The organism is Pseudomonas sp. LBUM1672, from assembly GCF_059695655.1.
The window spans coordinates 973558-1027663 of sequence record NZ_CP166781.1; the positions used below are offsets into that span (position 1 = coordinate 973558).

The following is a 54106-nucleotide window of genomic DNA, read 5'->3' on the forward strand; positions in this document are numbered from 1 at the left end:
CGCAAGTCGTCGTTCCTTGAAGGCACCTTGGGTCAGAAGCTGTTCCCGGAATGGCTGACCATCGATGAGCGTCCGCACTTGATGCGTGCCATGGGCAGTTCGGCGTTCGACGGTGATGGCCTGGCGACCTACGCCAAACCGTTTGTCGAAAAGGGCGAGTTGGTGTCCTACATCCTCGGCACCTATTCCGGCCGCAAGCTGGGTATGCCGAGCACCGCCAACGCAGGGGGCGTGCACAACCTGTTCGTCACCCATGGTGATGAAGATCAGGCGGCCTTGCTGCGCCGCATGGGGCGCGGTTTGCTGGTCACCGAACTGATGGGCCAGGGCCTGAACATGGTCACCGGCGATTACTCCCGTGGCGCGGCGGGTTACTGGGTCGAGAACGGCGAAATCCAGTTCGCGGTCCAGGAAGTCACCATCGCCGGTAACATGCGCGACATGTTCAAGCAGATCGTTGCCGTGGGTAATGACCTGGAGCTGCGCAGCAACATTCGCACCGGTTCGGTGTTGATCGAGCGGATGACCGTCGCAGGCAGCTAACGCTGGCCGCTACACAAAAAGGCGCGCCACCCCATTGGGTGGCGCGCCTTTTTTTATGCCTTTGCACTGGCCCCTGTGGGAGCGGGCTTGCTCGCGAAGGCGGTGTATCAGTCAACAAAGATGCTGAATATGGTGGCCCCTTCGCGAGCAAGCCCGCTCCCACATGGAGTTTGTCGTGTGCTTTCGGGGTTGTGTTGGTTCTCATTATCATCTAATAATAAATCTCATTACCGAATGGGCCCGGATCATGAGTTCTGCCTTGCACGAGCAGCCTTACCTCGAAAGCTGGCGCTGGATGAGTCGCCAGATCCGTTGCGCGATGGACCCCGACGAACCGCGCCTGATCGAACATTACCTGGCTGAAGGCCGGTATCTGGCGTGTTGCACGGCAACCTCACCCTGGACCATCGCCGAAACCTCGTTTCGTTTGCTGCTCGACACCGCCGCCGATGTCGCGCTCCCTTGGCACTGGCGGACTTACTGCCTGGACCAGGCCTGGCGCCCATTGCGCGATCTGGAACGCCTCTCTCTGTGCAAATGCCGCCTCAAGCGCTGGCAAAGCTACACCTGGCAACTGGCGATCTGCGAGTTGCAGCCCTCGATTCCTCTCATAGAACTGGTGCAAGGATTTAGTGATGACCAAGACCCGTATTGAGCGCGACAGCATGGGCGAGCTTCAAGTCCCGGTGGACGCCCTCTATGGCGCGCAGACCCAGCGTGCGGTGGATAACTTCCCGATCAGCGGCAAGCCGATGCCGGTGCAGTTCATCCGCGCTCTGATCCTGGCCAAGGCTGCCGCCGCCCAGGCCAACGTCGAACTCAAGCAGATCAGCGAGTCCCAGGGCAAAGCCATCGTCGATGCATCACTGGGGTTGCTTCAGGGCGACTTCATGCAGCACTTTCCGGTGGATATCTTCCAGACCGGTTCCGGCACCAGTTCCAACATGAACGCCAACGAAGTGATCGCCACCTTGGCCAGCCGTCTGCTCGGTGAGCCAGTGAACCCTAACGATCACGTGAATTGCGGCCAAAGCAGCAACGACATCATCCCGACCACCCTCCATGTCAGCGCTGCACTCGCGTTGCATGAACAACTGCTGCCGGCGCTGGTGCGGCTGGTGCAGGTCATCGAGCGCAAGGCTGAAGAGGTTCATCACCACGTCAAAACCGGTCGCACGCACCTGATGGACGCGATGCCGGTGCGCATGAGCCAGGTCCTGAATGGCTGGGCGCAACAGCTCAAGGCCAACATCGGCCATTTGCAGGACTTGCTGCCGAGCCTGCAATCCCTGGCCCAGGGCGGCACGGCGGTAGGCACCGGGATCAATGCGCATCCGCAATTCGCCGCGCGTTTCAGCCAGCAGCTGAGTGAACTGACTCACGTTCAATTCACGCCGGGCAAGGATCTGTTTGCCCTGATCGGCTCCCAGGACACTGCGGTGGCGGTCTCCGGCCAACTCAAAGCGACAGCGGTTTCCTTGATGAAAATCGCCAACGACCTGCGCTGGATGAACTCCGGTCCGCTGGCGGGCCTCGGCGAAATCGAACTCGAAGCCTTGCAACCGGGTTCCTCGATCATGCCGGGCAAGGTCAACCCGGTGATCCCGGAGGCCACCGCGATGGTCGCCGCCCAAGTGATTGGCAATGACACGGTGATCACCATCGCCGGTCAGTCGGGCAATTTCGAATTGAACGTGATGCTGCCGATCATCGCCCAGAACCTGCTGAGCAGCATCGAATTGCTGGCCAACTCCAGCCATCTGTTGGGGGAGAAGGCCATCGCCACTTTCAAGGTCAACGAGGCGCGGATCAAAGAGGCGCTGTCGCGCAACCCGATTCTGGTGACCGCACTCAACCCGATCATCGGTTACCAAAAAGCCGCTGAAATCGCCAAGAAGGCCTATCAGCAGGGCCGTCCGGTGATTGATGTCGCCCTGGAACACACCGACCTGACACGCAGCCAACTGGAAGAATTGCTCAACCCAGAGAAGCTCACCGCAGGCGGCGTGTAATCACCGCTACCGCTTTGGAGGCTCACCATGGAGCACTGGAAACGCACGATCGAAAGGGCCAATCGCCATTTCATGCTGGGCGAACTCGTCGATGCCCGCGAGGCTTACTTGCAGGCTTTGGCCCTGGCCCAGGTGTTGTTCGAGCGCTGGGCGGATGCCGACGAAGCGGTGGCGGCCTGCGTGATTTCCCACCACAACCTGGCCGACTTGCACTTGCGTCTTAACCAGCCGGAGGAGAGCGCCGAATATTTGTGCTCGATCCATCAGCGGTTGTTGCAGACCCTGCAGGACCCGCGCCTGGCCCCGGCCCTGCGTGAAGCCGCGCTGCGCCAAAGCAGCAAAACCTATGTCGAGCTGCTGAATTTCATCAGCGAGCATGGCGAATACCCGCGCACGCACCGTTTGCTGCGCACCGATACCGCATCGTCTGCGCCTCTACATCATGGAGTCCATTGAAATGGCTTTTACCTTGCCTGCCCTGCCTTACGCCTACGATGCCCTGGAACCGCATATTGATGCGCAGACCATGGAGATCCACTACACCAAGCACCACCAGACCTACATCAATAATCTCAACGCCGCTGTCGAGGGCACCGAATTTGCCGAATGGTCGGTGGAAAAACTGGTCGCCAGCGTCCAGCAGCTGCCGGAAAAACTCCGTGCGGCGGTGATCAATCAGGGCGGCGGCCACGCCAACCATTCGCTGTTCTGGGAAGTGATGGCGCCTCACGGCGGCGGCAAACCCGACGGTGCGCTGGCCAAGGCGATTGATGAGCAACTGGGTGGCCTGGACCGTTTCAAGGAAGCGTTCACCAAAGCCGCGCTGACCCGCTTTGGCAGTGGCTGGGCCTGGCTGAGTGTCACACCGCAAAAGGCCCTGATTGTGGAAAGCAGCGGTAACCAGGACAGCCCGTTGATGAATGGCAATACGCCGATCCTCGGCCTGGATGTCTGGGAGCACGCCTATTACCTGCAATATCAGAACCGCCGTCCGGAATACATCAATGCGTTCTACAACGTCATCAATTGGCCTGAAGTCGCTGCGCGGTATCAGGCTGCGCTGGTTTAAGTCCTCTATCAAAACAATCCAAGGCTGACTATGGGCACTGAAACACTGGCGATCGGCAGCGGACGAATGTTTCGCTACGCGCTGGGATCGCTGTTGCTGCTGGCGGGCATGTCGTTGTTGGTCGCCCATGGACTGGCGTGGCTGGACCTCGAGCCAAGATTGCTGCGCGCACTGCAGGGCGGGGCGATTTGCGCCTTGGGCACTGCGTTGGGTGCAGTGCCGGTGCTGGTGATTCGGCGGATGCCGCAGTCGGTCAGCGATACGCTGCTCGGTTTCGGTGCCGGGGTGATGCTCGCGGCGACGGCGTTTTCGCTGATTGTCCCGGGGATCTCCGCCGCTGAAAGCCTGGGGCTGACACCCTGGGCGGCCAGCGGACTGATCAGCTTCGGCATCATGCTCGGCGCGTTCGGGCTGTTTCTGGTGGATCGAAAGGTCTCGGGCGCCTCACCGGAAATGCTCGTCGGAACCCTGGAACGGCCGGTCATCCCGCCGCGGATTTGGTTGTTTGTGTTTGCCATCATTGCCCACAACATTCCTGAAGGCATGGCGGTCGGGGTCTCGGCCGGTGGAGGAATGCCGGATGCCGACAGCCTGGCCATGGGCATCGCCTTGCAGGATGTACCGGAAGGGCTGGTGATCGCGCTGGTGCTGGCAGGCGCGGGGATGTCGCGGGTCAAGGCGTTCCTGATCGGTGCGGCATCAGGGTTGGTCGAGCCGGTCTTCGCGCTGTTGTGCGCCTGGCTGGTGAGCCTGGCCGAATTGCTGTTGCCATTGGGATTGGCGCTGGCGGCGGGGGCGATGTTGCTGGTGGTCACCCATGAAGTCATCCCCGAATCGCGGCGCAATGGTCACGACAAGCTGGCGAGCCTTGGGTTGTTGATCGGGTTTTGTTTGATGATGGTGATGGATACGGCGTTGGCCTGAAAAGGCATTGATGCCTGTGTGGCGAGGGGATTTATCCCCGTTGGGTCGCGAAGCGACCCCCAGCGTCGGTGCAGCAGACTAAGTTGCCTGCTTTACGACTGCTTCGCAGCCGAACGGGGATAAATCCCCTCGCCACAGGTGCCCGCTCAAAAAGGCGGGTTACTCGCCTTCGTCGAAGAAGTTGTTGATCAATGCGACCAGCGCATCCATCGCTTCCTGCTCTTGCTCGCCTTCCGTACTCAGATGGATTTTGGTGCCCTTGCCGGCGGCGAGCATCATCATGGCCATGATGCTTTTGCCATCGACCGTGGATTCTGGTGTGCGACCGACTCTGATCTTGCATTCCGGATACTGACCAGCAACGCCAACGAATTTAGCCGAAGCGCGGGCATGCAGGCCCAGCTTGTTGATGATTTCTATGTCCCGAGCAGGCATCGCGATGTGAATCCTTTAGCTGAGGTCGCGGTGGCGAACCTGGACGTTCTTCAGGGATTGTTGCAGGACCTGGCCCAGACGTTCGGTCAGGTAGACGGAGCGGTGATGCCCGCCGGTGCAGCCAATGGCAATGGTGACATAAGCCCGGTTGCTGGCGGCAAAGCGCGGCAACCACTTGAGCAGGTATGTGGAAATGTCCTGGAACATCTCTTCGACGTCCGGTTGTGCCGCCAGGTAGTCGGCCACCGGTTGATCAAGTCCGGACTGCTCACGCAATTCCGGTTTCCAGTAAGGGTTGGGCAGGCAGCGCACGTCGAACACCAGGTCGGCGTCGACCGGCATGCCACGCTTGAACCCGAAAGACTCCACCAGGAACGCAGTGCCGGCTTCCGGCTGGTTCAGCAGGCGCAACTTGATGGTATCGCGCAGCTGATAAAGGTTCAGGTTGGTGGTGTTGACCTTGAGGTCGGCCAAGTCGGCGATAGGGCCCAGCAACAGGGTCTCGTCTTGAATCGCCTCGGCCAGCGAGCGATTGGCGTTGCTCAGAGGATGGCGACGACGGGTTTCCGAGAAGCGTTTGAGCAACGTTTCTTCGTCAGCGTCCAGATACAGCACATCGCATTTGATATGCCGACTGCGGACTTCTTCCAACAGTTCCGGAAACCGTGACAGGTGACTCGGCAGGTTGCGCGCATCGATGGAGACGGCAACCAGCGGCTGTGCCAGTTCAGTATGAATCAGCGCGCGCTCGGCCAGTTCCGGCAGTAATCCGGCGGGAAGGTTGTCGATGCAGTAGTAGCCGTTGTCCTCGAGAACATCGAGGGCGGTACTTTTACCTGAGCCGGAACGGCCACTGACGATGATCAGGCGCATGATCAGTGACCGTTCTGCTCGTCCAGGACAACCTGATACAAGGCTGCGTTGCTCGGGGCACTGCGCAGTTTTTCGCGCACTTCCTTGCGATCGAGCATGCTGGCGATCTGGCGCAGAAGTTCCAGGTGGGCATCGGTAGCGGCTTGCGGGACCAGCAGAACGAACAGCAGGTCAACCGGGGCGCCGTCGATGGCGTCGAAATCGATGGGGGCGTCGAGGTGCATCAGTGCGCTGACAGGCGACGTACAACCTTTCAGACGACAGTGGGGAATGGCGATGCCGTTACCAAAACCGGTCGAACCGAGTTTTTCACGGGCAATCAGAGCCTCGAAGACATCTTGCATCTCCAGATCCGGGACTTCTTTATGGATAAGGTTGGCAATTTGCTCGAGGGCTTTCTTTTTGCTGCCGCCCGGCACGTTCACGAGGGAACGGCCGGGGGTCAGGATGCTTTCAAGTCGGATCATGGGTAGGGAGTGTTAACGACCGGTCGCGCCCTGGAGGAGGCTTTGGGTCTTTTCCTTATGCTTTTTGAGTTGTTTATCCAGCTTGTCGGTCAGCGCGTCGATCGCCGCATACATATCGGTATGCTCCGCGTTGGCGACCACTTCATTGCCGGGAATATGCAGCGTGGCTTCGATTTTCTGCTTGAGCTTTTCGACCGTCATCGTGACCTGCACGTTGGTGATCTTGTCGAAATGCCTCTCTAATCGTTGGAGTTTTTCGCCGATGTAGGTGCGAAGAGGTTCGGTCACTTCCAGTTGGTGTCCACTGATGTTGACTTGCATACAGCTTCTCCTTCGTTGCCAGTGCATAAAGCGGCAGGCAGAAATGCCTGCCACTGGAACGCTGTGGCGTGGCTCTACATCAACCGCTTGCGTTCGCTCGAAGGCGCGATCCCGAGGGATTCGCGGTACTTGGCGACGGTGCGGCGAGCCACCTGAATGCCTTGTGCCTCCAGTAAACCAGCGATCTTGCTGTCACTCAACGGCTTTTTCTGATTTTCCGCAGCAACCAGTTTTTTGATGATCGCGCGGATCGCTGTGGACGAGCATTCACCGCCTTCGGAGGTGCTGACGTGGCTCGAGAAAAAGTATTTCAGTTCATATATGCCCCGAGGGGTATGCATGAATTTCTGTGTGGTCACCCGGGAAATCGTCGATTCGTGCATGCCTACCGCTTCGGCGATGTCATGCAGGACCAGCGGTTTCATCGCTTCGTCGCCGTACTCCAGGAAGCCGCGCTGATGCTCGACGATCTGGGTGGCTACTTTCATAAGAGTTTCGTTGCGGCTTTGCAGGCTTTTGATGAACCAGCGGGCTTCTTGCAGCTGATTGCGCATGAAGGTGTTGTCGGCACTGGTGTCGGCGCGGCGTACAAAACCGGCGTATTGAGCGTTGACCCGCAACCGTGGCACCGATTCCTGGTTCAGCTCGACCAGCCAGCGCTCGTTGTCCTTGCGCACGATCACGTCAGGGACAACGTACTCGGCTTCACTCGACTCGATCTGCGAGCCCGGACGCGGGTTGAGGCTCTGCACCAGTTCGATCACCTGGCGCAGTTCATCTTCCTTGAGCTTCATGCGGCGCATCAGCTGGCTGTAGTCGCGGCTGCCGAGCAGGTCGATGTAGTCGGTGACCAGGCGCTTGGCTTCGGCCAGCCAAGGCGTCTTGGCGGGCAGCTGGCGCAGTTGCAGCAGCAGGCATTCACCCAGATTGCGGGCGCCGATGCCGGCCGGCTCGAATTGCTGGATGCGGTGCAGGACGGCTTCGATTTCGTCCAGTTCAATGTCCAGTTCCGGATCGAAGGCTTCGAGAATTTCCTCGAGGGTTTCGTCCAGGTAACCCTGATTGTTGATGCAGTCGATCAGGGTCACGGCGATCAGGCGATCGGTGTCGGACATCGGTGCCAGGTTCAGTTGCCACAACAAATGGCTTTGCAGGCTTTCGCCGGCCGATGTGCGGGTGGTGAAATCCCACTCGTCGTCATCGCTGCTGGGCAGGCTGCTGGCGCTGGTCTGGTAGACGTCTTCCCACGCGGTATCGACAGGCAGTTCGTTGGGAATGCGCTCGTTCCAGTCACCTTCCTCGAGGTTATCCACCGTCGGGGCGGTTTCCTGGTAGGAGGGTTCCGAAACATCGGCGTTGGGGAGCTGTTCGGCTTTGTCGGCCAATGGGTCGGCGTTATCGAAGTCGTCGCCTTCTTCCTGGCGTTCGAGCATCGGATTGGACTCCAGGGCCTCCTGGATTTCCTGTTGCAGGTCCAGGGTCGACAATTGGAGCAGGCGGATGGCCTGTTGCAGCTGCGGTGTCATCGTCAGCTGCTGGCCCATTCTCAAGACTAGCGATGGTTTCATGGCAGGGGCTTAACACCTTATTCGCCGGCGCACATGCGCCATCCACTACAGGGCGCCGGAGCGCCAAACATAAGCAAATTATATGCCCGAAACTGCAGCGTTTGCCTAGAGCGCTGTAACAATAAAAAAGTATTGATTTTTTATCGAGACGAGCGCTCGGACAACCAGCCAGACACGTCAGCGCTTACAGGCGGAACTCGTGGCCCAGATACACTTCCTTGACCAGTTCGTTGGCCAGGATGGTGGCGGAGTCACCTTCGGCGATCAGCTGGCCATCGTTTACGATGTAGGCAGTTTCGCAGATATCCAGGGTCTCACGGACGTTGTGGTCAGTGATCAGCACGCCAATGCCTTTGGCCTTGAGGTGGTAGATGATCTGTTTGATGTCGCCCACCGAGATCGGGTCCACACCGGCGAAAGGTTCATCGAGCAGGATGAATTTCGGGTTGGTGGCCAGTGCCCGGGCGATTTCCACGCGGCGGCGCTCACCACCGGACAGGCTCATGCCGAGGTTGTCGCGGATGTGGCTGATGTGGAATTCCTGCAGCAGGCTTTCCAGCTCCTTGCGACGATCGGCCTTGTCGAGTTCCTTGCGGGTCTCGAGGATGGCCATGATGTTGTCCGCAACCGAGAGTTTGCGGAAGATCGACGCTTCTTGCGGAAGATAGCCGATACCGGCCTTTGCACGACCGTGCATCGGCTGGTGGCTGACGTCCAGATCGTCGATCAGTACGCGACCCTGATCGGCCTGCACAAGGCCAACGATCATGTAGAAGCAGGTGGTCTTGCCGGCGCCGTTAGGGCCCAGCAGGCCGACGATCTGACCGCTGTCGATGGACAGGCTGACGTCACGCACGACCTGGCGGCTCTTGTAGCTCTTGGCCAGATGCTGAGCTTTCAGAGTTGCCATTACGGGGCCTTTTGCTCTTCGGTTTTCTTTTTCGGCTGGATCACCATGTCAATGCGCGGACGCGACTCGGTGACCTTGCTGCCCGTAGCACGCCCGGCGCTCGCAAGCTTTTTCTGGGTGTCGTAGACGATTTTCTCGCCTTGGGTGGTGTTGTTGTCCTTGTCGATGACTTTCGCTTTATCGATCAGCACGACGCGGTTTTGCGAGGCGTGGTACTGGATGGTCACCCCCCAGCCTTGCACAGGCTTGGTGTCGCCAGCCGTCTGCATCTGCTCAAAGTAGGCAAGGTTGCCCACCGATGTCACCACGTCAATGTCGCCAGTCGAGGTGCGAGTGATGGTCACGGTATTGCCGGTGACCTTCATCGAGCCCTGAGTAATGATCACGTCACCCTTATAGGTGGCAACGCCATTCTTGTCGTCCAGTTGGGCGTCGTCGGCCTGAATGCGGATAGGCTGCTCTTGATCGTTCGGCAGAGCCCAGGCGCTCACGCTTCCCAGTGCTGCGCCCAGACTGAGCAAAATAGGGAGAGTTTTAACGAGCCTCATACTGTCCTCTTACGTTCGATAGCAGGTGTATCCTGCTTTCTTTCAAGTACGCTTTCATTCCGTTGCCTGTCGATACACCGCCAGCGCCGTCGATTCTAACGGGTTGATCGGTCTGCGCATATTGCTCCTTGGGGAACACAGTCATACGGGTGGTGGTAATCAGGGTTTTGCGGTTTTTCTCGTCGAAACGCGTGATGCGGACCGAGTCGATCAGCTCGACCTGAGTGCCGTCCGGGTTGACTTCGCCGTGCTCACTCTGGACGTGCCAGGGAAACTCGGTACCACGAAACATGTTCAGGTCAGGGTTGGTCAGCAACGTCACCTCGCTCACTTTCAGGTGTTCGACCTTGTCGGACGTCATTTCATACTGCAATTTGCCGTCCGGCAGGTACTGCACGCTGTGGGCGTTCAGGGCGTAATAGTCGATCGCGCTTTCATCGACCTTGACCACGGGTTTGTCGAGGAAGCGTTCGGGGCTGATGTTCCAGTAGCCGACCGCGGCGAACAGCGCCGCGATGCAACCGAACAACAGGATGTTACGAATCTTTTTGCTCAGCATAGTGGGCTCACAGGTACGCGGCGTTGGCCGCATCGAGGCGGCCCTGGGCGCGCAGGATCAATTCACAGAATTCGCGTGCGGCACCCTCGCCACCACGGGCCAGGGTGATGCCGTGGGCGTGTTCGCGCACGAAGCTGGCGGCGTTTGCTACGGCCATGCCCAGGCCCACGCGACGAATCACCGGCAGGTCCGGCAAATCGTCGCCCAGATAGGCGACCTGTTCATAGCTTAGGTTGAGTTGAGCCAGAAGCTCGTCGAGCACCACCAGTTTGTCTTCGCGCCCCTGGTAAACGTGTGGAATGCCGAGGTTTTTCGCTCGACGTTCGACCACCGGGGTCTTGCGGCCGCTGATGATAGCGGTCTGCACGCCGGCTGCCATCAACATCTTGATGCCTTGGCCGTCGAGGGTGTTGAACGTCTTGAATTCACTGCCGTCTTCGAGGAAGTACAGGCGCCCGTCGGTCAGCACGCCATCGACATCGAATACCGCGAGTTTGATCTGTTTGCCGCGTTGCAGCAGGTCCGTGCTCATTACATTACTCCCGCACGCAGCAAGTCGTGCATGTTCAAGGCGCCGACCGGACGGTCTTCGCTGTCGACCACGACCAGTGCGTTGATCTTGTGGTCTTCCATGATTTTCAGGGCTTCGGCGGCGAGCATCTCGGCGCGAGCGGTCTTGCCGTGCGCAGTCATGACCTGATCAATGGTGGCGCTGTGGATGTCGATGCTGCGGTCCAGCGTACGGCGCAAGTCACCATCAGTGAAGATTCCTGCCAGTTTGCCATTGGCTTCGAGGATTACGGTCATGCCCAGGCCCTTGCGGGTCATTTCCATCAGCGCGTCCTTGAGCAGCGTGCCGCGCTGAACCTGTGGTAGCTCTTGGCCGGCGTGCATGACGTTTTCGACTTTCAGCAGCAGGCGTCGGCCCAGCGCGCCGCCCGGGTGGGAAAAGGCGAAGTCTTCAGCGGTAAAGCCGCGGGCTTCCAGCAGCGCAACGGCCAGGGCGTCGCCCATGACCAGCGCGGCGGTGGTCGAAGAGGTCGGCGCCAGGTTCAGCGGGCAGGCTTCGTGCTCGACGTGAACGTTGAGATTGACCTCGGCAGCCTTGGCCAGCGCCGAGTCCGGATTGCCGGTCACGCTGATCAATTTGATGCCCAGACGCTTGATCAGGGGCAGCAGGGTGACGATTTCATTGGTGGAACCGGAGTTCGACAGGGCCAGGATGATGTCGTCGCGCGTGATCATGCCCATGTCGCCGTGGCTGGCTTCGGCCGGGTGCACGAAAAACGCCGTGGTGCCGGTGCTGGCCAGGGTGGCGGCGATCTTGTTGCCGATGTGCCCCGATTTGCCCATGCCGACCACGACTACGCGGCCTTTGCTCTCCAGAATCATCTCGCAAGCGCGTACGAAATCTGCGTCGATATGGGGCAGCAAGCCTTGTACGGCTTCCAGTTCGAGGCGGATGGTGCGTTGTGCAGATTGAATCAGGTCGCTGGATTGGCTCATGTCAGAAATCGTATAGCCTGATGAAAAGGCGGCGATTATAGCGGTAATGATCAAAACCCTCACGCAAGTTCGTCACGCTTTGTCATTCCCTGTTACCGAATCCTCTCTGGGCGAGGCTTTTTGCCTGTCATGTTGCTGAACATGGGCCGGCTTGGGCCTTGGGCGCTTGGCCTTTGCAGTGATATAGTTCGCCGCCAGTTCGGCCTGCCCGGGGAGGTATGTGCTTTCGTCAGGAAGCCAGGCGTCCGAGTGTGAGGCTGCATCGCAAGGAGTTTAGATGAGTGCCGATAACGCCTACGCGGTCGAGCTGAAGGGACTGTCCTTCAAGCGCGGTGCGCGCAGCATTTTCAATAACGTCGATATCCGTATCCCACGCGGCAAGGTCACCGGCATCATGGGGCCTTCCGGGTGTGGCAAGACCACGCTGTTGCGTCTGATGGGCGCACAGCTGCGTCCTACCAAGGGCGAAGTCTGGGTCAATGGCCAGAACCTGCCGAAGCTGTCGCGCAGCGATCTGTTCGATGCGCGCAAGCACATGGGCGTGCTGTTCCAGAGCGGCGCGCTGTTTACCGACCTCGATGTGTTCGAGAACGTCGCCTTTCCGCTGCGCGTTCATACCGAGCTGCCGGAAGAAATGATCCGTGACATCGTCCTGCTCAAATTGCAGGCCGTGGGGCTGCGTGGCGCCATCGACCTGATGCCCGACGAGCTGTCCGGTGGCATGAAGCGCCGTGTCGCGCTGGCGCGGGCGATTGCCCTCGATCCGCAGATCCTCATGTACGACGAACCCTTTGTCGGCCAGGACCCTATCGCCATGGGCGTGTTGGTGCGCCTGATCCGCTTGCTCAACGATGCGCTGGGCATCACCAGCATCGTGGTTTCCCACGATCTGGCCGAGACCGCCAGCATTGCCGACTACATCTATGTGGTGGGCGAGGGGCAAGTCCTGGGGCAGGGCACTCCCGAAGAGCTGATGAACTCTCAGGAACCACGGATTCGTCAATTCATGACCGGCGAGCCCGACGGTCCGGTTGCATACCACTTTCCAGCGACGGATTACCGCGCAGATCTCCTGGGGAAGCGTTGATGCGCAAGATTTCACTATTAGAACGCGTGCGTCGATTCGGCCACGGCGGCATCGATGTGTTGTCGGTGTTCGGGCGTTCGGCGATTTTCCTGTTTCATGCCTTGCTCGGCCGCGGCGGTATCGGCGGCGGTTTTGGCCTGCTGATCAAGCAACTGCATTCCGTGGGCGTGATGTCCCTGGTGATCATTGTGGTCTCCGGGGTGTTCATCGGCATGGTGCTGGCGCTGCAAGGCTTCAACATTCTGTCCAGCTACGGTTCGGAGCAGGCGGTCGGGCAGATGGTTGCGCTGACGCTGTTGCGTGAACTCGGTCCTGTGGTCACGGCATTGCTGTTCGCCGGGCGCGCGGGTTCGGCGTTGACCGCCGAAATCGGCAACATGAAATCCACCGAACAGTTGTCCAGTCTGGAAATGATTGGTGTCGACCCACTCAAGTACATCATTGCCCCGCGCTTGTGGGCCGGCTTCATTTCCCTGCCGGTGCTGGCGATGATTTTCAGCGTGGTGGGTATCTGGGGCGGTTCGTGGGTGGCTGTCGACTGGCTGGGTGTCTATGAAGGTTCCTATTGGTCCAACATGCAGAACAGCGTGACGTTCACCGATGATGTGCTCAACGGCATCATCAAGAGCATCGTCTTCGCCTTTGTCGTGACCTGGATCGCCGTATTCCAAGGCTATGACTGCGAGCCCACTTCCGAGGGGATCAGTCGTGCCACTACCAAGACCGTGGTGTATGCCTCTTTGGCTGTGCTCGGCCTGGACTTTATTTTGACCGCCTTGATGTTTGGAGATTTCTGATGCAAAACCGCACCCTGGAAATCGGTGTCGGCCTTTTCTTGCTGGCTGGCATTCTGGCTTTGCTGTTGCTAGCGTTGCGGGTCAGTGGCCTGTCCCCGAGCGCCACCACCGATACTTATAAACTTTATGCGTATTTCGACAATATCGCCGGTTTGACGGTCAGAGCTAAAGTGACCATGGCCGGTGTGACCATCGGCAAGGTCACGGCGATCGATCTGGACCGCGACAGTTTCACCGGTCGGGTGACCATGCAACTGGAAAAGCGCGTAGATAACCTGCCGGCTGACTCCACTGCATCTATCCTGACGGCTGGCCTGTTGGGCGAGAAATACATCGGTATCAGCGTGGGCGGGGAAGAAGCCCTGCTCAAGGATGGTGGAACCATCCACGACACGCAGTCGTCGCTGGTGCTCGAGGACCTGATCGGTAAATTCCTGCTCAATACCGTTAGCAAAGACGCCAAATGAGGAGCTTTTGAATGATCTCTACCTTGCGACGTAGCCTGTTGATTTTACTCACGGCTTTGCCGTTGATGGCTCACGCCGTGGCAGCGCCCTCAGCGCACGATATCGTTAAAGACACCACCGATCGGCTGCTCGCCGATCTGTCGGCCAACAAAGAGAAGTACAAGCAGGACCCGCAAGACTTTTACACGGCGCTGAACACCATCGTCGGGCCGGTGGTGGATGCCGAGGGCATTTCCAAAAGCATCATGACGGTCAAATACTCGCGCAAAGCCACGCCGGCGCAGATGAAGACCTTTGAAGAGAACTTCAAAAGAGGCCTGTTCCAGTTCTATGGTAACGCCTTGCTCGAGTACAACAATCAGGGCATCACCGTCGATCCTGCCAAGGATGAGTCCGGAGACCGTACCAGCGTTGGCATGACGGTCAAAGGCACCAATGGCTCGATCTATCCCGTGTCGTACACACTCGAGAAGATCAACGGCGAGTGGAAACTGCGTAACGTGATCATCAACGGTATCAACATCGGCAAGCTGTTCCGCGATCAGTTCGCTGATGCGATGCAGCGCAATGGCAATGACCTGGACAAGACCATCAACGGTTGGGCCGGGGAAGTCGCCAAAGCCAAGGAAAAATCCGCGGACGCCACCGAGAAGTCTACGCAATGAGTGTGTCGGCCATTCGCATGAGCGAAACCGGCGAGCTGCGACTCAGTGGCATGCTGGATTACCGCACCGGCCCTGGTCTGCGCAAACAGGGGCAGGCGTTGATCAAATCCAGTACGGCTGCCGAAGTGGTGGTCGATTGTTCGGCTGTGTTGAAGTCCAGCAGCGTGGGCTTGTCCCTGCTGCTGTGCTTCATGCGCGATGCTGAGGCGGCCGGCAAGGCGCTGAGCATTCGCGGGATGCCAGAAGACATGCGTGAAATCGCTCAGGTCAGCGAATTGACCGAGCTGTTGGCGCATCCCTAACCAGCATCTATAAAGAAGCCCCCCGTCAGAGTCCTGCTTCGCGGGGTTCGCAGGCGCGGGGCTTTTTTGTATGATGTCCGACCCGCGCGCACAGGGCGCCGATTGAGGTTGAGCATGCAGGCCGTAGAAGTGAAGAGCTTCCTTGAAGGAAAGCTGCCCGGAACGTTGGTAGAAGTTGAGGGCGAAGGCTGCAATTTCCAGCTGAACGTGATTAGCGATGAACTGGCGGCGTTGAGCCCGGTGAAGCGTCAGCAGCAGATCTATGCCCATTTGAACCCATGGATCACCGATGGCAGCATCCATGCGGTCACTATGAAATTTTTCAGCAGCGCGGCCTGGGCCGAGCGCACCTGAGCCCAAGGGCGTCGAGATTCTTATGGATAAATTGATTATTACTGGCGGCGTTCGTCTTGACGGCGAAATCCGCATCTCCGGGGCAAAGAACTCTGCCCTGCCGATCCTGGCTGCAACCCTGCTGTGCGATGGCCCGGTAACCGTTGCCAACCTGCCGCACCTGCACGACATCACTACCATGATCGAGCTGTTCGGTCGCATGGGCATCGAGCCGGTGATCGACGAGAAGCTCAGCGTCGAAATCGACCCGCGCACCATCAAGACCCTGATCGCCCCGTACGAACTGGTGAAAACCATGCGTGCGTCGATCCTGGTGCTGGGCCCGATGGTAGCCCGTTTCGGTGAAGCCGAAGTTGCCCTGCCTGGCGGTTGCGCCATCGGCTCGCGTCCGGTTGACCTGCACATCCGTGGTCTTGAAGCCATGGGCGCGGTCATCGATGTCGAAGGCGGCTACATCAAGGCCAAGGCGCCAGAAGGCGGTTTGCGCGGTGCGCACTTCTTCTTCGACACCGTCAGCGTGACCGGTACCGAAAACATCATGATGGCCGCCGCTCTGGCCAAGGGCCGCAGCGTGTTGCAAAACGCCGCTCGCGAACCTGAAGTCATCGACCTGGCGAACTTCCTGATCGCCATGGGTGCCAAGATCACTGGCGCCGGCACCGACACCATCACCATCGATGGCGTTGAGCGTCTGCACCCGACCACCTACAAAGTGATGCCTGACCGTATCGAAACCGGCACCTACCTGGTAGCGGCAGCCGTGACCGGCGGTCGCGTGAAGGTCAAGGACACTGATCCGACCATCCTTGAAGCCGTCCTGGAAAAACTCCGCGAGTCGGGTGCTGAAATCACCTGCGGCGAAGACTGGATCGAGCTGAACATGCATGGCAAGCGGCCGAAAGCCGTCAACGTGCGGACCGCGCCATACCCGGCGTTCCCGACTGACATGCAGGCGCAGTTCATCTCCCTCAACGCCATTGCCGAAGGCACAGGCGCTGTGATCGAGACGATCTTCGAAAACCGCTTCATGCACGTATACGAACTGCACCGCATGGGCGCGCACATCCAGGTCGAAGGCAACACCGCCATCGTCACCGGCATCGAAAAGCTCAAGGGCGCGCCAGTCATGGCCACCGACCTGCGTGCTTCGGCCAGCCTGGTGATCTCGGCACTGATCGCCGAAGGCGACACCCTGATTGACCGCATCTACCACATCGACCGTGGTTACGAGTGCATCGAAGAGAAACTGCAGATGCTCGGCGCCAAGATCCGCCGCGTACCGGGCTAGTTTCTGCTGCATGGGCACAGGGAGGTGCCCGTTGGTTTCGTTTCAAGTCGAGGGTGTCTTTTCATTATGAGAAAGCCCTCGAAGTGTGTCCGGCGCCGTTTGCGACCGGGCATCAGTAGCCTGATAAGGACTGACGTTTCCCATGTTGACCATCGCACTGTCCAAGGGCCGCATCCTTGACGACACCCTGCCGCTTCTGGCTGAAGCGGGCATCGTGCCGACCGAGAATCCGGACAAGAGCCGCAAGCTGATCATCCCCACGACTCAGGCCGACGTGCGTCTGCTGATCGTGCGCGCCACCGATGTGCCGACTTATGTCGAGCATGGTGCCGCGGACCTGGGCGTCGCCGGTAAAGATGTGCTGATGGAATACGGTGGCCAGGGTCTGTACGAACCGCTGGACCTGCGCATTGCCCTCTGCAAGCTGATGACCGCCGGCCGTGTCGGCGACGTCGAGCCCAAGGGCCGCCTGCGCGTGGCGACCAAGTTCGTCAACGTCGCCAAGCGTTACTACGCCGAGCAGGGCCGTCAGGTCGACATCATCAAGCTCTACGGCTCGATGGAACTGGCGCCGCTGATCGGTCTGGCGGACAAGATCATCGACGTGGTCGACACCGGCAACACCTTGCGTGCCAATGGCCTGGAACCCCAGGATTTCATTGCCGACATCAGCTCCCGGCTGATCGTCAACAAAGCTTCGATGAAGATGCAACACGCCCGTATCCAGGCGTTGATCGACACCCTGCGCAAGGCAGTGGAGTCTCGACACCGCGGCTGATTCACCTGCGCGACGTTAAGTCGCGCCGTCTATCCGCCTCATAGCCAGAATTCTCAGGTGCCCAAGCGGATCGAATGTTAGCTTCGGGTGCCTGAGTTTTTTGCCAATCCTATGAGGCTCTCGCTATGACCGCACCGACTGCAATTCGCCGACTCAACGCTGCTGACCCGGATTTCGCGCATCATCTGGATCATCTGCTGAGCTGGGAAAGTGTGTCTGACGACTCGGTCAATCAGCGCGTGCTGGACATCATCAAAGCCGTGCGCGAGCGTGGCGATGCGGCACTGGTGGACTTCACCCGGCAGTTCGACGGCCTGGACGTTGCGTCCATGGCGGACCTGATCCTGCCGCGCGAACGCCTGGAACTGGCGCTGACCCGAATCACCGTGCCTCAGCGCGAAGCCCTGGAAAAAGCCGCGACTCGCGTGCGCAGCTACCACGAAAAACAGAAACAGGAATCCTGGACCTACACCGAAGCCGACGGCACGGTGCTGGGCCAGAAGGTCACGCCGCTGGATCGCGCCGGGCTGTACGTGCCGGGCGGCAAGGCGTCATACCCATCCTCGGTGTTGATGAACGCGATTCCGGCCAAGGTCGCCGGTGTGACCGAAGTGGTCATGGTGGTGCCGACCCCGCGCGGTGAAATCAACGAACTGGTGCTGGCCGCGGCTTGCATCGCCGGTGTCGACCGCGTCTTCACCATTGGCGGCGCCCAAGCGGTTGCCGCATTGGCTTACGGCACCGAAAGCGTACCGAAGGTCGACAAAGTGGTTGGACCGGGCAACATCTATGTGGCCACCGCCAAGCGCCACGTATTCGGCCAGGTCGGCATCGACATGATCGCCGGCCCGTCGGAAATCCTCGTGGTATGCGACGGCCAGACCGATCCGGACTGGATCGCCATGGACCTGTTCTCCCAGGCCGAGCACGACGAAGACGCCCAGGCGATTCTGGTCAGCCCGGACGCCGAGTTCCTCGACAAGGTCGCCGCGAGCATCGCCAAACTGCTGCCGACCATGGAACGCGCCGAGATCATCGAAACCTCGATCAATGGCCGTGGCGCGCTGATCAAGGTTCGCGACATGGAACAAGCCATCGAAGTCGCCAACCGCATTGCGCCAGAACACCTGGAGTTGTCGGTCGCCGATCCGCAAGCCTGGCTGCCGCTGATCCGACACGCGGGCGCGATCTTCATGGGCCGTCACACGTCCGAAGCCCTGGGCGACTATTGCGCAGGTCCAAACCACGTGTTGCCGACGTCCGGCACCGCGCGCTTCTCTTCGCCACTGGGTGTTTACGACTTCCAGAAACGCTCGTCGATCATCTTCTGCTCCGAGCAGGGTGCCTCCGAACTGGGCAAAACCGCTTCCGTGCTGGCCCGTGGCGAGTCGCTGACCGCCCACGCGCGGAGCGCCGAATATCGCATCGTTGACGAAGACTCTTCACAAGGGCAGGGGAACTGAACATGAGTAAATTCTGGAGCCCGTTCGTCAAGGATCTGGTGCCCTACGTGCCGGGCGAGCAGCCGAAACTGGCGAAACTGGTCAAGCTCAACACCAACGAAAACCCGTACGGCCCCTCGCCCAAAGCCTTGGCGGCGATGCAGACCGAGCTCAACGACAACCTGCGTCTGTATCCGGACCCGAACAGCGATCTGCTGAAAAACGCCGTGGCTGCGTATTACGGCGTGCAGGCCAATCAGGTGTTCCTCGGCAACGGCTCGGACGAAGTCCTGGCGCACATTTTCCACGGCTTGCTGCAACACGACAAAGCGGTGTTGTTCCCGGACATCAGCTACAGCTTCTATCCGGTCTACTGCGGGTTGTATGGCATCAAGTTCGACGCGGTGCCGCTGGACGAACAGTTCCAGATCAACCCGGCGGATTATGCCAAGCCTAACGGCGGGATCATCTTCCCGAACCCTAACGCGCCGACCGGTTGCCTGTTGGCGCTGGAAGCGGTTGAGCAAATCCTCAAGGCCAGCCCGGATTCGGTGGTCGTGGTGGATGAGGCTTACATCGACTTTGGTGGGGAGACGGCAATCACTTTGGTCGACCGTTATCCGAACCTGCTGGTGACTCAGACCCTGTCCAAGTCCCGCTCGCTGGCCGGCCTGCGGGTTGGTCTGGCGGTGGGGCATCCCGATTTGATCGAGGCGCTGGAGCGGATCAAGAACAGCTTCAACTCTTATCCACTGGATCGCCTGGCAAATGTCGGGGCTGCTGCTGCGTTTGAAGACCGTGAATACTTCGACAAGACCTGCCGGTTGGTCATCGATCATCGTGAGTGGGTGGTTGCGCAACTGGAAGGGAAGGGCTTTGAAGTGCTGCCGTCCGCGGCGAACTTCATCTTCGCGCGCCATCCGAAGCATGATGCGTCGGGATTGGCTGCGAAGCTGCGTGAGCAGGGCGTGATCGTCCGGCACTTCAAGCAGGAGCGGATTGCACAGTTCCTGCGGGTTTCCATCGGCACGCCTGAACAGAATCAGGCACTGATCGACGGCCTGGGCGACCTTTAAGGAATACCCCCGATCCTGTGGGAGCGTGGCTTGCCCGCGATGAACGATAACGCGGTGTAACTGATACACCGCGGTGTTCCCGTCGCGGGCAAGCCTCGCTCCTACAGGGTTTTGTGGGTTATTCGTGATGCGGTTCGCCCAGGAACGTCAGCGAGCTGAACACCCCGCGCGTCGCCACATCCGGATTGTCCTTCAGCACAATCTCCATCTGCGCCGAAATCACATTCAACCCTTCATTACGCACCACCACCTGCGCGCGGCCGTCCTTATCCGTCTCGGTGCTCAACGTATTCGGCGCACTGCGGTAGTCGCCCATCAACTTCACACCCGCCGCCGGTTTCCCATCGAGCAGCACCCGCACGGGCAGCAACTTGCCCGGTCCGACCGTCAGCGGATCGACCTCCGGCAGAATCAGCAGCTTCATCTGATCCAGCTTCGGCAACTTCGCCCCTGGCTGATAGATCGCCAGGCTGTATTTGAAGGTCTGCGTTGACTCGATCGCCCCCGGCACTTTACTGCGTCCTTCGTTGATCCACTTTTTATCCGCCGTCTGCGACCACATGCCGTTGTCCAGTGCCACGGCCATCACGGCGGGCGGTTTCAAGGGTTGTAAACGCGCATGATCGGCCAGGCGTTGCACGGTCACCGGGATCATTTTGCCGTTGGCGTCATAGGCCCAGGCACCGCTGATTTTCTGCGCCTTGAAGGCGTTGTCCTCGGCACCGTGGCCGTAAATCACTTCGATGTTGCCGCGACGTTGTTCGGTCCAGAGACCATGGGCCGAGGCCTGGCCGGTAAACAACAGGCCGAGCAGCAGGCTGAGCAGTGCGGGTTTGAGAGGGTGCATGGGAACTTCCTTTTACAGATTGAGTGTGAGGCTGATGGTGAAGTTGCGCGGCTCGCCGGGGTTGACCCAGTAATTGCTGTACGAGCGCTCGTAGTATTTCTCGTCGAACAGGTTGTTCAGGTTCAGGCCGACAGTGACGTTTTCACTGGCCTTGTAATGGCCCAGCAGGTCGACGGTGTGGTAGGCCGGGAGTTCGAAATCGCTGCCGGATTCGCCTGAACGATCGCCGACATACGTGAACGCCGCGCCGACGTCTGAGCCTCGTAAACGGCCATCCTGAAATTCATAAACGCCCAGCAGACTGCCGCTACGCTTGGCGACGCCGAGGATGCGGCTGCCGGTGGGAATCACCTTGTCGCCCTCGGTGACCTCGGCGTCGATGTAGGCGAAGGCACCGATGACCCGCACGGCGTCGGTCACTTGCCCGGTGACTTGCAGGTCGAATCCCTGGCTGCGGGCCTTGCCCATGGCGCGGCTGGTGTCGGTGCCCGGGTCGAGTGCGAGGACGTTTTCCTTTTCGATATGGAAGGCGGCGAGGGTGGTGCTCAAGCGGTCGTCGAACAGCTCGCTCTTGATCCCGACTTCGTAACCGACGCCTTCTTCCGGGTCGAAGGATTTGCCGCCAGCGTCCAGGCCATTGTTCGGTTTGAACGAGGTGGACGCGTTGGCGAACAGCCCGACTTCGGGTGTCAGTTGATAGAGCAGGCCGGCCCGTTGGGTCAGCGCTTCGTGGCTCTGACGGCTGGTGGCGCCGCGGCTGTGATCGTCGATGCTTTGCTCAAAGTGTTCGAAGCGGGCACCGAGCATGCCGCGCAGTTTGTCAGTGAAGACGATCTGATCCTGCAGGTTCAGCGCCTGGCTTTCGACGTGTTCGAAAAGGTCAGTGCCGGAGCGCGTGCCGTTGGGTTTCGGCTGACCGTAGACCGGCTGATAAATGTCGATGGCGTAGGGGCCGCCGGCAATGGTCGTGACCCGTTCGTTCTTGCGGAAGTTCTCATATTCGGTGCCGATCAGCAGTTCGTGCTGCCAGCTGCCGAGGTCGAACAGACCGCGCAATTCGAGTTGGGTGATGCTGTCGTGCCAATTGGTATCGCGCTCGCGATAACGTCGATTGACGGTGTGGCCGTCGGCATTCAGCGGACGGTTTTCGGAGGCGTAGCCCCAGAGTTTGCCTTCCTTGTAATGGCTGGCCAGGCGCAGCTTCCAGCTGTCATTGAGATGATGTTCGAGCGTGGCTTGCAGCAGGTTGTTGTGGTTGTCGATGTTGCCGTCGTTGGGTTCGCCGAGGAAGGTCGAACGTGACACGCCGCTCCACTTGTTATTCGGCGCGACAATGCCGCGATCGAACGTGGAGCTGTGACGCACGAATTCACTCTCCACCAACAGGCTGGTGTCCGGGTTCAATTGCCAACTGAAGGAGGGTGCGACGAACACTCGCTGGCTGTCGACGTGATCGCGAAAGCTGTGGTTGTCCTCGACGGACAGGTTGATTCGGGACAACACGTTGGCGTCGTCATCCAGCGGCGTGTTGACGTCGAGGGCGGTGCGATAGCGATCCCAACTGCCGGCGCTGGTTTGCAGGGTGGTGAACGCTTCGGGCTGGGGTTTCTTGGTGACGATGTTCACCGTACCGCCGGGATCGCCGCGTCCATAGAGGCTGGCAGCGGGGCCTTTGAGCACTTCGATACGCTCGATGTTGGCCGCGTCCGGCGTGCTCGGATAGCCACGGTTGGCGCTGAAACCGTCCTTGTAGAACTCCGACGTGGTGAAGCCACGCACGCTGTATTCGTAAAGCGTCAGGCCGCCGAAGTTATTCTGCTTCGACACGCCACCGGCAAAATCCAGGGCACGCTCGACGCTGGTGCTGCCCAGGTCATTGAGGACGCTGACGGGAATCACGCTGATGGATTGCGGGATGTCGCGGATCGCGGAGTCGGTTTTGGTCGCGCTGGAAGAGCGCGTGGCGCGGTAGCCCTTGACCGGGCCGGTGGGCGATTCGTATTCGGAGGTGACGCTTATGGCGTCCAGTTCGAGGGTGCCGGGCTCTTCTGCGAAGACCGGATCCGCCAGCAGGCCAAGGGCAAGACTTGCCACGGAAGCCATTGTTCGAGACGACATGTTATGTTGTTCCAATTGAGATATTGAAACAATATAACATGTCTAACGAGACTGTCTTCTATTAGCCCGAAATCCTCGGGCTGATGTCAGCCTTCTTCTTTCTCTTTAACCGGCGCCGGTGGCGGACGCAGGCCGATCTCAGCCGTGAGCTTCAGCTCTTTGCCATTGCGCATCACCTGAATCGTGACCTTGTCGGTCGGTTTGATCCGCGCGACCTGGTTCATCGAACGACGACCGTCGCCGGCCGGTTCGCCGTCGATGCTGAGGATTACGTCGCCCAATTGCAGGCCGGCCTTCTGCGCCGGACCGTCGCGGAAAATCCCTGCGACCACAATCCCCGGGCGCCCCGACAGACCAAACGACTCCGCCAGTTCCTGACTCAATGGCTGCACTTCGATGCCGAGCCAGCCGCGAATCACCTGGCCGTGTTCGATGATCGACTTCATCACTTCCATGGCCAGTTTGACCGGGATCGCAAAACCGATGCCTTGCGAGCCGCCAGACTTGGAGAAGATCGCCGTGTTGATGCCGGTCAGGTTGCCGTTGGCGTCCACCAGCGCACCGCCGGAGTTGCCGGGGTTGATCGCGGCGTCGGTCTGGATGAAGTCTTCGTAGTTGTTCAGGCCCAACTGGTTACGCCCGGTGGCGCTGATGATGCCCATGGTCACGGTCTGGCCGACCCCGAACGGGTTGCCGATGGCCAGCGCGACGTCACCGATGCGAATGTTGTCGGAGCGGCCGACGGTGATCGACGGCAGGTTTTTCAGATCGATCTTCAGGACGGCGAGGTCGGTTTCCGGGTCGCTGCCGATCACCCGGGCCAGGGTTTCGCGACCGTCCTTGAGCGCGACCACAATCTGGTCGGCGCCGCTGGTCACGTGGTTGTTGGTCAGCAAATAACCTTCCGGGCTCATGATCACGCCCGAACCCAGGCTCGACTCCATGCGTTTCTGCTTGGGCGAGTTGTCGCCGAAGAAGCGGCGGAACTGCGGATCTTCGAACAACGGATGGTTCGGTTTGTTGATGACTTTGGTGGTGTACAGGTTCACCACCGACGGCGCGGCCGTGGTGACCGCGTCGGCATAGGACACCGGACCTTGCTGCATCGTGGTGGTTTGCGGGGCTTGCTGCAGGTTGACGTCGAGGCTCGGAAGCCCGACCCACTGCGGGTAACGCTGGATGATCAACAGAGCGATAAGCACGCCGGCCAACAACGGCCAGCCGGAAAAACGCAGCGCCTTGAGCATTAAGCACGTCCTGAGAGGTTGCAGGCGGTATGAGACCGCCCATAATGTCGCGCATTATACGAGGCGCAGCTCGCCTCTGAACGGGATATTTAGGAGTCTTTTATGGCCGTCGCCTTGAGCACCCTGGTCGAAGAAGCCGACCGTTACCTTAACAGTGCCAGGATTGCCGATTACTGCCCCAACGGCTTGCAGGTCGAAGGCCGCCCGCAGGTGATGCGCATCGTCAGTGGCGTCACCGCCAGCCAAGCGCTGCTGGACGCCGCCGTCGAAGCACAGGCCGATCTGGTGCTGGTGCATCACGGCTATTTCTGGAAGGGCGAGAACCCGTGCATCACCGGCATGAAGCAGCGTAGGTTGAAAACCCTGCTCAAGCACGACATCAGCCTGCTGTCCTATCACTTGCCTCTGGATCTGCACCCGGACGTTGGCAACAACGTGCAGCTGGCGCGTCAGCTCGACATCACGGTCGAAGGCCCGCTGGATCCTGACAACCTTAAAGTGGTCGGCCTCGTTGGCTCGTTGAGCGAACCGATGACGCCGCGTGATTTTGCCCGTCGTGTGCAGGAAGTCATGGGTCGTGAACCGCTGCTGATTGAAGGCAGCGAGATGATCCGTCGCGTTGGCTGGTGCACCGGTGGTGGCCAGGGTTACATCGATCAGGCCGTGCTGGCTGGAGTCGATTTGTACCTTAGTGGCGAGGCTTCGGAGCAGACCTTCCACAGCGCCCGGGAAAACGACATCAGCTTCATCGGCGCCGGTCACCACGCCACCGAGCGTTACGGCGTGCAAGCATTGGGCGATTACCTGGCCCGCCGGTTCGCCCTCGAGCACATCTTCATCGATTGCCCGAATCCGATCTGAGATCACCGCAGATCAAATGTGGGAGCGGGCTTGCTCGCGAAGAGGCCGTGTCAGACGACAACAACGTTGACTGACCCACCGCTTTCGCGAGCAAGCCCGCTCCCACAGGGTCTTCGGTGCCCAAACGAGGGGGTATATTCATATACCCTTTCGATCTAGTCGGCGGCCTGATTAGAAGAGGTCGCTGTGCTAGGATTCCTCGCTCGAACACGGCCCGCTGGCCGTCCATAAGATCGTTTTCGTGAGTAGCCATGGTCGACAAACTGACGCATCTGAAACAGCTGGAGGCCGAAAGCATCCACATCATCCGCGAGGTCGCCGCCGAGTTCGATAACCCGGTGATGCTGTACTCCGTCGGTAAAGACTCCGCCGTGATGCTGCACCTTGCGCGCAAGGCATTCTTCCCGGGCAAACTGCCGTTCCCGGTGATGCACGTCGACACCCGGTGGAAGTTCAAGGAAATGTACGCGTTCCGCGACCGCATGGTCGAAGATCTCGGCCTGGACCTGATCGTGCACGTGAACCCTGATGGCGTCGCGCAGGGCATCAACCCGCTGACCCACGGCAGTGCCAAGCACACCGACATCATGAAAACCGAAGGCCTGAAACAAGCCCTCGACAAGTATGGTTTCGATGCCGCTTTCGGTGGTGCCCGTCGCGACGAAGAGAAGTCCCGTGCCAAAGAGCGCGTGTATTCCTTCCGCGATACCAAGCACCGCTGGGACCCGAAAAACCAGCGCCCGGAACTGTGGAACGTCTATAACGGCAACGTCAACAAGGGCGAATCCATTCGTGTGTTCCCTTTGTCGAACTGGACCGAACTGGACATCTGGCAGTACATCTACCTCGAAGGCATCCCTATCGTGCCGCTGTATTTCGCCGCCGAGCGCGACGTCATCGAGATGAATGGCACTTGGATCATGATCGACGACGAACGCCTGCTCAATCACCTGAGCGATGAAGACAAGGCGCGCATCGTCAAGAAGAAGGTCCGCTTCCGTACGCTCGGCGACTACCCGCTGACCGGTGCGGTCGAGTCCGAGGCCACCAGCCTGACCGACATCATTCAGGAAATGCTCCTGACGCGAACTTCCGAACGCCAGGGCCGGGTCATCGACCACGATGGCGCAGGCTCGATGGAAGAAAAGAAACGTCAGGGTTATTTCTAAGGGGTTGTCATGTCGCACGCATCTGATTTGATCAGCGAGGACATCCTCGCCTACCTGGGCCAGCACGAACGCAAGGAAATGCTGCGCTTTCTGACCTGTGGCAACGTCGACGACGGCAAGAGCACCCTGATCGGGCGCCTGCTGCACGACTCCAAGATGATCTACGAAGATCACCTGGAAGCCATCACCCGCGACTCGAAAAAAGTCGGCACCACCGGCGAAGACATCGACCTGGCCTTGCTGGTCGACGGCCTGCAGGCCGAGCGTGAGCAGGGCATCACCATTGATGTCGCTTACCGCTATTTCTCTACCGCCAAGCGCAAATTCATCATCGCCGACACCCCTGGCCATGAGCAGTACACCCGCAACATGGCCACCGGTGCGTCCACCTGTGACCTGGCGATCATCCTGGTCGACGCCCGCTACGGCGTGCAGACCCAAACCCGTCGCCACAGCTTCATCGCCTCGTTGCTGGGCATCAAGCACATCGTGGTCGCCATCAACAAGATGGACCTCAATGGCTTCGACGAAACCGTGTTCGAGTCGATCAAGGCCGATTACCTGAAGTTCGCCGAAGGCATCGCGTTCAAGCCGACCACCATGGCGTTTGTGCCGATGTCGGCATTGAAAGGCGACAACGTGGTGAACAAGTCCGAGCGCTCGCCGTGGTACACCGGCCAGTCGCTGATGGAAATTCTCGAGACCGTCGAGATCGCCAACGACCGCAACTACACCGACCTGCGTTTCCCGGTGCAGTACGTCAACCGTCCGAACCTGAACTTCCGCGGTTTCGCCGGCACCCTGGCCAGCGGCGTCGTGCACAAGGGCGACGAAGTCGTCGTGCTGCCGTCGGGCAAGAGCAGCCGCGTGAAATCCATCGTCACCTTCGAAGGTGAGCTGGAGCATGCAGGTCCTGGTCAAGCGGTGACGCTGACCATGGAAGACGAGATCGACATCTCTCGCGGCGACTTGCTGGTGCACGCCGACAACCTGCCGCAAGTGACCGACGCCTTCGACGCCATGCTGGTGTGGATGGCCGAAGAGCCGATGCTGCCGGGCAAGAAATACGACATCAAACGCGCCACCAGTTATGTGCCGGGTTCGATCACCAGCATCGTCAACCGCGTTGACGTGAACACGCTGGAAGAAGGTCCTGCCAGCGCGTTGCAACTGAACGAGATTGGTCGGGTCAAGGTCAGCCTCGACGCGGCGATCGCTCTGGACGGTTACGCGAGCAACCGCACCACCGGTTCGTTCATCGTCATCGATCGTTTGACCAATGGCACCGTTGCCGCCGGCATGATCATCGCTCAGCCGTTGGCGCATGGCAGCAGCACGCACCACGGCAAACTGGCGCACGTGGCGACTGAAGAACGCGCCCAGCGTTTCGGTCAGCAACCGGCCACCGTGTTGTTCAGCGGCTTGTCGGGCGCGGGCAAAAGCACCTTGGCTTACGCTGTTGAGCGCAAGTTGTTCGACTTGGGCCGTGCAGTGTTTGTACTCGATGGCCAGAACCTGCGTCACGACCTGAACAAAGGTCTGCCACAGGATCGCGCCGGGCGAACCGAAAACTGGCGCCGTGCCGCACACGTTGCGCGTCAGTTCAACGAAGCGGGTCTGCTGACACTGGCTGCATTTGTTGCACCGAGTGCCGAAGGTCGTGAGCAAGCCAGGGAACTGATCGGCAAGGAGCGTCTGCTGACGGTCTACGTCCAGGCTTCGCCGACGGTCTGTGCCGAGCGTGATCCGCAAGGTCTGTACGCGGCGGCCGGGGATAACATTCCGGGCGACTCCTTCCCGTACGACGTGCCGCTGGACGCCGACCTCGTGGTCGACACCCAGTCGCTGTCGCTGGAAGAAAGCGTCAAGCAAGTGCTGGATCTGCTGCGTCAGCGTGGCGCGATCTAAGCGTTAGCCGTTAATAAAAAACCCGTCGATGATCACTCATCGGCGGGTTTTTTGTGGGTCAACTCGGTCAACTGTGGGAGCTAGCCTGCTAGCGATTGCGGTGATTCAGGCACTACATCTGCTGAATGTGAACCCGCTATCGCCAGCAGGCTGGCTCCCACAGTGGGTCAGTGTTTATCGGGGTATTCGCGGTGCATCTGCGCAAGCAACGCATCCTTGTCTTCCCACAGCTGATTGATCCAGCCCTGAAATTGCAGTCGATACTCCCCATCCTGGTCGTAATTCTTGCCAATGAACTGCGGCGGAATCTTCAGTTCCTGAAAATGCACCACCACCTCTTCCACATTCCCACAGAGCAAATCCCAATACCCGGGACGCCCGGCCGGGTAATGAATGGTCACGTTCACAATGGACTCAAGCTGCTCACCCATCGCATCCAGCACAAACGCAATGCCGCCGGCCTTGGGTTTGAGCAGGTACTTGAACGGTGATTTCTGCTGCGCATGCTTGCCTTCAGTGAAGCGCGTGCCTTCGACAAAATTGAAGATCCCCACCGCGTTATTGCGAAACTTGTCGCAGGTCTTGCGGGTGGTTTCCAGGTCCTTGCCTTTCTTCTCCGGGTACTTTTCCAGGTAGGCCTTGGAATAACGCTTCATGAACGGAAAGCCGAGCGTCCACCAGGCCAGGCCAATCACCGGCACCCAGATCAGTTCCTGTTTGAGGAAGAACTTCAGCGGCTGGATGCGACGGTTGAGTACGTACTGCAACACCATGATGTCGACCCAGCTCTGGTGGTTGCTGGTGATCAGGTACGAGTGCTGATAATCCAGCCCTTGCAGACCGCTGAGGTGCCAGCGGGTGCGGCAGACCAGATTCATCCAGGCCTTGTTATTGCTGATCCAGGCTTCATGGGTATGGCTCATCAACCAGAGCGTGAAACGCTGGGTGAGGGCAAAGGGCAACACCTTGAAGATCGCCACGCAGAACAGAAACGAGCAGAGCAGAATGGTATTCAACGCCAGCAACAACGATGCAATCACGCCGCGCACGGCGGCAGGTAGAAAAGCCAGCATTTAAAGATCCATAGGTCGGTTGGCAGCTTGAATCGCGGTCAACGCGATGGTGTACACGATGTCATCGACTTGCGCGCCGCGCGGCAGGTCGTTCACCGGTTTGCGCAGGCCTTGCAGCATCGGTCCGAGGCTGACGCAATCGGCACTGCGCTGCACGGCTTTGTGCGTGGTGTTGCCAGTGTTGAGGTCGGGGAACACGAACACCGTGGCGCGACCGGCGACCTGGCTGTTCGGTGCCAGTTGCTTGGCCACGGTTTCGTTGGCGGCGGCATCGTATTGCAACGGGCCGTCGATCAGCAGCGAGTTCTGCTGTTCGTGGGCGAGCAACGTCGCTTCGCGAACTTTCTCGACTTCTTCGCCGCTGGCCGATTCACCGCTGGAGTAGCTGATCATCGCGACGCGCGGGGTGATGCCGAACGCTGCCGCCGAGTCCGCGCTTTGCAGGGCGATCTCGGCCAGTTCGCTGGCGCTCGGGTGCGGGTTCATCACGCAGTCGCCGTAGACCAGCACTTCTTCGGGAAACAGCATGAAGAATACCGACGACACCAGCGTGCAGCCCGGCGCCGTTTTGATCAGCTGCAGGGCAGGGCGGATGGTGTTGGCGGTGGAGTGGATGACGCCGGAGACGAGGCCGTCGACTTCATCCAGCGCCAGCATCATGGTGCCGATCACCACGGTGTCTTCCAGTTGCTGCTCGGCCATCGGCGCGTTGAGGCTTTTGCTTTTGCGCAGCGCCACCATCGGTTCGACGTAGCGTTCACGAATCAGGTCCGGATCGAGAATCTCCAGCCCCGGCGGCAGTTCGATGCCTTGAGCGCGGGCCACGGCTTCGACGTCTTCCGGTTTCGCCAGCAACACGCAGCGAGCGATGCCACGGGCCTGGCAGATTGCTGCCGCTTGCACGGTCAGTGGCTCGCTGCCTTCTGGCAGAACGATGCGTTTGTTGGCGGCCTGGGCGCGCTGGATCAATTGATAACGGAACACCGCTGGCGACAGGCGCATCTCACGCGGAGTACCGCAACGCTGGTGCAGCCAGTTGGCATCGAGGTGGCTGGCGACGAAGTCGGTGATGATCTCCGCGCGCTCGCGGTCGTCGATCGGGATTTCCTTGTTCAGACCGTTCAACTGGTTGGCAGTGTCATAGGAGCCGGTGCTCACCGACAACACCGGCAAGCCTGCCTGCAATGCGCCACGGCACAGGTCCATGATGCGCGGGTCGGGCAGGGTGTCGCTGGTCAGCAACAGGCCGGCCAGCGGCACGCCGTTCATGGCGGCGAGGCTGACGGCGAGGATGATGTCGTCGCGATCGCCCGGGGTCACCACCAGCACGCCGGGCTTGAGCAGCTCCACGGTGTTGCGCATGGTGCGGGCACAGATGATGATCTTGGTCATGCGCCGGGTTTCGTAATCGCCAGCATTGAGAATCTGCGCGCCCATAAGGTCGGCCACGTCGCGGGTGCGCGGTGCGTTCAGTTCCGGCTGGAACGGAATGCAGCCGAGCAAACGGAAGTCACCGCTGCGCAGCAACGGCGAGTGTTCCTTCAAGCGCGAAGCGAAAGCCTCCATGCTTTCATCGGTCTTGACCTTGTTGAGGATCACGCCGAGGACTTTCGGGTCTTTCGGGCCGCCGAACAATTGCGCCTGCAGTTCCACCCGGCCAGACAGTTCGGTCAGTACTTCGTTTTCCGGCGCCGAGACCAGGATCACTTCGGCATCCAGGCTCTTGGCCAGGTGCAGATTGACCCGCGCGGCGTAACTGGCGCTGCGGGTCGGGACCATACCTTCGACGATCAGCACGTCCTTGCCGACGGCGGCTTGCTGATACAGGGTGATGATTTCTTCGAGCAGCTCATCCAGTTGACCGTCGCCGAGCATGCGCTCGACATGGGCCAAGCCAAGTGGCTGTGGCGGTTTCAGGCCGTGGGTGCGCGCCACCAGTTCGGTGGAACGCTCCGGGCCGGTGTCGCCCGGATGCGGCTGGGCAACCGGTTTGAAAAAGCCGACTTTGAGGCCGGCTCGCTCAAGTGTGCGCACCAGCCCGAGGCTGATGGAGGTCAGACCCACACCAAAATCGGTGGGCGCGATAAAAAAAGTTTGCATGCGGATTCTCTAAAGGGTGCAGGCAAAGGCGATCATCTATATCTGACGATCTACCGAAATTCAGTCGCCAAGGTTATCGCTAACCGAGCCCTGTGCGCACCAACCGCAATCAAAGGGCTGGCCTATTTTTTCAATGCGTTGCGCGGGGTTCAGAACCCAGGCGCGCGATTGCCACGGTGGCTGGTGACGCAGGTGCTGGGTGTGGCCGCAGGAAAGCTCGGCCACCCAATGCCCGTCCTCATCCTGATGGAAACCTGTGACCGTCGAGCCTTTAGTCGCCATCCGTCTGTCCGGGTTGTGTTCGCTTTCGGGCGATTGCTTCGCTAAACTTGGCCATTCTTCATTCTTATGCAAAAGGTCTCGCCCCATGCTGATCGCCGCCAATAAGGCTGTCTCCATCGACTATACCCTGACCAACGACGCTGGTGAGGTCATCGACAGCTCCGCCGGCGGCGCGCCGCTGGTCTACCTGCAAGGCGCAGGTAACATCATCCCGGGCCTGGAAAAGGCACTGGAAGGCAAAGCAGTCGGCGACGAGCTGACCGTAGCCGTTGAACCTGAAGATGCCTACGGCGAATACGCTGCCGAACTGGTCAGCACGTTGAGCCGCAGCATGTTCGAAGGCGTCGACGAACTGGAAGTGGGCATGCAGTTCCACGCTTCCGCGCCGGACGGCCAGATGCAGATCGTTACCATCCGCGATCTGGACGGCGACGACGTTACTGTCGACGGCAACCACCCGTTGGCCGGTCAGCGCCTGAATTTCCAGGTCAAGATCATCGACATCCGTGACGCCAGCCAGGAAGAAATCGCTCATGGTCACGTCCATGGCGAAGGTGGCCATCACCACTGATTTTCTGCGCTAAGCTCAGAGAACTGGAGAGGCGCCCGAGGGGCGCCTTTTTAGTCCGCGGCTGTCCCTGGCGACATCGCCAAGTGGCTGTTTCGAGTAGAACACGGGAATCTGGAGTTCGTCATGAGTGCTTTTCACGACCTTAAATTGACAGCCCTGGATGGTCAGGAGCTACCGCTGGCACCCCTCAAGGGGCACGTCGTGCTTGTGGTCAACGTCGCCTCCAAATGTGGCTTGACCCCACAGTACGCGGCGCTGGAAAACCTCTACCAGCAATACAAGGACAAAGGCTTCAGCGTGCTGGGTCTGCCGTGCAACCAGTTTGCCGGGCAGGAACCGGGCACCGAGCAAGAAATCCAGGATTTCTGCAGCCTCAACTATGGCGTGAGCTTTCCGTTGTCCAGCAAGCTGGAAGTCAACGGTCACGATCGTCATCAGTTGTACCGTTTGCTGGCGGGCGAGGGTGCGGAGTTTCCGGGGGATATCACCTGGAACTTCGAGAAATTCCTGCTGGGCAAAGACGGGCGTGTGTTGGCGCGGTTCTCGCCGCGTACGCCGCCGGATGATCCGACGGTCATCGCGGCGATTGAAAAAGCGCTGAGCTGAACCCCCAAAAATCGCAGCCACCGAGCTGCGATTTTTTATGCCTGCCTTTTGACCCTTAATCACCCAGATCAATAGTGCTGTGCATCGTGTTCCACTGTGCATATTATCGCCGTCATAAAATTTGTGTCCCGTCGATATCGTTTTCGTGGAGCGTCCCATGCCAGTCAAAGCCTTGTTCAAACCGTTCCACCTCGGCACCCTCGAACTGCCGACCCGCGTCGTCATGGCGCCGATGACCCGCTCGTTTTCGCCGGGCGGCGTTCCCAATTCCAAAGTGATCGAGTATTACCGTCGTCGCGCTGCCGCCGGCGTCGGCCTGATCATCACCGAAGGCACCACCGTCGGGCACAAGGCCTCCAACGGCTACCCGAACGTGCCGCATTTCTACGGTGAAGCTGCGCTGGCCGGCTGGAAGAAAGTGGTCGATGCGGTCCACGCCGAGGGCGGCAAGATCGTGCCTCAGCTTTGGCACGTGGGTAGCGTGCGTCGCATCGGCACCGAGCCGGATGCCAGCGTGCCGGGTTACGGTCCGTCGGAAAAACTGAAGGACGGTCAAGTCGTAGTGCACGGCATGACTAAACAAGACATCCAGGACGTGATCGCCGCATTCGCCCAAGCCGCTAAAGACGCTCAAAGCATCGGCATGGACGGTGTGGAAATCCACGGCGCCCATGGCTACCTCGTGGACCAGTTCTTCTGGGAAGGCAGTAACCAGCGCACCGACGAATACGGTGGCAGCCTGGCCAACCGTTCGCGTTTTGCCATTGAATTGATTCAGGCCGTGCGTGCAGCGGTCGGCGAAGGTTTCCCGATCATCTTCCGTTTCTCGCAGTGGAAGCAGCAGGATTACACCGCGCGTCTGGTGCAAACCCCGGAAGCGCTGGGTGAATTCCTCAAGCCGTTGTCCGACGCCGGCGTGGACATTTTCCACTGCTCGACGCGTCGTTTCTGGGAGCCGGAGTTCGACGGTTCCGAGCTGAACCTGGCTGGCTGGACCCGCAAGCTGACGGGCAAGCCGACCATCACCGTGGGCAGCGTTGGCCTGGATGGCGAGTTCCTGCAGTTCATGGTCAACACTGACAAGATCGCGCAGCCGGCCAGCCTGGAAAAACTGCTGGAGCGGTTGAACAACGATGAATTCGATCTGGTGGCGGTAGGGCGTGCATTGCTGGTCGACCCGGACTGGGCGCAGAAAGTGCGTGAGGGTCGCGAGGAAGACATCCTGCCGTTCAGCCGTGAGGCGTTGATGACGCTGGTTTAAGCGGCGACTGGCAAGGCCTCATCGCCAGCCTGCTGGCGATGACTGACTCAATGTCACCCTAGGCTCGGGGCAAGGTTGGTGCATTTGGCACCACCTGCTCCCCCACACAAGCCCCCCGCAACTGCCCCTCAAACTGCTCGATAATTGCCGCCCAGCCCTGGCGACTCGCATGCTGGCGCGCATTGAGCCGCACGCAACGCAACGTTTCGCGCTCCTCCAACAACCACGTCGCGGCATCGCAGAACGCCTCTTCATCCCCCGGCATCGCCAGCACGCCGTTGTAGCCATGGCGAATATGCTGGGCTGCTGCCGCCTGATCGTAGGCCACCACTCCCAATCCCGAGGCCAGCGCTTCAAGCACCACATTGCCAAAGGTTTCGGTCAGGCTCGGAAACAGAAATACATCCGCCGACGCATAGTGGCTGGCCAACGCTTCGCCACGTTGTGAGCCGCAGAAAATCGCTTCAGGCAGCTCCTTCTCCAAAAAACCTCGCTGCGGCCCGTCGCCGACCACGATCAGTTTCAGATTGCGCTGTGGGTAAGTGGCTTTCAGCGCGTCGAAACAGCGCTTGAGCAAGCCAAGATTTTTCTCCTGCGCCAACCGTCCTACATGGATAACCGCGATGTCCTTCTCGGCCAGGCCCCACTGTTCGCGTAGCGATTGCAGGCGTTTAACCGGATGAAACAATTGACTGTCGACCCCTCGGGACAACAACGCCAGGCGTTCGAAATGCCGCCGCTCAAGTTCCAGTCGCTGGCTGATGCTGGGCACCAGCGTCAGCGTCGAACGGTTATGAAACCAGCGCAGGTAATGGGTCAGCAAACGCGACAGCAATCCGAGCCCGTACTGGCTGGAATACTGCTGGAAATTGGTGTGAAAACCGCTGACCACTGAAATGCCCAAACGCCGCGCCGCTCGCAATGCCGACAATCCCAGCGGTCCCTCGGTGGCGATGTAGAGCACGTCCGGACGATGCCGCTTCCAGCGCCGCAGCAGCTTGTGCATCGACGACTGACCCCATTGCAAACCGGGATAGCCCGGCAGCGGCCAGCCGCGACACAGCAACAACTCATCGCTGCTGGCCGCCAACTGATCGCAGCCCTGACGCGGCCGCACCAGCTCGACCTGGTGCCCGCGCGCGCGCAAGCCATCACACAAGCGGCCGAGGGTATTGGCCACGCCGTTGATTTCGGGAGGGAAGGTTTCGGTGATCAGGGTGATATGCAGAGTTGTCGTCATGACCTCAGTGTCGGCTGAGGCCATGTCGTCATTGTGGCGTTTCGATGATGGATTTGTGACGGTGTCAGCGTTGGGTCACCAGATTCTCTGCGCCACGCTCCCGCACCCAGAACAATGTCGCCCCGGCCACCGCCGCCGGCATCATCAGAATATTGACCACCGGAATCAGCAGCACCAGATACACGATCCCGCCAAAACTCATGCTCTGCCAGCGCTTCTCGCGCAGCCAGGCGAGCATTTCGTTCCAGCCGAGTTTGTGGTTGTCCGCGGGGTAGTCAATGTACTGGATCGCCATCATCCACACCCCGAACAGCAGCCACAATGGCGCAGCAATGATGTTCACCACGGGGATGAACGAGAGAATGAACAACCCGATCGCTCGCGGCAGGAAGTAACCGAGTTTGCGCATTTCCCGGGACAGGGTGCGCGGGATCATGGCGATCAGTTCACCCCAGCTGAAAGCCGGGAAGTCATCGGTGCCGCGCACCACCACTTCGACTTTCTCCGCGAGGAAGCCGTTGAACGGTGCGGCGATGACGTTGGCGAGCATGGTGAAGGTGAAAAACACCATCAGAACCACCAGCACGACAAAAATCGGCCAGAGGACGTAACTGAGAAAACTCAGCCAGTCGGGCAGGGACGGCATCAGCGTATCGACCCACAGGCTGAATTGATGGCTGGCCAGGTAGATCAATCCGACGAACAGCACGAGGTTGATCACCAAGGGCAACAACACGAACAAACGCAGGCTGGGGCTCAGGACCAGCTTGAGACCTTCGCGCAGGTATTGCGGGCCGGACAGAACGGGGGCGGGCATAACGTGCTCCGAGCAAAGGGTAAATGCGCCGACCTTACCGGCTTTGCCTGACAGGCGAAAGCGCGGCAGCGACATCGACATTAACTGTAACAAAGGCGCCTATAAATTCATCGTGACCGGATAGAGACCGCCTATGAGCTGGATTGTTAAACCGTATTTCCTTAATCTTCGCCCCCTCGATACGCTGCACCCATTCTTTTTACAGGACTGTCGAACCCGAGCCTTCCCCAAGGCATTCAACGGTCCTTTTTTATTCCCGCCGGCAACCCGGCGTTCCGCGCCAGGTGTTCCGGGCCGGTCAACAGGAGCAGGTCATGTCTGAAGTCCGTCATTCGCGAGTGATTATTCTCGGTTCCGGCCCTGCCGGTTACAGCGCCGCGGTCTATGCCGCCCGTGCCAACCTCAAGCCACTGCTGATCACCGGCATGCAAGCCGGCGGTCAACTGACCACCACCACCGAAGTCGACAACTGGCCGGGCGACGTCCACGGCCTGACCGGCCCGGCGCTGATGGAACGCATGAAAGAGCACGCCGAGCGCTTTGAAACCGAGATCGTTTTCGATCACATCAATGCCGTCGACTTCGCTGCCAAGCCATACACCCTGATCGGCGACAGCGCGACTTACACTTGCGACGCGTTGATCATCGCCACCGGCGCCAGCGCACGTTACCTCGGCCTGCCGTCGGAAGAAGCGTTCATGGGCAAAGGCGTTTCGGCCTGCGCAACCTGCGACGGTTTCTTCTACCGCAACAAGCCTGTAGCCGTGGTCGGTGGCGGTAACACTGCTGTCGAAGAAGCACTGTACCTGGCCAATATCGCCAGCACCGTGACCCTGATCCACCGCCGCGAGACTTTCCGCGCCGAGAAGATCCTGATCGACAAGCTGAATGCACGGGTTGCCGAAGGCAAAATCATCCTGAAGCTGAACTCGAACCTGGACGAAGTCCTGGGCGACAACATGGGCGTGACTGGTGCCCGCCTGAAGAACAACGACGGCAGCTTCGACGAGCTGAAAGTCGACGGCGTGTTCATCGCCATCGGCCACACCCCGAACACCTCGCTGTTCGAAGGCCAGCTGACGTTGAAAGACGGTTACCTGGTTGTCCACGGCGGCCGTGACGGCAACGCCACTGCGACCAGCGTTGAAGGCATCTTCGCGGCCGGTGACGTGGCTGACCACATTTACCGTCAAGCCATCACCTCGGCCGGCGCTGGCTGCATGGCGGCATTGGACACCGAGCGTTACCTCGACGGCCTGCAGAACGCTTCGTTCTGAGTCTGTTGAAATGAAAAAACCGGCTTCGGCCGGTTTTTTTGTGTTCACAGAAAGTGCGGTCAACACAAACCCTTGTGGGAGCTAGCCTGCTAGCGATGGGGTGTCAGTCACATCGATGTAGCTGACCCCCCATCGCTAGCAGGCTAGCTCCCACAGGGTTAACAGGGTTTGCGGAAATTGCGATCAACCGCGAAATCGCTCCTGAACGAAGTCCATGACCTTCAGCGATCGATAGATCGCATTGGCAGCCACCCGCCCGAACGGCCCGCCGTTCCAGTCCAGCAAATACGGCTTGAACAATTCATACCGCGCACTCTCCCCGCACACCGCCTCAGCGATCACCCTGCCGCCAATCGAACCGGTATTCAGCCCATGGCCGCCAAACGACGTGCATGCCCAGACACCCGGTTCCAGCGCTCCCAGATTGGGCATTTTGTTGGTGGAATACCCCATCAAACCAGACCAGGCCAATTCGATCCTGACCGATGCCAATTGCGGATACACCGAGACCATGTCGGCCTTCAACATAGCCGCCAAGGCGTTTTCATCCTGTTCGTTGCGGGTCGTGATGCGCCCGCCCCAGAGCAGGCGATCGCCTTCGACGATGCGGTAATAGTCTGAGGCGCGCCGGTCATCGGAGAATGCGGCGCCCGAGTCGAGAACGTTTTTGATCGAGTCGCCCAAATGTTCGGTGAGCACCACGTAGGTGGCGATCGGCAGGAAGGCGCGGCTGAGTTTTTGCAGCTCCGGACCGCCATAACCGCCGGCGCAGAACACCAGGTCGTGACAGCGCACGCTGCCGTGAGCGGTCTGGACGATTTTGTCGGTCCCTTCGCGCCGCCAGGCAAGCATTTTTGAGTGCTCAAAAATACGCCCGCCCGCGGCTTCAATGGCCAAAGCCAGACCCAGGCAATAATTCAACGGATGAAAATGCAGGGCGTTAGGGTCTTCGACACCCTGGAAATAGCGCAGGGTGTGTGCCCGTTCCCGCACCTCGGCGGTGTCGAGGAAATTGAGTTCATAGTCGAAGTCGCGACGCATCGTGTCGATGTGGTTTTTGACGCCAGCGCTGTCGTCGTAGCGCTTGACCCGGATCGTGCCGGCGGATGGATCGCAGCCGCTAAGCGCCAGTTCGGCGATGTTGCGCCGGACAATCTCTACACCTTCGACCGACAACTGGAATAGCGCTCTGGCGTGCTCCAGCCCCAGTTTCTTGCGGATCGCTCCCGATCCTTCTGCCCAGCCCGGCGAAACCACGCCGCCATTGCGGCCGGACGCGCCCCAGGCGACCTGATGGGCTTCGAGCATGATCACGCGCTTGCCGCGCCGGGTCAGTTCCAGGGCGGCGGTGAGGCCGGCAATGCCGGCACCGATGATGCAGACGTCGCAGGTTTCGTCGGTGTTCAATTCGGACCTGGCCGCGCGAGGCAGCGAGGTTTGGGAATACCAGGTGTTGGGGAAGGACATGGTCGATCCTTGAGAAATTGCTTTTTGTGGGAGCGGCGGTGCGACGATTCGACTTGCTCACGAAGACGCCGGCACATACAACATCAATGCAAGCTGAACCACCGCTTTCGCGGGCAAGCCCGCTCCCACAGGGGAGGGCGGTGTTATTTGATAGTCGAGTAGTCGACGCCGTACCACTTGTCCGACAGCTTGGTCAGCGTACCGTCCTTGTGCATCTGGCCGATGATTTCACTCAGCTTGGCCTTCAACTCCGGGTCACCCTTGTCGGTGGCAACGGCCAGCGGTTCGTAGAACACAACGTCGTTGTCGACGGCGCGCAATGGATAACCTTTCTTGACGGCGGCATCCAGGGTGCTGCGTTGCGTGAGGATGGCGTCCAGTCGGGCGCCGTCGCCCAGGCGCAGATCGTCCAGCGGCCCGACGGAGCCGGCGTAGGTCTTCATTTTTTCGGTTTTTACGTCGTAGACGACGGGCGGCACGTCAGTGGTTTCGATCGCCAGCGCCTGGCTGAAATAGTCCTCGGAGGTCGTGCCGCCTTCGACGCCGATGGTTTTGCCATTCAGCGCCTTGTGGTCGGTGACCGTGGATTTGTTGTGCACCGCAAACACGTAGGGCACGTAGTAATAGGTGCCGGGGAAGTCGAGAATCCGCGCACGACTTTTGGTCGCAGTCATCGAACCTACGGATACATCCCAGCGGCCATTCCACTTGCCGGCGGTAATCACATCCCAGTCGGGGGTGATGAATTTGGCCTCGACGCCCATACGTTTGGCGATCTCCTTGGACACGTCAATATCAAAACCGTCGATTTCATTCTTGTCGTTGATGAAGCCCTGCGGAGGCCAGGTCGCCGAGGTGGCGACGGTCAACGTCTTGCTGCTCTCGATCTTGTCCAGAACGGCTCCGGCGTTCGCGGCGCCGATGAACAACAGTGACAGGGCGGCTGCGAGGGTGATTGCGGGTTTTTTACTGAGCATGTCCATCTCCACTTCTCGTTATTGTTATGCGGGGGTAAAGCGCTTCTCAGTGACCGATGATCTGCGACAGGAATTTCTGCGCGCGTTCGGTCTGCGGGTTGTTGAAAAAATCGGTCGGGGTGGCTTGTTCGATCACTTGGCCCTGGTCCATGAACAGCACCCGATCAGCGACTTTGCTGGCAAAGCCCATTTCGTGGGTCACGCAGATCATGGTCATGCCGTCGGTGGCCAGTTCACCCATCACGTCCAGCACCTCGTGGACCATTTCCGGGTCCAGCGCCGAGGTCGGCTCGTCGAACAGCATCACTTTGGGGTTCATGCACAGTGCTCGGGCAATGGCCACGCGCTGCTGCTGACCGCCGGAGAGCTGCGACGGATATTTGTGGGCGTGCTCGGCAATCCGCACCCGTTCCAGATAGACCTGCGCGCGTTTTTTCGCCTCGGCAGAGGACACGCCTTGCACCAGTTGCGGGGCCAGGGTCAGGTTGTCCATCACGCTCAAGTGCGGGAACAGGTTGAAGCTCTGGAACACCATGCCGATTTCGCTGCGCACGGCGCTGACACTTTCCGCTTCGCTGGTCAGGGTGATGCCGTTGACCTGAATGTGACCTTTCTGGAAATTTTCCAGGTGGTTGATGCAGCGAATCATGGTCGATTTTCCCGAGCCTGACGGTCCGCACACCACCAGGATTTCGCCGGTGGCGACGTTCAGGTCGACGTCGCGCAGGGCGTGAAAGTTGCCGTACCACTTGTTCAGGCCAGTGATTGAAATCATCGAGGGGCTGGTCTGCGCAGCAGGGGCCAGGTTGAGTTGTTCGGCGGTATTGGTTCGAGTCATCACGCATCAACCCCTTGCCACGGATCGGTTGACCCGCTTTTCGATTCGCGCCTGTACCCGTTCCAGGATGAATGACAGGGCCCAGTAAATCATCGCGGCGGTGATCAGCATTTCCAGGTGGCGGAAGTCCGCGCGGCCCTGGGTCTTGGCCAGGTACATCAGCTCCCAGACACCGATGACCGACACCAGCGAACTGTCCTTGAGCATCGCGATGAACTGGTTGCCGGTGGGTGGAATGATCACGCGCAGGGCCTGCGGCATGATCACCCGGCTCAGGGTCTTGAACGGGCTGATGTTCAGGGCGCGCGAGGCTTCCCACTGGCCGACCGGGATGCTCTGGATGCCCGCCCGGAAAATCTCGGTCATGTAGGCGCCGTAGCACAGGGACAACGCGAGGATGCCGGCCGGCACCGCATCGACCACGTAGCCGAGTTGCGGCAGACCGAGGTAAATCAGATAGATCTGAATCAGCAGCGGCACGCCGCGAAAGAACGAGGTGTAGAACGAGGCGAGGGCATTGGCCAGGCCGTTGTTCGACAGCTTGGCCACCGCGCCGATCAATGCCAGCACGAAGGCAAGCACAATCGCGATGGCGGAGATGTACAGAGTGGTCGCAGCGCCCTGGATGATCAGGAAACCGATCTTGTCGAGGATGAAACTGTAAGACAGGTTGAAGGTGTCGAAGAACGCCAGAAACAGGATCAGCAGTTCGATCCACACCACCGTGGTCTGCACTTTGAACTTCAGGCGTCCGAGGACATGGAAATTCAGTGTGCCCAGTACGGCGATGCCCAGCCCGATGGCGATGTTGCGCGCGGTCAGACTGTCCGGGGCGTTGCCCAGTAGCGGTTGCAGAAGATGGCTGAGGGCGCTGTTGCCCAGGTTCATCAGGTAGGAGCCGAGGAACAGCACCACGGCTACGCCGAGCAGAAATTGAGGATCGTTAGACTTTTTCTTATAAATTATATTGTCGTGATACATGTCTGCCTCGGCTTGTAGGTGGTGATGTTCTCGCTAAATAAAGGGGTCTTTGGTGAGTATTACGGCGCGGATTCCGGGACAACAAGCGAACATAATTCGCTACGTCAGTCCCGGAACACACGTTGCGATCAGGACAGTTTCGCCAGGCACGCCTGGAGGATGTCCAGCCCTTCCTCCAGCACCGCCGCCTCGGTGGTCAACGGCGCCAGCAACCGAATGATGTGTCGTGATTTGCCGCTCGGCATCAACAGCAGACCCGCATCGCGCGCCAGCGCCAGCAACTGTGTGAGCTGCGCCGAGGCCGGAGTGCCGTCGGTGTTGACCAGCTCGATGCCGCGCATCGCACCGACGCCGGTCAAGCGTCCCAGGTACGGCGACAGTTTGCTGGCACGCCAGGACGCATAGCGGCTGACAATCGCTTCTTCCTGCTGCGCGCCCCAGGCTTGCAAGTTCGCGTCAGTCATCTCGTCCAAGGTCGCCAATGCGGCTGCGCAGGCGATAGGGTTGCCTGAATAAGTGCCGCCCAGTCCGCCTTTGGGCAAGGTGTCGAGCAGCGACTTGCGTCCAACCACCGCGCCCAGTGGCACGCCGCCGGCGATGCTTTTGCCCAGCAGGATCAGGTCCGGCTCGATGCCCAGGCGCGAAAAGGCAAAACGTTCGCCGGTGCGGCCGAAGCCGGACTGGATTTCATCGGCGATCAACACGATGTTTTTTTCATCGCAGAACGTGCGCAGCGCCTGTGCGAACTCGACATCCATCGCCAGGAATCCTGCTTCACCTTGCACCGGTTCGACGATAAAACAGGCCACGTCATTGACGTCGATTTCGACGCTGAACAGTCGATCCATCGCTTTCAAGGCTTCGGCGCAGGTCACGCCGTTGTCCTTGCTTGGGTACGGCAAATGGAACACCGGACCCGGCAGCACGCCGACTTTCTGTTTGTAAGGCGCGACTTTGCCATTGAGATTGAGAGTGGCGAGCGTGCGTCCATGGAAGGCGCCGTCGAAGGCAATGACGGCCGTGCGGCCGGTCGAACCGCGGACGATCTTCAGGGCGTTTTCCGCCGCTTCTGCGCCGCTGTTGGTGAGCATGCCACTGACAGCGTAGTCCACAGGAATGAACGCCGTCAGACGATCCATCAGTTCGATGTAGGGCACATGCGGGGCGGCGTTGAACGCGTAGTGGGTCAGGCGCGTGGCCTGTTCCCGAATGGCCTCGACGATGCGCGGATGGCAGTGGCCGAGGTTCAGCACGCCGATGCCGCCGACGAAGTCGATGTAGCGTTTGCCGTCCGTGTCCCAGACCTCGGCGTTTTTGCCGTGGCTGAGCGTGACGGGATGAACGACGTTGATCGACTGGCTGATGTTTTCGCTGCTCATGGATGACCGACTCTGAAGAAGGGATGCTTCTTTTTATCTAAGCCGTGAGCAGTGGTGTGGGGCAAACGAAATAAAGTGGCCGGGTCAATCTTAAAAGTCGGGATGTGTGCGAACAAGCGATGGGCAGACCAGGCGCAACCTGTGGCGAGGGAGCTTACTCCCGCTGGACTGCGTAGCGGTCCCTCTTTTTTTGGGGCCGCTGCGCGACCCAGCGGGAGCAAGCTCCCTCGCCACAGGTTCAGTGTCGCTCGTGAAGTGTTTTGCGGACTTTGATCAGCGGCGAGTCAGTGGCTGTTGGGTGAATTTCACACCGGCCAGACCATGAGCGATCAATGCGCGGATATTGCCGTGGTCGCTGCCTTCAGGCGTGGCCACCACCGAGCGGTAATGCTCGCCGAAAGCCAACAGCGCTTCTTCATCGCTCAGGCCTTCCAGCAACGCCAGACCCAGGGTCTTGCACGAACCTTCGTTCTGCCCAGCGGCATTTTCCACGCCACCGTTGTTGAACGCCTGAGGCTGGTAGTCGTAACCCGCGGCGATGAACGCCAGGGTGTCGGCGAAAGCGTGTTCGCCGCTCTTGAGGCTGGCACGCAGGGTGTTCAAATCACTCATTGGGTTTTCCTTTGGCGAACGCTTCTTGTTGTTCGGCGCTGGCTTCTTGCTGGTATTGGGCTTTCCACTCGGCGTACGGCATGCCGTAGACCACTTCGCGGGCGTCATCGAGGCTGACCTCGATCTGGCGTTCATCGGCGGCGGCCTTGTACCACTTGGACAGGCAGTTGCGGCAGAAACCCGAGAGGTTCATCAGGTCGATGTTCTGCACATCCTTGCGGCTGTCCAGGTGGGCGACCAGCCGGCGAAAGGCGGCGGCTTCAAGTTCCAGGCGTTGTTGATCGTTCATGGCGGGCTCTGTGCAATCCAATCGTGGAGCGGATGATAAAAGTCTGACGGACAATGCGCCAGACGCGGTCAGCGGCTCGCGGCCAGGGTAATCGACACCGACTCGGCGAATCGCAGGGCGTGCGGCTTGTCGACTTCAACCTCGGCATACAGCACCGATTCGTTGGCCATCACCAGGTCGAGGATTTCCTGGGTCAGGCGTTCGAGCAGGGCAAAGCGATTGCCCTCCACGTGGGCGATGATCGCCTTGGTGATGGTGCGGTAATTGAGCGCGTGATCGATGTCGTTGTCACGCACCGCTTCCTGAGCGGCATACAGGATGGTCAGGTTGATCAGCACATCCTGCTTGTTGAGGATTTCATCCTCGTTGATCCCGATGAAGGTCCGCAGGCACAGGTCCTTGACCCGGATGCGTGCCATTCCTGGTTGAAGTTGTGGCATTACTACTTGCTCCGTCCAATCAATTGCAGGAACTCCTGGCGGGTGTTGCTCGACTCGCGGAAGGCGCCGAGCATCACCGAGGTGTTCATGGTCGAATTCTGTTTCTCGACGCCGCGCATCATCATGCACATGTGCCTGGCTTCGATGACAACCGCGACGCCCGCCGCGCCGGTCACTTGCTGCACTGCGTCGGCGATTTGCCGAGTGAGGTTTTCCTGGATCTGCAGGCGACGGGCGAACATATCCACCAGCCGCGCAATCTTCGACAGGCCCAGCACCTTGCCCGTTGGAATATAAGCCACATGCGCCTTGCCGATGAAGGGCAGCATGTGATGTTCGCAAAGCGAGTACAGCTCGATGTTATCGACGATGATCATTTCATCGTTGTCTGACGCAAACAGTGCGCCGTTGACGATCTCTTCGACACTCTGATCGTAGCCATGGCAGAGGTACTGCATGGCCTTGGCCGCGCGAACCGGGGTGTCTTGCAGTCCTTCGCGGTCGGGGTTTTCACCGAGGCCGATGAGGATTTCGCGATAGCTTTGGGACAGTGAATTCTGGGGCAGGGATAACGTCATGGAACATCCTCGCGGGGGCCGCTTATTTGATGTGCCGTCCGCCGTTGACGGTCAGGGTCGTGCCAGTGACATAAGGGTTGTCGAGCAAATAACGCAAGCTCTGGTAGATCACTTCGCTGCCGGGTTCGATGCCCAGCGCGGACTTGGCCAGGGCTTTGGCGCGGTACGCGGCGTCGTCGTCGGGATTGAACATTAGCAGGGCTGGCGCGATGCCGTTGACCTTGATTGTCGGCGCGTATTTCGCGGCGAAGGACAGGGTGAGGCTGTCGAGCCCGGCTTTGCTGGCGCAGTAGCCGATGTGCTTGCTGCTGCCCCTGCGGGTCACGTCATCGCTGATGTGCACGATGTCGGCCGGGCTAGAGCGTTCGAGCAAGTCGGCACAGTGCAGGTTGATCAGGTAGGGCGCGAGCATGTGCACGCTGAACATGCGGGTGAAGGCCTCGGCATCGGTGTCCGGGGTTTCGGCCAGCCATTCGGACGCGTTATGGACAATGGCTCGCAGGCTGTCGGTGTGAGTTTTCAGTTCGGTGATGAACGCGAGGATGCCCGCTTCAGTGGAGAAGTCCGCAAACACCGCGGTCGCGCCCAGGTCGCGCAATGTCTGCACGCCGGGGCGTTCACTTCGGTAGCTGAAGATCACTGAATGGCCGTCTTCGAGCAAACGCTGCGCACAGTGCAGGCCGACACGCTGGCCGGCACCGGTGATGAGGATCGGAGCTGCGGAAGAGGTCATGAACGGCTCGCGTCGCGGTGAGAGCAAAACTATACCAGCGCGCGGCGACGTACACCTATTGTGGGAGCCTTGTGGCGAGGGGATTTATCGGAATGCCGCACCACCCCGTTGGGCTGCGAAGCGGCCCCGATTCCAACACCGCGGTGAATCAGATGCACCGCAGACAATGGTTTTACGACTGCTTCGCAGCCGAACGGGGATAAATCCCCTCGCCACAAAGGCTCGCTTCCACAACGGTTATCCGTGATTCTGGGTGGAGGGTTCGGCGGGCAACGGGCGCGTCGGTGGGCTGTTCAGCCAGCCGGCCAGCAGGCGGGTCGACAGCGGAATGAAGAAGTAGACCATCAACGGCGTCAGGCACAGGGTGCTGATGAGCACGCGAGGCAGCAGGCTCATGTCGCCGAGCAGCGGCCCCAATACGAAGTTGAACAGCAAGGACACCGGAAAGAACGCCAGCCAGATTGCCACAGCCTGTTTCCAGCGGGGTGGACGCTGGCCGACGGCGCCGAACCAGCCTTCGATGCCGCTCACACGATGTTCCGTCTTGTGCGCAAACAGATCGCTGCCACGCGCCAGCCATGCGGTACGCGAAGCGGAATGCTCCCAGGCGTACATGGTTTGCTCGTTGGCAAAACGGAAAATAATCTGGAATTCGTTATCGCCGGGCGGCGGAGCGAGCACGCCTGAGCCGAGATAACCGGGAAAGTCGGTGGCCAGTTGTTCGCCTTCGCGCAACCAGACCATCAGGTCTTGATAACGCCCATCGGCGACACGACGAGCAACCATCAGCGTGACGGGTGAGGTAGACATGGTGAATCTCCGTATAACAGATGCGTCGCTCCGGGTAGGAGTTTCGCCAGGCGCAGCGCCGGGGTGATGGGCTGCGTCTTGAGACAAGCAAGGATTATTCCTGATTCTGACGGATACACCAGCGACATTCGTCGTTCATCGGCCTTGAACACGCACGGGGTAGAGGAGTTAGAATGGGATCCAATTTTGCACGCGGACGTCAATTGCCTAATGCCTGTCCTGACCGAGGGTGCCCCAGCGCTGCAGCAAGGTACTGCGCTGGAACAAGAGGAGCTGTTTCCCATTCGTGAAGTGGCGCGTTTGACGGGTATCAACCCCGTCACCTTGCGGGCATGGGAACGACGTTATGGCCTGATCCAGCCCACACGCACCGAAAGCGGGCATCGGTTGTACTCGATGGCCGATATTGAAAAGGTTCGCAGCATTCTCGGCTGGATCGATCGCGGCGTCGCAGTCAGCAAGGTCGGCAAGATACTGGCCAAGACCGAACCCCTCAAAGCCCTGGCGAAGATCATTCCCGACGAACTCGTTCAGGCCGACTATGCCCAGTGGCAACAGCAGGTTGAGGCGGCCGTGACGGCATTTGACGAGGTGCAACTGGAGCAGATCTATGGACAGGTTTTTTCCAGCTATCCCCTGACAGTGGTGTTCCAGGACATCCTGATGCCGATCTGGAAGTTGATGCTTCAGCGACATGACGCGTTCGGTCAGACCAGCGAATGGCTGTTCCTGGATGGTTTTCTGCGATCTCGCGTATTGCAACGCATGCTGCTTGTGCGCGTCATGCAACCGCGCCGTGTGATTATCTGCGCCCTGGCCGATCAAGCCCATGAACTCGAAGTGCTGCTCACGGCGCTGTATCTGAGCAGTGTCGACTCGGCCATTCAATTGCTGGCGATCGGTCAGCCCTTCGACGAGTTGACCCTGGTTTGCGAGCGGATCAAGCCCACGGCACTGGTGCTGGTATCGAATCACGCGCCGGCCGCTGAATTGCCTCGACGTTTGAACCGACTGGCCATGAGCCTGGACTGTCAGTTGCTGCTGGCCGGCGATGCGTCGGACCTGGTACAGGACAGCCTGGCCGGAACGTCGATCGGGTGTCTGGGGAATGAGGGAATGGTGATGCGTCAGCGTCTGAAACAGTTCCTGGCAGGAAACCTGGATACCTGAATCAGATGTGCAGGGCGGGATGTGTCAGACGATGTTGCTGAAGGATGTACTGACGCAGACGCTCGGTCTCGTCCTTGTCACTCTGGCTCAATTCGTAGGCGTAGAAGCCTTGCTCGGTTTCACGCTCGAAGGTGCCGCGCAATGCAATCCGCTCATAGCCTGACGGGCTGAACCACAGCGCGAAGTGCTTGGGTGGTTTGGTCTTGTTGCGCACTTCCAGCAACACCCCTTTGAACGATATTTCATGCACCCACATCGTGCCGGGTTGGCCTTTGGCATTTTCCAGCGCCACCGGCTCTTCAAGTGACAAGCGCCATGGACGAACCATCGGCCCGTCTTCAAAAATACTCGGCACGCCCAGGCGCAAATGCAGCGCGTGAAACTCGTCTTCCACCAGGTGCAGCGGAAAGGTCATTTGCTGGTTTTCGAAGTTCGCCTGAATGGTGACTTGCTCATGTGCGGCCAGGCGCGTGAGCAAATCACGGATTTGCGATCCACCGTTGACGAGCAGGCTCGACGTCGCGTCCCGCACATTGAGTTGCGGGTTGTGTTGCATGGTCTGGATGAAATCCAGCTCATCCTGTGTCAGGAGTGCGTCGCGTTGCATGGCTAACTCGAAAGAAAAAGTTACAAAGTCATCGGTGATTGTAGTTAATGACAATTAATTCGCTGTTTTGTTTTCGCCGTTCGTCGCTTTGAGCGCAGCCAGTTCGGCTTGCGTCTCAGCCAATTGCGCTTCCAACTGCGCTACTCGCTGCTGTGCCTTGACCTGCACCGTAACGTCTTTCTGAACGCCGACAAAATAAGTTTGCCCATCGCTCGGGTTCTTCACTGCAGAAAGGGACAGTTCATTCCAGAACGGCGTGCCGTCCTTACGGTAATTTCGCAGGATCTCCCGGCAGGAGCCGCCACGGGTCAACGACTCGCGAATCGTAGCGAGGGCCTCTTGATCGCGGTCGCCAGACTGCAGGAAACGGCAATCCTGGTAGAGAATTTCTTCGCTGGTGTAACCCGTCAGACGCTCAAACGCCGGGTTTACGTAAATCAGGATGTTGTCCTGTTCGCCTTCCTTTTCAGCAATCACGATGCCGTCGTTGGAAGCGTTTATCACCATTTGCAGCAGTTGAGCGTTGATCATCGGAGAGTCCTTTCCGTATTGATAGAGATTTTCATTCTAAAAGATCAAATGAGCCTGTGCTGTTAATATCTGTGTCTTTTACTCAGCTTCAGGATCAGTTTGATGAAAGTTGCCATCATTTCCGGCTCGGTGTACGGCACCGCTGAAGAAGTTGCCCGTCACGCCGCAAAGATTTTAAACGCCGCCGGTTTCGAGACCTGGCACAACCCGCGCGCATCACTTGCCGACGTTCAGGCCTTCGGCCCGGACGCGTTTCTGGCGGTGACGTCGACCACCGGTATGGGTGAATTGCCGGATAACCTGCAACCGTTGTATTCGATGATCCGTGACCAATTGCCTTCAGCCTGGCGCGGTTTGCCAGGGGCGGTGATCGGCCTTGGAGATGCAAGTTACGGTGATACTTTCTGCGGTGGTGGTGAACAGATGCGTGAATTGTTCGGCGAACTGGGCCTGCGCGAAGTGGCACCGATGCTGCGCCTGGACGCCAGCGAAAGCGTGACCCCGGAGACCGACGCCGAACCTTGGCTGGCCGAGTTGATCAGCGCGCTGCGGGGCTGACCGGCCGCTCGCGCAGGAGGGCGAGCCAGGCTTGTGCGGCCTTCGACAGGTACGCGCCCTGACGCCAGATAAAGGCAATGTCCCAGCGCAAATAGCTCGGGGCATTCAAGGTCAGGCGCACCACCCCTGGCCGCACCAGCCCGCGCGCCACCACGCTGGGCAACAGCACCACGCCCTGGCCGGCGGCCACCAGTGCCGCGAGAAAATCCGCCTGGCCACTGCGCCCACCTTCCTTGGGCGTAAAGCCCAACTGATGACAGGCCTGCAACAAACGGTCGTTGAGCACGAAGCTGCGTTGATACAACAGGAACGGCGTCTCGGCCAACTCCTCCAAACCGATCACCGACTTGTTCGCCAGTGGATGATCCGCCGGCAGCAGCGCGTCCAGCGGCTCATCACAGAACGGCTGGAAAGCGAACTGCGGATCCTTCGGCAACAGACTGCCACCGAGTTCGAGCTCACCGCTCAACACAGCCTGTTCGATGTTCAGACTACCGCCCTCCAGTAACTGGATGCTGATATTCGGGTAGCGCCGCCGGTACTCGGCAAACAGCCCGGCAAACAGCGCGTCACTGCCCAGCAGAGGCAGTCCAAGGCGCAATTCCCCGCGAGCCAGTTGGCTCAAATCGTCCAGTTCGCTGAGCAATTCGTTGCGCAGGCGCAGCATGCCTTCGGCCCGTTGCAGCACCACGCTGCCGGCGGCGGTCAGGCGAAGCTGCGAACCCAGGCGTTCAAGCAGCGGGATGCCCAGGCTCTGTTCCAGCTGAGCGACTTGCTTGCTGACCGCCGATTGGCTGATGTGCAGGGTCTTGGCGGCTTGAGTGAAACCACCTTGGTGCATGACCTCAACAAAGCTGCGTAGCTGTTTGAATTCCATGAGCTGGATTCCATATTGGAATAGAGCAGAGTCTAACAATTCGTTTCGGGGATGGCAGCCCGCTCCGTAAAATGAGCGCCTGTGAGGACCGAAACCATGAATGCATCAACCCTGAAACGCCTGGCTCGATTAACCGCTGAACTGGCCGTGTTGCTCGGCATCTACCTGCTTGGCTGTGAGATTGCCGTAGGGTTTGCCTGGCCGATCCCGGGTGGCGTCGTCGGTATGGCGCTGTTGCTGCTGGCGTTCGCCGTTGGCGCTATCAAACCGGCGGCACTGCAAATGGGTGCCGGCCTGTTGATGGCCGAGATGCTGCTGTTTTTTATCCCGGCGCTGATGAGCCTGCTCGACTACGGTGGCCTGATGCGCGACGACGGCTGGCGGATTCTGCTGGTGATCGGCGTCAGTACGCTGATGGTGATGCTGGTCACCGCATTCACCGTGGAGTGGGTGGTGCGGTTGAGGAGGTCCCATGAAGCTTGAACTGATGCCGATGTTCTGGCTGGCCTTCACGCTCTCGGCCTATTTATTCAGTCGCTGGATCTATCGGCGCACCGGGCATTATCTGCTGTCGCCGCTGATTCTGGTTCCAGCCCTGCTGCTGGCCCTCGCTGTGCCGCTGCACACCGCGTATTCGGAATATTCGAGCAACACCCATTGGCTGATGTTGGTGCTGGGGCCCGTGACCGTCGCGTTCGCGGTGCCGATCTGGCAACAGCGGCAGATGCTGATGCGGCATTGGTCGGCGTTGCTGCTCGGAATGCTGGCGGGCAGCGCGGCGTCCATCGGCACATCGTTCGGTCTGGCCAAGGCGTTGGCACTGGACAGTTCGGTGACGATGTCGCTGGTGCCCCGTTCCATCACCACGCCCTTTGCCATGCCACTGGCTCAAGACCTCGGTGGCGTGCCGGAACTGACGGCGGTGTTCGTGATGTTCACCGGGGTGTTCGGGGCGATGCTCGGCGGCATTTTGCTGAAGTGGCTGCCGTTGCGCAGTGCCCTTGCGCGCGGCGCGTTGTTTGGCGTTGGCGCGCACGGTGCCGGCGTCAGTCGGGCCCATGAAGTGGGCGGTGAAGAAGGCTCGGTCGCGGGGCTTGTCATGGTGCTGACCGGGCTGTTGAACCTGTTTGCCGCGCCTTTGTTGGCGGCGGTCCTTTGACATGGATCCAGGCTTTCTTATGAACTGACTCGTTAGGCCATCAAGCTGGCTGCCAATGCAACTACACGAACTCCGGGGCCTGACTAGACTGCTGTAACGACAGTAAAACAATAAGAACAGGAGGTCCTTGCCGTGAATGTTGCTCCCGTCCAATCCCCCCACAGTGTCAAAGACCAGGTCAGTGCCGCCGAGTGGCAGACCCGCGTCGACCTGGCTGCCTGTTATCGTCTGGTCGCCTCGCATGGCTGGGACGATCTGATCTTTACGCACATTTCCGCCAAGGTGCCGGGCACCGAAGATTTCCTGATCAACCCGTTCGGGCTGATGTTTCACGAGATCACCGCGTCGAGCCTGGTCAAGGTCGATCAGGCCGGCAACAAGCTGATGGACAGTCCTTACGAGATCAACCCGGCGGGTTACACCATTCACAGCGCGGTGCATGAAGTGCGTCACGATGTGGTCTGCGTGCTGCACACTCACACCGCAGCGGGTGTGGCGGTGTCCGCGCAAAAGCAGGGCATTCTGCCGATCAGTCAACAGTCATTGTTTGTGCTGTCCAGCCTGGCTTACCACGCCTACGAAGGCGTTGCCCTGAACCATGAAGAGAAGGCGCGCCTGCAAGCCGATCTGGGTGAAAACAATTTCCTGATGCTGCACAACCACGGCTTGCTGACCTGTGGCAGCACCATCGCCGACACGTTCCTGATGATGTTCACCTTCCAGCGTGCCTGCGATATCCAGGTGCTGGCGCAGAACGGTGGTGCCGAGCTGATTGCCATCGAGCCGCAGATTCTGGCGGGCGCCAAGGCGATGATCGCCGGCGTGACCAAAAGTGCTCAAGGAATGGGCGGTGCGTTGGCCTGGCCGGCGTTGCTGCGCAAACTCGATCAACAAGACCCGGGTTATAAAATCTAATGCCACTTGCCGAGATCCCCCTGTGTGTCTGGCGCAAACGCGGCCAGACGTTCGTATTCCGTGGCCAGACCATCCGTTACTGGACGGCGGGGCAGGGTGAGCCGCTGTTGCTCATCCATGGCTTCCCGACCGCCAGTTGGGACTGGCATTACCTGTGGCAACCGCTGACGCAGCGCTATCGGGTGATTGCCTGCGACATGCTCGGCTTCGGCGACTCAGCCAAACCGGTCAACCATGAATACAGCCTGTTGGAGCAGGCCGATCTGCAACAGGCCTTGCTCGCGCACCTGAACGTCGAGCAGCCGGTGCATGTGTTGGCCCACGATTACGGCGACAGCGTGGCCCAGGAACTGTTGGCCCGGCATTACGAATCCCGCATTGATATCGCCAGTTGCGTGTTCCTCAATGGTGGCCTGTTTCCCGAAACCCATCGACCCCTGCTGGCGCAAAAGCTATTGCTCAGCCCCTTAGGCTGGATGATTGGCCGCGCCTTCACGCGTGATGCGATGGTGAAAAGTTTCCGGCAGATATTTGGTCCACAAACTCGACCCACCGAAAGTGAGATGGATGATTTCTGGGGCCTGATCGACAGCAATCACGGCCAGCGGATCATGCATAAACTCATCGCTTATATCCCTGAGCGGCGTGTCCAGCGCGAGCGTTGGGTCAGCGCCATGCAGCGCGGCGAGGTCCCGTTGCGGGTCATCGATGGCGAGGTGGATCCGATTTCCGGCGCGCACATGGTCAAGCGCTATCGGGAACTGGTCCCCAACCCGGACACGGTGCTGCTGCCTGATATTGGCCATTACCCACAGACCGAAGCACCGGCGCAGGTGCTCAAGCATTACCAGGAGTTTCGGGATCGGCTGGTTTCTCCGCCGCGCAGGGCCGCCTGTTCCTGACTATCCCCCAGCCTTATCGGGCACCATTCAGCTCTACCTGTGTTTATTGTGACCAGCAGCCTGGTGCCTGACACTCGGACTTACTGTCCCTGGTCTGCTGGAGTTCCCCCATGAGTGAGTCTGTGCGCTTCGAAGATAAAGTCGTGATCGTCACGGGTGCCGGCGGCGGCCTGGGCCGGGCGCATGCGCTGCTGTTCGCCAAACAAGGCGCCAAAGTGTTGGTCAACGATCTTGGCGGCTCGGCTCAAGGGGAAGGCGCGAACGCGTCGGCAGCAGACCGCGTAGTGGCGGAGATCCGTGAGGCGGGCGGCATCGCCGAAGCCAACCACGACTCCGTCACCGACGGCGACAAAATCGTCCAGCACGCCCTCGACGCCTTCGGCCGCATCGATGTCGTGGTCAATAACGCCGGAATCCTGCGCGACAAGACCTTCCACAAAATGGACGACGCCGACTGGGACCTGGTTTACCGCGTCCACGTCGAAGGCGCCTACAAAGTCACCCGCGCTGCCTGGCCGCACATGCGCGAGCAAAACTATGGCCGCGTGATCTTCACCGCATCGACCTCGGGCATCTACGGCAACTTCGGCCAGTCCAACTACGGCATGGCCAAACTCGGCCTCTACGGCCTGACCCGCACCCTCGCCATCGAGGGCCGCAAGAACAACATCCTGGTCAACGCCATCGCGCCCACCGGCGGCACTCGCATGACCGAAGGCCTGATTCCGCCGCAAGTGTTCGAGCAACTCAAGCCGGAACTGGTCAGCCCGTTGGTGGTGTACCTGGCCAGCGAGAATTGCCAGGAGACTTCCGGGTTGTTTGAAGTCGGCGGCGGCTGGATGGGCAAGGTGCGCTGGGAACGCAGCCTGGGCGCCGGGTTTGATCCGCGGGTGGGTTTCTCGCCGGAAGATGTCG

The 54106-nt window shown here is 59.6% G+C and carries 62 protein-coding genes (2 of these 62 running past the window's edge); 30 read left to right on the plus strand and 32 right to left on the minus strand.

Features of this window, described 5'->3' with window-relative positions; translation table 11 throughout:
* From pmbA to ACA053_RS04260, 6 genes are all read left to right on the plus strand, one after another.
* Positions 1-543, plus strand: partial view of a metalloprotease PmbA gene (gene pmbA, locus ACA053_RS04235; protein ID WP_010463346.1) — the final stretch only. The gene continues 804 nt to the left of window position 1, outside the view; the window shows 543 of its 1347 coding nt (coding positions 805-1347); its start codon lies beyond the left edge, outside the window; its stop codon occupies positions 541-543.
* Positions 544-790: 247 nt separating this feature from the next.
* Complete coding sequence (locus ACA053_RS04240; RefSeq protein WP_109627976.1) at positions 791-1198, plus strand: FagA protein; 408 nt, start codon at positions 791-793, stop codon at positions 1196-1198.
* The gene (locus ACA053_RS04245; protein WP_109627977.1) at positions 1179-2555 is read left to right on the plus strand and encodes a class II fumarate hydratase; all 1377 of its coding nucleotides are present in this window, start codon (positions 1179-1181) and stop codon (positions 2553-2555) included. Before ACA053_RS04240 ends, ACA053_RS04245 begins: the two co-directional genes overlap by 20 nt.
* Positions 2556-2582: 27 nt before the next feature.
* Positions 2583-3011, plus strand: a complete 429-nt coding sequence (locus ACA053_RS04250) for a DUF2753 family protein (protein WP_497394614.1) — start codon at positions 2583-2585, stop codon at positions 3009-3011.
* 1 nt (position 3012) lies between these two features.
* Positions 3013-3624 (plus strand): superoxide dismutase, encoded by a 612-nt coding sequence (locus ACA053_RS04255; RefSeq protein ID WP_497315604.1) that lies wholly within the window; start codon positions 3013-3015, stop codon positions 3622-3624.
* Between the two features lie 30 nt (positions 3625-3654).
* Positions 3655-4548: a ZIP family metal transporter gene (locus ACA053_RS04260; RefSeq protein ID WP_497315606.1), complete on the plus strand. Its 894-nt coding sequence runs from the start codon at positions 3655-3657 to the stop codon at positions 4546-4548.
* A 159-nt stretch (positions 4549-4707) separates the two neighbouring features.
* Here ACA053_RS04260 and ACA053_RS04265 read toward each other — a convergent pair whose 3' ends face one another.
* The 10 genes from ACA053_RS04265 to ACA053_RS04310 all read right to left on the minus strand — a co-directional run bounded on the left by ACA053_RS04265 (position 4708) and on the right by ACA053_RS04310 (position 11735).
* Complete coding sequence (locus tag ACA053_RS04265) at positions 4708-4983, minus strand: HPr family phosphocarrier protein (protein WP_109627981.1); 276 nt, start codon at positions 4981-4983, stop codon at positions 4708-4710.
* 15 nt (positions 4984-4998) lie between these two features.
* Entirely contained in the window at positions 4999-5856 is an 858-nt protein-coding gene (gene rapZ / locus ACA053_RS04270; protein WP_109627982.1) for an RNase adapter RapZ, read from the minus strand.
* 2 nt (positions 5857-5858) lie between these two features.
* A complete protein-coding gene (gene ptsN / locus ACA053_RS04275; RefSeq protein WP_497315608.1) occupies positions 5859-6323 on the minus strand; it encodes a PTS IIA-like nitrogen regulatory protein PtsN in 465 nt (154 codons plus the stop codon).
* A 12-nt stretch (positions 6324-6335) separates the two neighbouring features.
* Positions 6336-6644 (minus strand): ribosome hibernation-promoting factor, HPF/YfiA family, encoded by a 309-nt coding sequence (gene hpf, locus ACA053_RS04280; RefSeq protein ID WP_047537716.1) that lies wholly within the window; start codon positions 6642-6644, stop codon positions 6336-6338.
* A gap of 74 nt (positions 6645-6718) precedes the next feature.
* Positions 6719-8212, minus strand: coding sequence for an RNA polymerase factor sigma-54 (locus ACA053_RS04285; RefSeq protein WP_109627984.1), 1494 nt, complete (start codon positions 8210-8212; stop codon positions 6719-6721).
* Between the two features lie 184 nt (positions 8213-8396).
* Positions 8397-9122, minus strand: coding sequence for an LPS export ABC transporter ATP-binding protein (gene lptB, locus ACA053_RS04290; RefSeq protein WP_109627985.1), 726 nt, complete (start codon positions 9120-9122; stop codon positions 8397-8399).
* Complete coding sequence (lptA, locus tag ACA053_RS04295; RefSeq protein WP_497315611.1) at positions 9122-9670, minus strand: lipopolysaccharide transport periplasmic protein LptA; 549 nt, start codon at positions 9668-9670, stop codon at positions 9122-9124. The genes lptB and lptA overlap by 1 nt, the downstream gene beginning before the upstream one ends.
* Positions 9657-10229, minus strand: coding sequence for an LPS export ABC transporter periplasmic protein LptC (gene lptC / locus ACA053_RS04300; protein ID WP_109627987.1), 573 nt, complete (start codon positions 10227-10229; stop codon positions 9657-9659). Before lptC ends, lptA begins: the two co-directional genes overlap by 14 nt.
* A gap of 7 nt (positions 10230-10236) precedes the next feature.
* Positions 10237-10761 (minus strand): KdsC family phosphatase, encoded by a 525-nt coding sequence (locus ACA053_RS04305; protein WP_109627988.1) that lies wholly within the window; start codon positions 10759-10761, stop codon positions 10237-10239.
* Positions 10761-11735, minus strand: a complete 975-nt coding sequence (locus ACA053_RS04310) for a KpsF/GutQ family sugar-phosphate isomerase (protein ID WP_109627989.1) — start codon at positions 11733-11735, stop codon at positions 10761-10763. The genes ACA053_RS04305 and ACA053_RS04310 overlap by 1 nt, the downstream gene beginning before the upstream one ends.
* Before the next feature lie 277 nt (positions 11736-12012).
* Between ACA053_RS04310 and ACA053_RS04315 the strand changes: the two genes are divergently transcribed.
* From ACA053_RS04315 to hisC, 10 genes are all read left to right on the plus strand, one after another.
* A complete protein-coding gene (locus ACA053_RS04315) occupies positions 12013-12822 on the plus strand; it encodes an ATP-binding cassette domain-containing protein (RefSeq protein WP_109627990.1) in 810 nt (269 codons plus the stop codon).
* On the plus strand, positions 12822-13619 hold the full coding sequence (gene mlaE, locus ACA053_RS04320; RefSeq protein WP_109627991.1) for a lipid asymmetry maintenance ABC transporter permease subunit MlaE: 798 nt from the start codon (positions 12822-12824) through the stop codon (positions 13617-13619). Before ACA053_RS04315 ends, mlaE begins: the two co-directional genes overlap by 1 nt.
* Positions 13619-14086, plus strand: coding sequence for an outer membrane lipid asymmetry maintenance protein MlaD (mlaD, locus tag ACA053_RS04325; protein ID WP_109627992.1), 468 nt, complete (start codon positions 13619-13621; stop codon positions 14084-14086). Before mlaE ends, mlaD begins: the two co-directional genes overlap by 1 nt.
* 11 nt (positions 14087-14097) lie before the next feature.
* Entirely contained in the window at positions 14098-14751 is a 654-nt protein-coding gene (locus tag ACA053_RS04330) for an MlaC/ttg2D family ABC transporter substrate-binding protein (protein WP_497315615.1), read from the plus strand.
* Positions 14748-15053 carry an STAS domain-containing protein gene (locus ACA053_RS04335; protein WP_109627994.1) on the plus strand — a complete coding sequence of 102 codons (306 nt, stop codon included), beginning with the start codon at positions 14748-14750 and terminating at the stop codon, positions 15051-15053. The genes ACA053_RS04330 and ACA053_RS04335 overlap by 4 nt, the downstream gene beginning before the upstream one ends.
* Positions 15054-15167: 114 nt before the next feature.
* Positions 15168-15407: a BolA family protein gene (locus ACA053_RS04340; protein WP_007912386.1), complete on the plus strand. Its 240-nt coding sequence runs from the start codon at positions 15168-15170 to the stop codon at positions 15405-15407.
* Positions 15408-15429: 22 nt separating this feature from the next.
* Positions 15430-16695, plus strand: coding sequence for a UDP-N-acetylglucosamine 1-carboxyvinyltransferase (gene murA / locus ACA053_RS04345; protein WP_109627995.1), 1266 nt, complete (start codon positions 15430-15432; stop codon positions 16693-16695).
* Positions 16696-16837: 142 nt separating this feature from the next.
* Positions 16838-17473: an ATP phosphoribosyltransferase gene (hisG, locus tag ACA053_RS04350; RefSeq protein ID WP_007901570.1), complete on the plus strand. Its 636-nt coding sequence runs from the start codon at positions 16838-16840 to the stop codon at positions 17471-17473.
* A gap of 125 nt (positions 17474-17598) precedes the next feature.
* On the plus strand, positions 17599-18936 hold the full coding sequence (hisD, locus tag ACA053_RS04355) for a histidinol dehydrogenase (RefSeq protein ID WP_497394615.1): 1338 nt from the start codon (positions 17599-17601) through the stop codon (positions 18934-18936).
* A 2-nt stretch (positions 18937-18938) separates the two neighbouring features.
* The gene (gene hisC, locus ACA053_RS04360; protein ID WP_497394616.1) at positions 18939-19991 is read left to right on the plus strand and encodes a histidinol-phosphate transaminase; all 1053 of its coding nucleotides are present in this window, start codon (positions 18939-18941) and stop codon (positions 19989-19991) included.
* Positions 19992-20109: 118 nt separating this feature from the next.
* Here hisC and ACA053_RS04365 read toward each other — a convergent pair whose 3' ends face one another.
* The 3 genes from ACA053_RS04365 to algW form a co-directional block, all read right to left on the minus strand.
* Positions 20110-20838, minus strand: a complete 729-nt coding sequence (locus ACA053_RS04365; protein ID WP_497394617.1) for a DUF4198 domain-containing protein — start codon at positions 20836-20838, stop codon at positions 20110-20112.
* 12 nt (positions 20839-20850) lie between these two features.
* Complete coding sequence (locus ACA053_RS04370; protein ID WP_497394618.1) at positions 20851-22956, minus strand: TonB-dependent siderophore receptor; 2106 nt, start codon at positions 22954-22956, stop codon at positions 20851-20853.
* Between the two features lie 86 nt (positions 22957-23042).
* The gene (algW, locus tag ACA053_RS04375; protein ID WP_109628000.1) at positions 23043-24203 is read right to left on the minus strand and encodes a Do family serine endopeptidase AlgW; all 1161 of its coding nucleotides are present in this window, start codon (positions 24201-24203) and stop codon (positions 23043-23045) included.
* A 102-nt stretch (positions 24204-24305) separates the two neighbouring features.
* Between algW and ACA053_RS04380 the strand changes: the two genes are divergently transcribed.
* The 3 genes from ACA053_RS04380 (at position 24306) to cysN (ending at position 28141) form a co-directional block, all read left to right on the plus strand.
* Positions 24306-25064, plus strand: a complete 759-nt coding sequence (locus tag ACA053_RS04380) for a Nif3-like dinuclear metal center hexameric protein (RefSeq protein WP_497394619.1) — start codon at positions 24306-24308, stop codon at positions 25062-25064.
* A gap of 251 nt (positions 25065-25315) precedes the next feature.
* Complete coding sequence (gene cysD, locus ACA053_RS04385) at positions 25316-26233, plus strand: sulfate adenylyltransferase subunit CysD (protein WP_109628002.1); 918 nt, start codon at positions 25316-25318, stop codon at positions 26231-26233.
* A 9-nt stretch (positions 26234-26242) separates the two neighbouring features.
* A complete protein-coding gene (gene cysN / locus ACA053_RS04390; RefSeq protein ID WP_403101212.1) occupies positions 26243-28141 on the plus strand; it encodes a sulfate adenylyltransferase subunit CysN in 1899 nt (632 codons plus the stop codon).
* 167 nt (positions 28142-28308) lie between these two features.
* On the opposite strand, the gene yihG is transcribed toward cysN, so the two are convergent.
* From yihG to ACA053_RS04405, 3 genes are read right to left on the minus strand one after another with little or no spacing between them, the layout of a single operon-like run.
* A complete protein-coding gene (yihG, locus tag ACA053_RS04395; protein WP_497394620.1) occupies positions 28309-29214 on the minus strand; it encodes a 1-acylglycerol-3-phosphate O-acyltransferase, YihG family in 906 nt (301 codons plus the stop codon).
* Positions 29215-31314, minus strand: a complete 2100-nt coding sequence (pta, locus tag ACA053_RS04400) for a phosphate acetyltransferase (RefSeq protein WP_497394621.1) — start codon at positions 31312-31314, stop codon at positions 29215-29217.
* A gap of 60 nt (positions 31315-31374) precedes the next feature.
* The gene (locus ACA053_RS04405) at positions 31375-31713 is read right to left on the minus strand and encodes a DUF3565 domain-containing protein (RefSeq protein WP_497394622.1); all 339 of its coding nucleotides are present in this window, start codon (positions 31711-31713) and stop codon (positions 31375-31377) included.
* Between ACA053_RS04405 and ACA053_RS04410 the strand changes: the two genes are divergently transcribed.
* The 3 genes from ACA053_RS04410 (at position 31682) to ACA053_RS04420 (ending at position 34034) form a co-directional block, all read left to right on the plus strand.
* On the plus strand, positions 31682-32167 hold the full coding sequence (locus ACA053_RS04410) for an FKBP-type peptidyl-prolyl cis-trans isomerase (RefSeq protein ID WP_007901600.1): 486 nt from the start codon (positions 31682-31684) through the stop codon (positions 32165-32167). The two genes, ACA053_RS04405 and ACA053_RS04410, sit on opposite strands and share 32 nt — an antisense overlap.
* Before the next feature lie 123 nt (positions 32168-32290).
* Positions 32291-32773 (plus strand): glutathione peroxidase, encoded by a 483-nt coding sequence (locus tag ACA053_RS04415; RefSeq protein ID WP_497315632.1) that lies wholly within the window; start codon positions 32291-32293, stop codon positions 32771-32773.
* Between the two features lie 157 nt (positions 32774-32930).
* Positions 32931-34034, plus strand: a complete 1104-nt coding sequence (locus tag ACA053_RS04420; protein WP_109628008.1) for an NADH:flavin oxidoreductase — start codon at positions 32931-32933, stop codon at positions 34032-34034.
* A gap of 58 nt (positions 34035-34092) precedes the next feature.
* Here ACA053_RS04420 and ACA053_RS04425 read toward each other — a convergent pair whose 3' ends face one another.
* Positions 34093-35298 (minus strand): glycosyltransferase family 4 protein, encoded by a 1206-nt coding sequence (locus ACA053_RS04425; RefSeq protein ID WP_497394623.1) that lies wholly within the window; start codon positions 35296-35298, stop codon positions 34093-34095.
* 40 nt (positions 35299-35338) lie between these two features.
* Positions 35339-36091: a sulfate transporter CysZ gene (gene cysZ, locus ACA053_RS04430; RefSeq protein WP_109635948.1), complete on the minus strand. Its 753-nt coding sequence runs from the start codon at positions 36089-36091 to the stop codon at positions 35339-35341.
* Positions 36092-36405: 314 nt separating this feature from the next.
* On the opposite strand from cysZ, the gene trxB reads away from it, so the two are divergent.
* Positions 36406-37368 (plus strand): thioredoxin-disulfide reductase, encoded by a 963-nt coding sequence (trxB, locus tag ACA053_RS04435; RefSeq protein WP_497315637.1) that lies wholly within the window; start codon positions 36406-36408, stop codon positions 37366-37368.
* Positions 37369-37551: 183 nt separating this feature from the next.
* On the opposite strand, the gene ACA053_RS04440 is transcribed toward trxB, so the two are convergent.
* From ACA053_RS04440 to ACA053_RS04490, 11 genes are all read right to left on the minus strand, one after another.
* Positions 37552-38835, minus strand: coding sequence for an NAD(P)/FAD-dependent oxidoreductase (locus ACA053_RS04440; RefSeq protein ID WP_497394624.1), 1284 nt, complete (start codon positions 38833-38835; stop codon positions 37552-37554).
* 143 nt (positions 38836-38978) lie between these two features.
* A complete protein-coding gene (locus ACA053_RS04445; RefSeq protein WP_497315641.1) occupies positions 38979-39812 on the minus strand; it encodes a transporter substrate-binding domain-containing protein in 834 nt (277 codons plus the stop codon).
* A 46-nt stretch (positions 39813-39858) separates the two neighbouring features.
* Complete coding sequence (locus ACA053_RS04450; protein WP_497396126.1) at positions 39859-40587, minus strand: amino acid ABC transporter ATP-binding protein; 729 nt, start codon at positions 40585-40587, stop codon at positions 39859-39861.
* Between the two features lie 69 nt (positions 40588-40656).
* Positions 40657-41631: an amino acid ABC transporter permease gene (locus ACA053_RS04455; protein ID WP_497315643.1), complete on the minus strand. Its 975-nt coding sequence runs from the start codon at positions 41629-41631 to the stop codon at positions 40657-40659.
* Positions 41632-41759: 128 nt separating this feature from the next.
* A complete protein-coding gene (locus tag ACA053_RS04460) occupies positions 41760-43010 on the minus strand; it encodes a 2-aminoadipate transaminase (protein ID WP_497315645.1) in 1251 nt (416 codons plus the stop codon).
* A gap of 273 nt (positions 43011-43283) precedes the next feature.
* The gene (locus ACA053_RS04465) at positions 43284-43622 is read right to left on the minus strand and encodes a HopJ type III effector protein (protein ID WP_027924562.1); all 339 of its coding nucleotides are present in this window, start codon (positions 43620-43622) and stop codon (positions 43284-43286) included.
* Positions 43615-43911, minus strand: a complete 297-nt coding sequence (locus tag ACA053_RS04470; RefSeq protein ID WP_497315647.1) for a DUF1244 domain-containing protein — start codon at positions 43909-43911, stop codon at positions 43615-43617. Before ACA053_RS04470 ends, ACA053_RS04465 begins: the two co-directional genes overlap by 8 nt.
* 68 nt (positions 43912-43979) lie before the next feature.
* Positions 43980-44351 (minus strand): dihydroneopterin triphosphate 2'-epimerase, encoded by a 372-nt coding sequence (gene folX / locus ACA053_RS04475; RefSeq protein WP_008026970.1) that lies wholly within the window; start codon positions 44349-44351, stop codon positions 43980-43982.
* A gap of 2 nt (positions 44352-44353) precedes the next feature.
* Positions 44354-44929: a GTP cyclohydrolase I FolE gene (folE, locus tag ACA053_RS04480; protein WP_109628013.1), complete on the minus strand. Its 576-nt coding sequence runs from the start codon at positions 44927-44929 to the stop codon at positions 44354-44356.
* Between the two features lie 22 nt (positions 44930-44951).
* Positions 44952-45662 carry a dihydromonapterin reductase gene (gene folM / locus ACA053_RS04485; RefSeq protein ID WP_497315649.1) on the minus strand — a complete coding sequence of 237 codons (711 nt, stop codon included), beginning with the start codon at positions 45660-45662 and terminating at the stop codon, positions 44952-44954.
* Between the two features lie 237 nt (positions 45663-45899).
* The gene (locus ACA053_RS04490) at positions 45900-46472 is read right to left on the minus strand and encodes an antibiotic biosynthesis monooxygenase (RefSeq protein WP_497394625.1); all 573 of its coding nucleotides are present in this window, start codon (positions 46470-46472) and stop codon (positions 45900-45902) included.
* Between the two features lie 210 nt (positions 46473-46682).
* Between ACA053_RS04490 and ACA053_RS04495 the strand changes: the two genes are divergently transcribed.
* Positions 46683-47642 carry a MerR family transcriptional regulator gene (locus ACA053_RS04495; RefSeq protein ID WP_497315653.1) on the plus strand — a complete coding sequence of 320 codons (960 nt, stop codon included), beginning with the start codon at positions 46683-46685 and terminating at the stop codon, positions 47640-47642.
* Between the two features lies 1 nt (position 47643).
* Here ACA053_RS04495 and ACA053_RS04500 read toward each other — a convergent pair whose 3' ends face one another.
* Both ACA053_RS04500 and ACA053_RS04505 read right to left on the minus strand, forming a co-directional pair.
* The gene (locus ACA053_RS04500; RefSeq protein WP_109628017.1) at positions 47644-48249 is read right to left on the minus strand and encodes a hypothetical protein; all 606 of its coding nucleotides are present in this window, start codon (positions 48247-48249) and stop codon (positions 47644-47646) included.
* A gap of 54 nt (positions 48250-48303) precedes the next feature.
* Positions 48304-48780 (minus strand): PAS domain-containing protein, encoded by a 477-nt coding sequence (locus ACA053_RS04505; protein ID WP_497315655.1) that lies wholly within the window; start codon positions 48778-48780, stop codon positions 48304-48306.
* Positions 48781-48882: 102 nt separating this feature from the next.
* Between ACA053_RS04505 and ACA053_RS04510 the strand changes: the two genes are divergently transcribed.
* Positions 48883-49338: a flavodoxin gene (locus ACA053_RS04510; RefSeq protein ID WP_497315657.1), complete on the plus strand. Its 456-nt coding sequence runs from the start codon at positions 48883-48885 to the stop codon at positions 49336-49338.
* Here the strand turns inward: ACA053_RS04510 and ACA053_RS04515 are convergent.
* Positions 49319-50215 (minus strand): LysR family transcriptional regulator, encoded by an 897-nt coding sequence (locus ACA053_RS04515; protein ID WP_497394626.1) that lies wholly within the window; start codon positions 50213-50215, stop codon positions 49319-49321. The two genes, ACA053_RS04510 and ACA053_RS04515, sit on opposite strands and share 20 nt — an antisense overlap.
* A 96-nt stretch (positions 50216-50311) precedes the next feature.
* Between ACA053_RS04515 and ACA053_RS04520 the strand changes: the two genes are divergently transcribed.
* From ACA053_RS04520 to ACA053_RS04540, 5 genes are all read left to right on the plus strand, one after another.
* Positions 50312-50698, plus strand: a complete 387-nt coding sequence (locus ACA053_RS04520; protein WP_109628021.1) for a CidA/LrgA family protein — start codon at positions 50312-50314, stop codon at positions 50696-50698.
* On the plus strand, positions 50688-51374 hold the full coding sequence (locus tag ACA053_RS04525; RefSeq protein ID WP_497315661.1) for an LrgB family protein: 687 nt from the start codon (positions 50688-50690) through the stop codon (positions 51372-51374). The genes ACA053_RS04520 and ACA053_RS04525 overlap by 11 nt, the downstream gene beginning before the upstream one ends.
* Before the next feature lie 132 nt (positions 51375-51506).
* A complete protein-coding gene (locus ACA053_RS04530) occupies positions 51507-52289 on the plus strand; it encodes a class II aldolase/adducin family protein (protein WP_497394627.1) in 783 nt (260 codons plus the stop codon).
* Positions 52289-53191 (plus strand): alpha/beta fold hydrolase, encoded by a 903-nt coding sequence (locus ACA053_RS04535; protein ID WP_497394628.1) that lies wholly within the window; start codon positions 52289-52291, stop codon positions 53189-53191. The genes ACA053_RS04530 and ACA053_RS04535 overlap by 1 nt, the downstream gene beginning before the upstream one ends.
* Positions 53192-53301: 110 nt before the next feature.
* Positions 53302-54106: the 5' portion of an SDR family oxidoreductase gene (locus ACA053_RS04540; protein ID WP_497394629.1), read on the plus strand. 107 nt of this gene lie beyond the right edge of the window; only the first 805 of its 912 coding nucleotides appear in the window; its start codon is at positions 53302-53304; the stop codon falls past the right edge of the window.

Excerpts from the sequence above, each read along its gene's own strand:
- ACA053_RS04505 (WP_497315655.1), bottom strand. The coding sequence starts at position 48,780 with ATGATCAACGCTCAACTGCTGCAAATGGTGATAAACGCTTCCAACGAC.
- ACA053_RS04335 (WP_109627994.1), top strand. The coding sequence starts at position 14,748 with ATGAGTGTGTCGGCCATTCGCATGAGCGAAACCGGCGAGCTGCGACTC.
- murA (WP_109627995.1), top strand. The coding sequence starts at position 15,430 with ATGGATAAATTGATTATTACTGGCGGCGTTCGTCTTGACGGCGAAATC.
- ACA053_RS04455 (WP_497315643.1), bottom strand. The coding sequence starts at position 41,631 with ATGTATCACGACAATATAATTTATAAGAAAAAGTCTAACGATCCTCAA.
- ACA053_RS04525 (WP_497315661.1), top strand. The coding sequence starts at position 50,688 with ATGAAGCTTGAACTGATGCCGATGTTCTGGCTGGCCTTCACGCTCTCG.
- ACA053_RS04410 (WP_007901600.1), top strand. The coding sequence starts at position 31,682 with ATGCTGATCGCCGCCAATAAGGCTGTCTCCATCGACTATACCCTGACC.
- ACA053_RS04465 (WP_027924562.1), bottom strand. The coding sequence starts at position 43,622 with ATGAGTGATTTGAACACCCTGCGTGCCAGCCTCAAGAGCGGCGAACAC.
- folE (WP_109628013.1), bottom strand. The coding sequence starts at position 44,929 with ATGACGTTATCCCTGCCCCAGAATTCACTGTCCCAAAGCTATCGCGAA.
- rapZ (WP_109627982.1), bottom strand. The coding sequence starts at position 5,856 with ATGCGCCTGATCATCGTCAGTGGCCGTTCCGGCTCAGGTAAAAGTACC.
- yihG (WP_497394620.1), bottom strand. The coding sequence starts at position 29,214 with ATGCTGGCTTTTCTACCTGCCGCCGTGCGCGGCGTGATTGCATCGTTG.
- pta (WP_497394621.1), bottom strand. The coding sequence starts at position 31,314 with ATGCAAACTTTTTTTATCGCGCCCACCGATTTTGGTGTGGGTCTGACC.
- ACA053_RS04470 (WP_497315647.1), bottom strand. The coding sequence starts at position 43,911 with ATGAACGATCAACAACGCCTGGAACTTGAAGCCGCCGCCTTTCGCCGG.
- ACA053_RS04260 (WP_497315606.1), top strand. The coding sequence starts at position 3,655 with ATGGGCACTGAAACACTGGCGATCGGCAGCGGACGAATGTTTCGCTAC.
- algW (WP_109628000.1), bottom strand. The coding sequence starts at position 24,203 with ATGCTCAAGGCGCTGCGTTTTTCCGGCTGGCCGTTGTTGGCCGGCGTG.
- ACA053_RS04315 (WP_109627990.1), top strand. The coding sequence starts at position 12,013 with ATGAGTGCCGATAACGCCTACGCGGTCGAGCTGAAGGGACTGTCCTTC.
- lptB (WP_109627985.1), bottom strand. The coding sequence starts at position 9,122 with ATGGCAACTCTGAAAGCTCAGCATCTGGCCAAGAGCTACAAGAGCCGC.
- ACA053_RS04495 (WP_497315653.1), top strand. The coding sequence starts at position 46,683 with ATGCCTGTCCTGACCGAGGGTGCCCCAGCGCTGCAGCAAGGTACTGCG.
- ACA053_RS04420 (WP_109628008.1), top strand. The coding sequence starts at position 32,931 with ATGCCAGTCAAAGCCTTGTTCAAACCGTTCCACCTCGGCACCCTCGAA.
- ACA053_RS04440 (WP_497394624.1), bottom strand. The coding sequence starts at position 38,835 with ATGTCCTTCCCCAACACCTGGTATTCCCAAACCTCGCTGCCTCGCGCG.
- cysZ (WP_109635948.1), bottom strand. The coding sequence starts at position 36,091 with ATGCCCGCCCCCGTTCTGTCCGGCCCGCAATACCTGCGCGAAGGTCTC.
- ACA053_RS04340 (WP_007912386.1), top strand. The coding sequence starts at position 15,168 with ATGCAGGCCGTAGAAGTGAAGAGCTTCCTTGAAGGAAAGCTGCCCGGA.
- hisD (WP_497394615.1), top strand. The coding sequence starts at position 17,599 with ATGACCGCACCGACTGCAATTCGCCGACTCAACGCTGCTGACCCGGAT.
- ACA053_RS04285 (WP_109627984.1), bottom strand. The coding sequence starts at position 8,212 with ATGAAACCATCGCTAGTCTTGAGAATGGGCCAGCAGCTGACGATGACA.
- ACA053_RS04405 (WP_497394622.1), bottom strand. The coding sequence starts at position 31,713 with ATGGAGACAGCCTTATTGGCGGCGATCAGCATGGGGCGAGACCTTTTG.
- ACA053_RS04380 (WP_497394619.1), top strand. The coding sequence starts at position 24,306 with ATGGCCGTCGCCTTGAGCACCCTGGTCGAAGAAGCCGACCGTTACCTT.
- mlaD (WP_109627992.1), top strand. The coding sequence starts at position 13,619 with ATGCAAAACCGCACCCTGGAAATCGGTGTCGGCCTTTTCTTGCTGGCT.
- ACA053_RS04305 (WP_109627988.1), bottom strand. The coding sequence starts at position 10,761 with ATGAGCACGGACCTGCTGCAACGCGGCAAACAGATCAAACTCGCGGTA.
- folX (WP_008026970.1), bottom strand. The coding sequence starts at position 44,351 with ATGCCACAACTTCAACCAGGAATGGCACGCATCCGGGTCAAGGACCTG.
- ACA053_RS04310 (WP_109627989.1), bottom strand. The coding sequence starts at position 11,735 with ATGAGCCAATCCAGCGACCTGATTCAATCTGCACAACGCACCATCCGC.
- trxB (WP_497315637.1), top strand. The coding sequence starts at position 36,406 with ATGTCTGAAGTCCGTCATTCGCGAGTGATTATTCTCGGTTCCGGCCCT.
- ACA053_RS04500 (WP_109628017.1), bottom strand. The coding sequence starts at position 48,249 with ATGCAACGCGACGCACTCCTGACACAGGATGAGCTGGATTTCATCCAG.
- ACA053_RS04240 (WP_109627976.1), top strand. The coding sequence starts at position 791 with ATGAGTTCTGCCTTGCACGAGCAGCCTTACCTCGAAAGCTGGCGCTGG.
- ACA053_RS04490 (WP_497394625.1), bottom strand. The coding sequence starts at position 46,472 with ATGTCTACCTCACCCGTCACGCTGATGGTTGCTCGTCGTGTCGCCGAT.
- hisG (WP_007901570.1), top strand. The coding sequence starts at position 16,838 with ATGTTGACCATCGCACTGTCCAAGGGCCGCATCCTTGACGACACCCTG.
- ACA053_RS04370 (WP_497394618.1), bottom strand. The coding sequence starts at position 22,956 with ATGTCGTCTCGAACAATGGCTTCCGTGGCAAGTCTTGCCCTTGGCCTG.
- ACA053_RS04415 (WP_497315632.1), top strand. The coding sequence starts at position 32,291 with ATGAGTGCTTTTCACGACCTTAAATTGACAGCCCTGGATGGTCAGGAG.
- ACA053_RS04265 (WP_109627981.1), bottom strand. The coding sequence starts at position 4,983 with ATGCCTGCTCGGGACATAGAAATCATCAACAAGCTGGGCCTGCATGCC.
- hisC (WP_497394616.1), top strand. The coding sequence starts at position 18,939 with ATGAGTAAATTCTGGAGCCCGTTCGTCAAGGATCTGGTGCCCTACGTG.
- ACA053_RS04520 (WP_109628021.1), top strand. The coding sequence starts at position 50,312 with ATGAATGCATCAACCCTGAAACGCCTGGCTCGATTAACCGCTGAACTG.
- ACA053_RS04255 (WP_497315604.1), top strand. The coding sequence starts at position 3,013 with ATGGCTTTTACCTTGCCTGCCCTGCCTTACGCCTACGATGCCCTGGAA.
- cysD (WP_109628002.1), top strand. The coding sequence starts at position 25,316 with ATGGTCGACAAACTGACGCATCTGAAACAGCTGGAGGCCGAAAGCATC.
- ACA053_RS04425 (WP_497394623.1), bottom strand. The coding sequence starts at position 35,298 with ATGGCCTCAGCCGACACTGAGGTCATGACGACAACTCTGCATATCACC.
- mlaE (WP_109627991.1), top strand. The coding sequence starts at position 12,822 with ATGCGCAAGATTTCACTATTAGAACGCGTGCGTCGATTCGGCCACGGC.
- ACA053_RS04515 (WP_497394626.1), bottom strand. The coding sequence starts at position 50,215 with ATGGAATTCAAACAGCTACGCAGCTTTGTTGAGGTCATGCACCAAGGT.
- ACA053_RS04445 (WP_497315641.1), bottom strand. The coding sequence starts at position 39,812 with ATGCTCAGTAAAAAACCCGCAATCACCCTCGCAGCCGCCCTGTCACTG.
- ACA053_RS04535 (WP_497394628.1), top strand. The coding sequence starts at position 52,289 with ATGCCACTTGCCGAGATCCCCCTGTGTGTCTGGCGCAAACGCGGCCAG.
- hpf (WP_047537716.1), bottom strand. The coding sequence starts at position 6,644 with ATGCAAGTCAACATCAGTGGACACCAACTGGAAGTGACCGAACCTCTT.
- folM (WP_497315649.1), bottom strand. The coding sequence starts at position 45,662 with ATGACCTCTTCCGCAGCTCCGATCCTCATCACCGGTGCCGGCCAGCGT.
- ptsN (WP_497315608.1), bottom strand. The coding sequence starts at position 6,323 with ATGATCCGACTTGAAAGCATCCTGACCCCCGGCCGTTCCCTCGTGAAC.
- ACA053_RS04460 (WP_497315645.1), bottom strand. The coding sequence starts at position 43,010 with ATGAGCAGCGAAAACATCAGCCAGTCGATCAACGTCGTTCATCCCGTC.
- ACA053_RS04250 (WP_497394614.1), top strand. The coding sequence starts at position 2,583 with ATGGAGCACTGGAAACGCACGATCGAAAGGGCCAATCGCCATTTCATG.
- lptA (WP_497315611.1), bottom strand. The coding sequence starts at position 9,670 with ATGAGGCTCGTTAAAACTCTCCCTATTTTGCTCAGTCTGGGCGCAGCA.
- cysN (WP_403101212.1), top strand. The coding sequence starts at position 26,243 with ATGTCGCACGCATCTGATTTGATCAGCGAGGACATCCTCGCCTACCTG.
- ACA053_RS04330 (WP_497315615.1), top strand. The coding sequence starts at position 14,098 with ATGATCTCTACCTTGCGACGTAGCCTGTTGATTTTACTCACGGCTTTG.
- ACA053_RS04450 (WP_497396126.1), bottom strand. The coding sequence starts at position 40,587 with ATGATTTCAATCACTGGCCTGAACAAGTGGTACGGCAACTTTCACGCC.
- ACA053_RS04245 (WP_109627977.1), top strand. The coding sequence starts at position 1,179 with ATGACCAAGACCCGTATTGAGCGCGACAGCATGGGCGAGCTTCAAGTC.
- ACA053_RS04510 (WP_497315657.1), top strand. The coding sequence starts at position 48,883 with ATGAAAGTTGCCATCATTTCCGGCTCGGTGTACGGCACCGCTGAAGAA.
- ACA053_RS04365 (WP_497394617.1), bottom strand. The coding sequence starts at position 20,838 with ATGCACCCTCTCAAACCCGCACTGCTCAGCCTGCTGCTCGGCCTGTTG.
- lptC (WP_109627987.1), bottom strand. The coding sequence starts at position 10,229 with ATGCTGAGCAAAAAGATTCGTAACATCCTGTTGTTCGGTTGCATCGCG.